The 56,992-nt window shown below is 61.0% G+C and carries 51 protein-coding genes and 1 riboswitch (1 of these 52 cut by a window edge); of the genes, 22 read left to right on the forward strand and 29 right to left on the reverse strand.

Features of this window, described 5'->3' with window-relative positions:
- Positions 1-35: 35 nt before the first annotated feature.
- Positions 36-557: a DUF992 domain-containing protein gene (locus HX898_RS26475; RefSeq protein WP_017957594.1), complete on the reverse strand. Its 522-nt coding sequence runs from the start codon at positions 555-557 to the stop codon at positions 36-38.
- A gap of 588 nt (positions 558-1,145) precedes the next feature.
- On the opposite strand from HX898_RS26475, the gene HX898_RS26480 reads away from it, so the two are divergent.
- Both HX898_RS26480 and HX898_RS26485 read left to right on the forward strand, forming a co-directional pair.
- Positions 1,146-1,394, forward strand: coding sequence for a hypothetical protein (locus tag HX898_RS26480; RefSeq protein WP_129416938.1), 249 nt, complete (start codon positions 1,146-1,148; stop codon positions 1,392-1,394).
- A gap of 20 nt (positions 1,395-1,414) precedes the next feature.
- Positions 1,415-1,774, forward strand: a complete 360-nt coding sequence (locus tag HX898_RS26485; protein ID WP_180196241.1) for an EF-hand domain-containing protein — start codon at positions 1,415-1,417, stop codon at positions 1,772-1,774.
- A gap of 82 nt (positions 1,775-1,856) precedes the next feature.
- Here the strand turns inward: HX898_RS26485 and HX898_RS26490 are convergent, their stop codons facing one another.
- From HX898_RS26490 to HX898_RS26505, 4 genes are all read right to left on the reverse strand, one after another.
- Positions 1,857-2,021, reverse strand: a complete 165-nt coding sequence (locus tag HX898_RS26490) for a DUF1328 domain-containing protein (RefSeq protein WP_003549551.1) — start codon at positions 2,019-2,021, stop codon at positions 1,857-1,859.
- 99 nt (positions 2,022-2,120) lie between these two features.
- The gene (locus tag HX898_RS26495) at positions 2,121-2,711 is read right to left on the reverse strand and encodes a hypothetical protein (protein ID WP_180196242.1); all 591 of its coding nucleotides are present in this window, start codon (positions 2,709-2,711) and stop codon (positions 2,121-2,123) included.
- An 81-nt stretch (positions 2,712-2,792) separates the two neighbouring features.
- Positions 2,793-3,185: a VOC family protein gene (locus tag HX898_RS26500; RefSeq protein ID WP_180196243.1), complete on the reverse strand. Its 393-nt coding sequence runs from the start codon at positions 3,183-3,185 to the stop codon at positions 2,793-2,795.
- Positions 3,186-3,286: 101 nt separating this feature from the next.
- Positions 3,287-4,909: an ABC-F family ATP-binding cassette domain-containing protein gene (locus HX898_RS26505; protein ID WP_180196244.1), complete on the reverse strand. Its 1,623-nt coding sequence runs from the start codon at positions 4,907-4,909 to the stop codon at positions 3,287-3,289.
- 201 nt (positions 4,910-5,110) lie between these two features.
- Here HX898_RS26505 and HX898_RS26510 point away from each other — a divergent pair, with 201 nt between their 5' ends.
- Entirely contained in the window at positions 5,111-5,440 is a 330-nt protein-coding gene (locus HX898_RS26510) for a DUF6665 family protein (protein ID WP_138389998.1), read from the forward strand.
- A 104-nt stretch (positions 5,441-5,544) separates the two neighbouring features.
- Positions 5,545-6,414, forward strand: a complete 870-nt coding sequence (locus tag HX898_RS26515; RefSeq protein WP_180196245.1) for an aldose 1-epimerase family protein — start codon at positions 5,545-5,547, stop codon at positions 6,412-6,414.
- Positions 6,415-6,462: 48 nt separating this feature from the next.
- Here HX898_RS26515 and HX898_RS26520 read toward each other — a convergent pair whose 3' ends face one another.
- Complete coding sequence (locus tag HX898_RS26520) at positions 6,463-8,052, reverse strand: DHA2 family efflux MFS transporter permease subunit (protein ID WP_180196246.1); 1,590 nt, start codon at positions 8,050-8,052, stop codon at positions 6,463-6,465.
- 26 nt (positions 8,053-8,078) lie between these two features.
- Positions 8,079-9,263, reverse strand: coding sequence for an HlyD family secretion protein (locus HX898_RS26525; RefSeq protein WP_180196247.1), 1,185 nt, complete (start codon positions 9,261-9,263; stop codon positions 8,079-8,081).
- A gap of 135 nt (positions 9,264-9,398) precedes the next feature.
- On the opposite strand from HX898_RS26525, the gene HX898_RS26530 reads away from it, so the two are divergent.
- Positions 9,399-10,046 (forward strand): TetR/AcrR family transcriptional regulator, encoded by a 648-nt coding sequence (locus tag HX898_RS26530; RefSeq protein WP_180196248.1) that lies wholly within the window; start codon positions 9,399-9,401, stop codon positions 10,044-10,046.
- An 82-nt stretch (positions 10,047-10,128) separates the two neighbouring features.
- Here HX898_RS26530 and uxuA read toward each other — a convergent pair whose 3' ends face one another.
- Together uxuA and HX898_RS26540 are read right to left on the reverse strand one after the other, a co-directional pair.
- Entirely contained in the window at positions 10,129-11,316 is a 1,188-nt protein-coding gene (gene uxuA / locus HX898_RS26535) for a mannonate dehydratase (RefSeq protein WP_138334294.1), read from the reverse strand.
- A gap of 44 nt (positions 11,317-11,360) precedes the next feature.
- A complete protein-coding gene (locus tag HX898_RS26540; RefSeq protein WP_138389993.1) occupies positions 11,361-12,083 on the reverse strand; it encodes a GntR family transcriptional regulator in 723 nt (240 codons plus the stop codon).
- A 275-nt stretch (positions 12,084-12,358) separates the two neighbouring features.
- Here HX898_RS26540 and HX898_RS26545 point away from each other — a divergent pair, with 275 nt between their 5' ends.
- The 3 genes from HX898_RS26545 (at position 12,359) to HX898_RS26555 (ending at position 14,669) form a co-directional block, all read left to right on the forward strand.
- Entirely contained in the window at positions 12,359-12,763 is a 405-nt protein-coding gene (locus HX898_RS26545; RefSeq protein ID WP_138389992.1) for a DUF2934 domain-containing protein, read from the forward strand.
- 56 nt (positions 12,764-12,819) lie between these two features.
- The gene (locus tag HX898_RS26550; protein WP_180196249.1) at positions 12,820-13,071 is read left to right on the forward strand and encodes a hypothetical protein; all 252 of its coding nucleotides are present in this window, start codon (positions 12,820-12,822) and stop codon (positions 13,069-13,071) included.
- Between the two features lie 323 nt (positions 13,072-13,394).
- Positions 13,395-14,669 carry an O-antigen ligase family protein gene (locus tag HX898_RS26555; RefSeq protein WP_138389991.1) on the forward strand — a complete coding sequence of 425 codons (1,275 nt, stop codon included), beginning with the start codon at positions 13,395-13,397 and terminating at the stop codon, positions 14,667-14,669.
- Positions 14,670-14,697: 28 nt separating this feature from the next.
- Here the strand turns inward: HX898_RS26555 and HX898_RS26560 are convergent, their stop codons facing one another.
- The 6 genes from HX898_RS26560 to HX898_RS26585 all read right to left on the reverse strand — a co-directional run bounded on the left by HX898_RS26560 (position 14,698) and on the right by HX898_RS26585 (position 22,474).
- On the reverse strand, positions 14,698-16,713 hold the full coding sequence (locus tag HX898_RS26560) for a nucleoside-diphosphate sugar epimerase/dehydratase (RefSeq protein ID WP_129416949.1): 2,016 nt from the start codon (positions 16,711-16,713) through the stop codon (positions 14,698-14,700).
- A gap of 123 nt (positions 16,714-16,836) precedes the next feature.
- Positions 16,837-17,403 carry a sugar transferase gene (locus tag HX898_RS26565; protein ID WP_062941905.1) on the reverse strand — a complete coding sequence of 189 codons (567 nt, stop codon included), beginning with the start codon at positions 17,401-17,403 and terminating at the stop codon, positions 16,837-16,839.
- A 289-nt stretch (positions 17,404-17,692) separates the two neighbouring features.
- Positions 17,693-18,985, reverse strand: a complete 1,293-nt coding sequence (gene repC / locus HX898_RS26570) for a plasmid replication protein RepC (RefSeq protein ID WP_180196333.1) — start codon at positions 18,983-18,985, stop codon at positions 17,693-17,695.
- A gap of 149 nt (positions 18,986-19,134) precedes the next feature.
- A complete protein-coding gene (repB, locus tag HX898_RS26575) occupies positions 19,135-20,187 on the reverse strand; it encodes a plasmid partitioning protein RepB (RefSeq protein ID WP_180196250.1) in 1,053 nt (350 codons plus the stop codon).
- Between the two features lie 42 nt (positions 20,188-20,229).
- Positions 20,230-21,444, reverse strand: coding sequence for a plasmid partitioning protein RepA (gene repA, locus HX898_RS26580; RefSeq protein WP_062941826.1), 1,215 nt, complete (start codon positions 21,442-21,444; stop codon positions 20,230-20,232).
- Between the two features lie 571 nt (positions 21,445-22,015).
- On the reverse strand, positions 22,016-22,474 hold the full coding sequence (locus HX898_RS26585; protein WP_062941828.1) for a helix-turn-helix transcriptional regulator: 459 nt from the start codon (positions 22,472-22,474) through the stop codon (positions 22,016-22,018).
- A 358-nt stretch (positions 22,475-22,832) separates the two neighbouring features.
- Here HX898_RS26585 and HX898_RS26590 point away from each other — a divergent pair, with 358 nt between their 5' ends.
- The 5 genes from HX898_RS26590 to HX898_RS26610 all read left to right on the forward strand — a co-directional run bounded on the left by HX898_RS26590 (position 22,833) and on the right by HX898_RS26610 (position 27,712).
- Positions 22,833-24,035, forward strand: coding sequence for an MFS transporter (locus HX898_RS26590; protein ID WP_138333943.1), 1,203 nt, complete (start codon positions 22,833-22,835; stop codon positions 24,033-24,035).
- 220 nt (positions 24,036-24,255) lie between these two features.
- A complete protein-coding gene (gene msuE / locus HX898_RS26595; protein ID WP_138389986.1) occupies positions 24,256-24,816 on the forward strand; it encodes an FMN reductase in 561 nt (186 codons plus the stop codon).
- 244 nt (positions 24,817-25,060) lie between these two features.
- Positions 25,061-25,900 (forward strand): MetQ/NlpA family lipoprotein, encoded by an 840-nt coding sequence (locus tag HX898_RS26600; RefSeq protein WP_180196251.1) that lies wholly within the window; start codon positions 25,061-25,063, stop codon positions 25,898-25,900.
- Positions 25,901-25,989: 89 nt separating this feature from the next.
- Complete coding sequence (locus HX898_RS26605; protein WP_138333948.1) at positions 25,990-27,078, forward strand: methionine ABC transporter ATP-binding protein; 1,089 nt, start codon at positions 25,990-25,992, stop codon at positions 27,076-27,078.
- Positions 27,059-27,712 (forward strand): methionine ABC transporter permease, encoded by a 654-nt coding sequence (locus HX898_RS26610; RefSeq protein WP_180196252.1) that lies wholly within the window; start codon positions 27,059-27,061, stop codon positions 27,710-27,712. Before HX898_RS26605 ends, HX898_RS26610 begins: the two co-directional genes overlap by 20 nt.
- Position 27,713: 1 nt before the next feature.
- On the opposite strand, the gene HX898_RS26615 is transcribed toward HX898_RS26610, so the two are convergent.
- The gene (locus tag HX898_RS26615; protein ID WP_180196253.1) at positions 27,714-29,072 is read right to left on the reverse strand and encodes an LLM class flavin-dependent oxidoreductase; all 1,359 of its coding nucleotides are present in this window, start codon (positions 29,070-29,072) and stop codon (positions 27,714-27,716) included.
- A gap of 233 nt (positions 29,073-29,305) precedes the next feature.
- Here HX898_RS26615 and scpA point away from each other — a divergent pair, with 233 nt between their 5' ends.
- Positions 29,306-31,444: a methylmalonyl-CoA mutase gene (scpA, locus tag HX898_RS26620; protein WP_180196254.1), complete on the forward strand. Its 2,139-nt coding sequence runs from the start codon at positions 29,306-29,308 to the stop codon at positions 31,442-31,444.
- Position 31,445: 1 nt separating this feature from the next.
- Here scpA and HX898_RS26625 read toward each other — a convergent pair whose 3' ends face one another.
- Positions 31,446-32,606 carry a fumarylacetoacetate hydrolase family protein gene (locus HX898_RS26625; protein WP_180196255.1) on the reverse strand — a complete coding sequence of 387 codons (1,161 nt, stop codon included), beginning with the start codon at positions 32,604-32,606 and terminating at the stop codon, positions 31,446-31,448.
- A gap of 369 nt (positions 32,607-32,975) precedes the next feature.
- Here HX898_RS26625 and HX898_RS26630 point away from each other — a divergent pair, with 369 nt between their 5' ends.
- The 3 genes from HX898_RS26630 to HX898_RS26640 are packed head-to-tail and all read left to right on the forward strand — an operon-like array spanning position 32,976 to position 35,523.
- The gene (locus HX898_RS26630) at positions 32,976-33,986 is read left to right on the forward strand and encodes a Gfo/Idh/MocA family oxidoreductase (RefSeq protein ID WP_180196256.1); all 1,011 of its coding nucleotides are present in this window, start codon (positions 32,976-32,978) and stop codon (positions 33,984-33,986) included.
- A gap of 10 nt (positions 33,987-33,996) precedes the next feature.
- Positions 33,997-35,094 (forward strand): Gfo/Idh/MocA family oxidoreductase, encoded by a 1,098-nt coding sequence (locus tag HX898_RS26635; protein ID WP_138333960.1) that lies wholly within the window; start codon positions 33,997-33,999, stop codon positions 35,092-35,094.
- An 18-nt stretch (positions 35,095-35,112) separates the two neighbouring features.
- Positions 35,113-35,523, forward strand: a complete 411-nt coding sequence (locus tag HX898_RS26640; RefSeq protein ID WP_138389979.1) for a VOC family protein — start codon at positions 35,113-35,115, stop codon at positions 35,521-35,523.
- Positions 35,524-35,621: 98 nt separating this feature from the next.
- On the opposite strand, the gene atzF is transcribed toward HX898_RS26640, so the two are convergent.
- From atzF to HX898_RS26680, 8 genes are all read right to left on the reverse strand, one after another.
- Positions 35,622-37,427: an allophanate hydrolase gene (gene atzF / locus HX898_RS26645; protein ID WP_180196257.1), complete on the reverse strand. Its 1,806-nt coding sequence runs from the start codon at positions 37,425-37,427 to the stop codon at positions 35,622-35,624.
- 1 nt (position 37,428) lies between these two features.
- A complete protein-coding gene (gene uca, locus HX898_RS26650) occupies positions 37,429-40,968 on the reverse strand; it encodes an urea carboxylase (RefSeq protein ID WP_180196258.1) in 3,540 nt (1,179 codons plus the stop codon).
- A 3-nt stretch (positions 40,969-40,971) separates the two neighbouring features.
- Positions 40,972-41,622, reverse strand: a complete 651-nt coding sequence (locus HX898_RS26655) for an urea amidolyase associated protein UAAP2 (protein WP_018516560.1) — start codon at positions 41,620-41,622, stop codon at positions 40,972-40,974.
- Between the two features lie 12 nt (positions 41,623-41,634).
- Positions 41,635-42,456, reverse strand: coding sequence for an urea amidolyase associated protein UAAP1 (locus tag HX898_RS26660; protein WP_180196259.1), 822 nt, complete (start codon positions 42,454-42,456; stop codon positions 41,635-41,637).
- The gene (locus HX898_RS26665) at positions 42,453-43,283 is read right to left on the reverse strand and encodes an ABC transporter ATP-binding protein (protein WP_180196260.1); all 831 of its coding nucleotides are present in this window, start codon (positions 43,281-43,283) and stop codon (positions 42,453-42,455) included. Before HX898_RS26665 ends, HX898_RS26660 begins: the two co-directional genes overlap by 4 nt.
- Positions 43,280-44,098 carry an ABC transporter permease subunit gene (locus HX898_RS26670; protein WP_180196261.1) on the reverse strand — a complete coding sequence of 273 codons (819 nt, stop codon included), beginning with the start codon at positions 44,096-44,098 and terminating at the stop codon, positions 43,280-43,282. Before HX898_RS26670 ends, HX898_RS26665 begins: the two co-directional genes overlap by 4 nt.
- 65 nt (positions 44,099-44,163) lie before the next feature.
- Positions 44,164-45,237, reverse strand: a complete 1,074-nt coding sequence (locus HX898_RS26675; protein WP_047622182.1) for a putative urea ABC transporter substrate-binding protein — start codon at positions 45,235-45,237, stop codon at positions 44,164-44,166.
- 74 nt (positions 45,238-45,311) lie between these two features.
- Positions 45,312-45,420, reverse strand: a riboswitch (guanidine-I (ykkC/yxkD leader).
- A 212-nt stretch (positions 45,421-45,632) separates the two neighbouring features.
- The gene (locus HX898_RS26680; protein WP_105010139.1) at positions 45,633-46,550 is read right to left on the reverse strand and encodes a helix-turn-helix domain-containing protein; all 918 of its coding nucleotides are present in this window, start codon (positions 46,548-46,550) and stop codon (positions 45,633-45,635) included.
- Between the two features lie 86 nt (positions 46,551-46,636).
- On the opposite strand from HX898_RS26680, the gene HX898_RS26685 reads away from it, so the two are divergent.
- From HX898_RS26685 to HX898_RS26705, 5 genes are all read left to right on the forward strand, one after another.
- Complete coding sequence (locus tag HX898_RS26685) at positions 46,637-47,911, forward strand: extracellular solute-binding protein (RefSeq protein WP_075223652.1); 1,275 nt, start codon at positions 46,637-46,639, stop codon at positions 47,909-47,911.
- An 83-nt stretch (positions 47,912-47,994) separates the two neighbouring features.
- Positions 47,995-48,855, forward strand: coding sequence for a sugar ABC transporter permease (locus tag HX898_RS26690; protein WP_017992298.1), 861 nt, complete (start codon positions 47,995-47,997; stop codon positions 48,853-48,855).
- Positions 48,852-49,688, forward strand: coding sequence for a carbohydrate ABC transporter permease (locus HX898_RS26695; protein WP_138333984.1), 837 nt, complete (start codon positions 48,852-48,854; stop codon positions 49,686-49,688). The genes HX898_RS26690 and HX898_RS26695 overlap by 4 nt, the downstream gene beginning before the upstream one ends.
- A gap of 24 nt (positions 49,689-49,712) precedes the next feature.
- A complete protein-coding gene (gene ugpC / locus HX898_RS26700) occupies positions 49,713-50,795 on the forward strand; it encodes a sn-glycerol-3-phosphate ABC transporter ATP-binding protein UgpC (protein ID WP_180196262.1) in 1,083 nt (360 codons plus the stop codon).
- Positions 50,796-50,834: 39 nt separating this feature from the next.
- On the forward strand, positions 50,835-52,838 hold the full coding sequence (locus HX898_RS26705) for an aldo/keto reductase (protein WP_180196263.1): 2,004 nt from the start codon (positions 50,835-50,837) through the stop codon (positions 52,836-52,838).
- A gap of 43 nt (positions 52,839-52,881) precedes the next feature.
- Here HX898_RS26705 and cydX read toward each other — a convergent pair whose 3' ends face one another.
- The 4 genes from cydX to HX898_RS26725 all read right to left on the reverse strand — a co-directional run.
- Positions 52,882-53,004, reverse strand: a complete 123-nt coding sequence (gene cydX / locus HX898_RS26710; protein WP_017957645.1) for a cytochrome bd-I oxidase subunit CydX — start codon at positions 53,002-53,004, stop codon at positions 52,882-52,884.
- Between the two features lie 100 nt (positions 53,005-53,104).
- Complete coding sequence (gene cydB, locus HX898_RS26715) at positions 53,105-54,259, reverse strand: cytochrome d ubiquinol oxidase subunit II (protein WP_180196264.1); 1,155 nt, start codon at positions 54,257-54,259, stop codon at positions 53,105-53,107.
- A gap of 6 nt (positions 54,260-54,265) precedes the next feature.
- A complete protein-coding gene (locus HX898_RS26720; protein ID WP_180196265.1) occupies positions 54,266-55,846 on the reverse strand; it encodes a cytochrome ubiquinol oxidase subunit I in 1,581 nt (526 codons plus the stop codon).
- 75 nt (positions 55,847-55,921) lie between these two features.
- On the reverse strand, positions 55,922-56,992 hold the 3' portion of the coding sequence (locus HX898_RS26725; protein WP_180196266.1) for an ATP-binding cassette domain-containing protein. 621 nt of this gene lie beyond the right edge of the window; only the last 1,071 of its 1,692 coding nucleotides appear in the window; the start codon falls outside the window, past its right edge; the stop codon is at positions 55,922-55,924.

The following is a 56,992-nucleotide window of genomic DNA, read 5'->3' on the forward strand; positions in this document are numbered from 1 at the left end:
TGCCGCGTCGCGGCAGGGGACGTCAAAAGGCCATATCAATTCGCTGGTGTGAGCGTCATCGAAGCGCTGCCGGCCGCAACGTTGAGGCCGAGCTGACCGGTCAGGCTGACCGTCTGCAGATGGATGGAACCGGAGGTGCCGCCAACCAGGAGATTGGCGCCGACACCGGCGCCGAGCGTCGCTTCGGCGGTGGCGCCGACGTAGAGGCCGGCGAGCGATCCGCGGTGATAGCCGGCCGTCGGCGCGAACACGGCCCAGATCAGCCGGCTGCGCGTGGTGAAGCCAAGGTCGATGCCGAGCTTTCTCATTTCACCCGTATAACGATCCGAAAGTTCGTTGCCGACGGTCGACTGGAAGATGCAGTCGGCCTCTTTGGAGGAACCGAGCACGTAACCCGTGCCGCCACCGATATCACAGGTGAGGTAACCGATCTTCACGCCATTGCGCAGGTCCGGCTCTTCATATGTCCTGGTGCCGAGATCGGCGGCATTGACCGCCCCAGCGCCGACAAACGTCAACGATACCGCGGCAAAAGCCGTCGCAAGAATTTTGTTCATAAGTCTCTCCTTCTCAAATCGTGACGGGAGCATACCCGGCTACTCGCCACCAGATTCGGCAACAGATAACGGACGGAACCGCAAAACGATCCCGAACCGGCATCATTTACGCATCGCATGTCAAAGCGCCTGGGAGGGCGCAAGCGATAAACACGCTTACGGTTCAGCTCCCATTGGGACATTTCGAAGGCATCTTTTCGCGTCATCCGGTTATTTCACGATGTTGTCAGGGATGGTTGCCGGAAAGGCACGATCGTGATCGCCGTCAGCTCTCGACGAGCGGCATCATGCACATCGCAGGCACCTATCTGGATAGGCGATCGATGATCGCGCAGGTTGCCATGCCGTATAGATAGCTGTACTGTTCGAAGATACTCTCCATGCAGCAGTGCAACTGGAGAGGAAACGGCATGATTGCTTGGCATTGCCGCAGAATTTCCGCTTGTTTTCCGGAATTCTGCTTCTGTTCGAACAGAAACTAAGTCTGAATTTGAGAAATATAATCAGGCGATATTTTCGCGGGGGCCGGACAATCGTACGCCCGCCGATCTCTATTGGAGATAACGGGTAATTTATCGGGAGGGAAAGATGCGCATACGCAGGACAAACATCATACTGGCGGGATGCCTTGCCGTCTCCGCCTGCCAGTCCGGTCCGCCGTCGCAGGCCGTCTCGGATCGTAATTCCGAATTCGGCTGCATCGCGGGAACCGTCGGCGGCGCGATTGTCGGTGGCTTGATCGGCAGCACGATCGGCGCCGGAACCGGGCAGGTGCTCGCTGTCGGCGCCGGCATCGGCGGCGGCGGTTACGTCGGCAACCGTCTGGCTTGCCGCTAATTGGGGAGGGATATCAAGCGATGAAGACCTTGGCTTTGGTGACCACATTCATACTGTCCCAATGCGTTGGAGCAGTGGCGCAACAACCGCAACAGCCCGGATCGATGTATCAGGGCCAGATGGATCGGCTTGACGCAAATACCAGCAAGACCGTCGACCGTTCGGAATACGAGACCTTCATGGGCACGGCTTTCGGAAGTCTCGACAAGAACAAGGACGGCAGCCTGCAGTCCGACGAGACGGTGCAGATCCTGACGGTAGAGCAATTCACTTTGACCGACGCGAACCACAACGGCCGGATCAGCCGAAGCGAATTCATGCAGCGGGTGATGGCGGATTTCGCGACAGCCGACCACGACAGGGACGGAAACCTTCAGTGATGGAGACGTCAAACCGACTGTAGAAATAAAGAAAAACCCGGCAATGTGTTTCGCCGGGTTTTTATACTTTAATCTGTCCGCACTATACTTTTCGCATCAGTCGCATGACGAGCGATACGACGAACAGCACCAGGAAAATGAAGAACAGAACCTGGGCAATGGAAGCTGAAGCCCCTGCGATGCCGCCAAATCCGAGGACGCCGGCAATCAAGGCCACGACGAGAAACACCAGAGCGTAGTAAAGCATCGCAATCTCCTTTTACGTTGCTGCGGAGATAACGGAGGCCGCCCCATTTGGTTCCCGTCCGTCTCACGGCCGGGACATGCAGCGTCGCATCAGCTCCCTTCAGCCGACGTGAAAGACGCCGCTGTACATCCGGTCGCCTTCATTCGGCTCGGGAGGTTCGGCTGCGTCGAGATAGGCCTTGAGCGGCCCGGTCAGGACGAACCAGATGCTGGCTCCCAGCATGAAACAGGCTCCCAGCGGATCGTCGATGCGGGCGATGAACGGAAGGCAGGCCGATGCGAAGAGGACGATGATCCGCACCGACCACTCCGCCTCACGTTTGGCGATGGCGCGCGCCCTCAGCGACTTGTACTCCCGGGCGCCGTAACCGCCTTGCCCTGCCTTCACAGCCAAAAGCAGCTTTCGCGCGGACGGCAGCGCCAGCATGACCAGTGCGGCAACACTCAGCGTGAAAGTCTGACCGGCCATGACCTGCCCGCTCGTGATCAGGAGAAAGGAGAGCACAACGAGATTCCACGTCGGCTCCAGCAGCTCCGGCTGTTGCCGCGTGCGGAGATGCCAACTCCGCAGCAAACCCGCCGCGCCGTGCAGTAGCGGCTGATCGATATAACGATTGATCCAGTCCATGCCGATGCGCCCGTCCCCGATTGCATGAAGAGGCCTCCGAACACCACGGAATTTGGTCATCATCGTGGCAATAACCGCCGAATCCGTTCCTCGCGTGGAAGAAGCGGCATGTCCCTACGGCCAATGACGGCAAGCAACAGCCGTCTAGCGCAATTCCTGCGCGACCTCCCAGACATGGCCCGACGGATCGGCAAAGGCCGCGGTGCGGCGGCCCCATGGACGATCGATCGGACCGTTGAGCAGCATGACCCCGAGTTTGCGCAGTTCTGCACAAACCGCATCGACGTCATCGACCTTGAGCGTCAGCAGCACGCGTGCGCCGGAACCGGTCGCTGACACTGCGACAGGCTGGACCAACTGAGGCGCCTGCGCTGCATCGAGCAGGTTGATCATCGTTCCCGAGAATTTCAGGACCGCCGATACCGAGTCCTGATAGACGACGTCGGGCGCAAAGACCTTTTGGTAGAACGCTTTGGCCGCGTCGATATCATCGACGAACAGGGTGACCACCTCGATCCGATCCAACAGCATGGGCATTTTCTCCTCCGTTGCTTCGACCAGCCAACCGATATCGCTGGCCGGCTCTCCGCTGGTCGCTTCGACGCTGACGGTTTCGACATGCCGCGCAAAGATAATCGTCAGCTTCGCAGGCCGGGCGCCTCGTGGCCGGTGCGCGCCACATATTCGGTATAGCCGCCGCCATATTGATGGATGCCCTCGGGCGTCAGCTCCAGCACCCGGTTGGAGAGTGCGGCGAGGAAATGCCGATCGTGCGAAACGAACAGCATGGTGCCCTCATATTGCGACAGCGCTTTAATCAGCATTTCCTTGGTGTCGAGGTCGAGATGGTTCGTGGGCTCGTCGAGCACGAGCAGGTTCGGCGGGTCGAACAGCATCATTGCCATCACCAGCCGCGCCTTCTCACCGCCTGACAGCACCCGGCACCGCTTCTCGATATCGTCGCCGGAGAAGCCGAAACATCCGGCCAGCGCACGCAATGGCCCCTGCCCTGCCTGGGGAAAACGGTGTTCCAACGATTGGAAGACGGTGTGCTCGCCGTCGAGAATATCCATGGCGTGCTGGGCGAAATAGCCCATCTTGACGCTGGCGCCGAGAGCGACGCTGCCTTCGTCAGGCTCGGCGGTGCCCGTCACCAGTTTCAACAGCGTCGACTTGCCGGCGCCGTTGATGCCCATGATGCACCAGCGTTCCCGGCGCCGCACCATGAAATCCAGCCCCTCATAGATGTTGCGGCTGCCGTATTTCTTGTGGACGCCCTTCAGGCTGACCACGTCCTCGCCGGAGCGCGGTGCGGGCTGGAAATCGAAGGCGACCGACTGGCGGCGCTTGGGCGGCTCCACCCGGTCGATCTTCTCCAGCTTCTTGACGCGGCTCTGCACCTGCGAGGCATGCGAGGCGCGCGCCTTGAACCGCTCGATGAACTTGATTTCCTTGGCGAGCATCGCCTGCTGGCGTTCGAACTGGGCCTGCTGCTGTTTCTCGTTCTGCGCCCGCTGTTGCTCGTAGAATTCATAGTCGCCGGAATAGGTCGTCAAGGCGCCGCCGTCGATCTCGATGATCTTGGTGACGATGCGGTTCATGAACTCGCGGTCGTGCGAGGTCATCAGCAGCGCGCCCTCGTAACCTTTCAGGAATTCCTCCAGCCAGATCAGACTTTCCAGATCCAGATGGTTGCTCGGCTCGTCGAGCAGCATGACGTCGGGGCGCATGAGCAGGATGCGGGCGAGCGCCACGCGCATCTTCCAGCCGCCCGACAGCGCGCCGACATCGCCATCCATCATCTCCTGGCTGAAGCTCAGGCCCGCGAGCACTTCGCGGGCGCGCCCCTCGAGCGCGTAACCGTCCAGCTCCTCGTAGCGCGCCTGTACCTCGCCGTAACGCTCGATGATCTCTTCCATGTTATTGGCCTGCTCGGGATCGGCCATGGCCGCCTCCAGATCACGCAATTCGCCGGCAACAATGCTGACAGGCCCGGCGCCGTTCATCACCTCGGCGACGGCGCTGTGGCCGGCCATCTCGCCGACGTCCTGATTGAAGTAACCGATGGTGACGCCCTTCTCGCAGGAGACCTGGCCTTCATCGGGCTGCTCTTCGCCATTGATCATCCGGAAGATCGTCGTCTTACCGGCACCGTTCGGGCCGACGAGACCGATCTTCTCACCTCTGTTGAGCGCTGCGGACGCCTCGATGAAGAGGATGCGGTGGCTTAGCTGCTTACTGATATTTTCGATACGGATCATGGTGCGAGGCGCCTGGAGAAGGAGATTTTGGCGCGCTTATGCCATGCGGGGAAACCGCAGGATAGCCCTGTTCCCACCCTCTCGATCAAGAGTACCATGCCGAAAGGCGCGAGCGGTTTTCGAACGACATCATGCTCACCTTCTTTAATTTGGAACAGGATCGGATAATATCGCGGCTCACGCCAACGGAGACCTGTGCCAATGAGCGTTCGTCCGCCACAGTCCTTCAGACAATCCGAGCAGGATAAAAACGGCTTCAACGTCCTCGAATACGAGCTGATGTCGGAACGAGCCGATTCTCTCGGACGTCACGGGCTGAAGGTGGAGGCGGCACTTGCCGCTCTGAAGGCATGGACTCCCGACCGCCAAAGCGCCGAAGACCGCGAGAAGCTTCTCAACGAAGCGTCCGATGCCGTCTGGGCGTTCTTCATCCAGCGTGAGATCTGCGGGTTGCGGAACAACCGCGACGCCATTCAGCGCTACGGCATCCCGAACGAAGTGATCGCGAGATTGGGCGCAATGCGGAAATAACGAGGGCGATGGCTGGTGTGGCCGCCGTCGCGCCCTCTATTCTGTGGAAATCCCCGGTTCGGAACGGTATGGCTGGCTGCCGAACCAATGCGAAAGGAAACGCGATGCCAATCTCCATCCGGATCGGGAATCAGGATCTCACCGTCGATGTCTCCTCCCTCGGCGCCGAGATGCAGGCGCTCACGTCAAGCGACGGGCGCTCCTGGTTATGGACCGGCGATGCAGCCTTCTGGACCGGGCGGTCGCCGATCCTGTTTCCGATTGTCGGCAAGGCGCCGGATGACAAGATAACGATCGACGGCACGGTCTATCCGATGGCTCAGCATGGCTTTGCCCGCCGCAGCGAATTCGTGCTTGCGGCCTCCACTGAGACGATGTGCCGGTTCGAACTGGCCGCCTCGGATGCGACGCGAGCGGTCTATCCTTTCGATTTTCAGCTGGCCTTGGTGCATGCGGTCGAAGGCCGCGCGTTGACTGTCACCGCCGAGGTTACCAATCGCGACCAGAAGGCGATGCCGTTCGGCCTCGGATTCCATTCGGCCTTCGCCTGGCCGCTGCCCGATGCTGCCGGGCGCGACCATATCGTCATCCTCGACAATAAAGGCGAGCCGGCGCTTGTGCGGCTGGAAGGCGGCCTCATCAATCCAGCGGCCCTGCCCTCGCCATTCGCTGCCGGCCGGCTGGTGCTGGATCATTCGATGTTCGAACAAGATGCAATGATTTTCCCTGATGGTGCGGGCGAAGGTTTGAGTTACGGCGCCGAAGGCGGGCCGACCATGCAATTCCATTTCGAAAACCTGCCCAACCTTGCGCTATGGACCAAGCCGGGCGCGCCCTTCCTCTGCGTCGAGCCCTGGCATGGAATGGCTGCGGAAGCCGGAGGTTCGAGCGAGCTTTCGAGGAGGCCGTCTACCACGATCCTGGCGCCGGGCGCGGTGGCGAGCTTCGCCTTCACGGTCAAAATTCCGGAATAGGGACAGACAGAAGCGCTCGCCGGGAAGCCGGGCGAGCGCCAGGGATCTTCAATGAGCGCCGACGCCACCGCCGGCTCGCGGTTTTTGGGTGAGCAGCAGGGCGACGGCTGCAACGGCAAGAACCACGCCGATGACGGCGAATGTATCGGCAAAACCCAGGATCAGGGCCTGGCGTTTGACGACCTGGCCAAGCGCCACGACGGCCTTCTGGGCTGCGACGGCATGGTCGGAGACACCATGCTGCACGAAGTAGGCTGTCAATTGGTCGAGACGGGTGCGAACTTCGTCGCGGCCGAGCGTCACCGACTGGCCGATGATGTTCGAGTGGAACTGCTCGCGTTTGGTCAGCACCGTGCCGAGCATCGCCGTGCCGACGGCGCCGCCGAGATTGCGAAGCATGTTGGTCAGGCCCGAGGCAGCGGCCGCATCCGAAGGCGCGATGCCGGCGGTGGTGATGGCGGTGATCGGCGTCAGCACCAGGGCCTGGCCGATGGCGCGGATGATGTTCGGAATCCAGAACTGGTCACCGGCGGTATCGGCTGACAACGTGATGTTCATGAAGCAGCTGATCGCAAAGATCGAGATGCCGAGGAAGCCGATATACCGCGCATCGAAGCGCTTCATCATCATCGGGACAAGCGGGATCAAAAGCAGCTGTGGCAGGCCGGTCCAGGCCAGCACGTTGCCGATCTGCTCGGCATTGTAGCGCTGCACCTGGCCGAGATATTGCGGCAGGATGTAGACGGTGCCGAAGAGGGCGACGCCGACCAGCACGTTGACGGCAACGCCGATGCCGAAATTGCGCTGCCTCAGCAGGCTGAGCTTGACCAGCGGCTTCTTCACCGTGAGCTCGATCCAAATGAAGGCGACGAGGAAGGCAAAGGCAAGGATACTGAGCTTGACGATGAAGGGCGAGGAGAACCAGTCCTCCTTATTGCCTTCCTCGAGCACCGTCTGCAGCGCCGACAGACCAATGGCCATGGTGAAGATCCCCGCCCAGTCGCCTTCCCTCAGCAGGCCGAGCTGCATCGGCTGCTTGTCGAGCGTCAGGGCAAGGGCGACCGCCATGATGGCGCTTGGAATGGCATTGATGAAGAAGATCGTCTGCCAGCCGTAATTTTCGGTGAGGTAGCCGCCGATGGTCGGGCCGATCGCCGGTGCGAAGGTCACCGAGAGCGCGAAAATCGCCAGGCCGAGCGGCTGCTGCGACTTCGGCAGCTTAGTCAGCACCATGGTGAAAGCCATGGGGATCAGCACGCCGCCGGCAAAGCCCTGCAGGCCGCGCAGCACGATCATCGTGCCGAGATCATGCGCGAAGGCGCAGGCGATCGAAAACAGCGGAAAGAGGACGGAATTGACGAGGATATAGCGGCGGAAAGAGAAGACGTTGCTGAAATAGGCCGTCAACGGGATGACGACGATCTCGCCAATCAGATAGGAAGTAGAGATCCAGGCGCCGTTGTCGACGCCTGTTCCGATGCCACCCTCGATGTCGAGAAGCGAGGCATTGGTGATCTGGATGTTGAGGATCGCCATGAAGGCGCCGATCATGCCGGCGAGAACGGCGATCCAGTCTCTGGTGCTGGCGCCGTCTTTCGGCTGCGGAACGGCGATGGCTGTTGCTGCGATGGTGGACATGACACGAACTCCTCGTCCCCCCGGCCCTAGCTGCGGTCGTTCTTGGTATCGATGCTCGGCTGCACGGACATGCCGGGGCGCAGGTCGCCGTTGGCGGCGGCGTCACCGTCGAGCACGATCTTCACAGGAATGCGCTGGACGACCTTGGTGAAGTTGCCGGTGGCGTTGTCAGGCGGCAGCAGCGCGAATTCCTGGCCGCTTGCGGGCGCGAGGCTGTCGACATGGCCGTGATAGGTGCGGCCCGGGAACATATCGACCTCGATATCAACAGGCTGGCCGGCCTGGACGTCGGTGAGCTGGGTTTCCTTGTAGTTGGCGATGACATAGGCAGCCGTCGTCGGTACGACCGACATCAGCTGAGTGCCGGCCTGGACATACTGGCCGATACGCAGCGTCCGGTTGCCGACGGTGCCGTCGACGGGCGCGGTGATCGTCGCATAAGAGAGGTTTAGCTCGGCCTGGTGCTGGACGGCCTGGCTTCGCGCAAGGGCCGCCCTCGCCTGGGCAAGCTCTGCGTTCAGCAGATCGACCTGCTTGACGGCGGCATCGAGCGAGGCGCTGTCGCGCACGATCGAGGCCTGGGCGGCTGCGATCTGCGAGGCGGCCTGCTGCGCGGTTTGGACCGGGGCATAACCGCTGGTGGCAAGGTTCGAATAACGCTTGTTGTTCTGCTCGGCAAAGGTCTCATTGGCGCGGTCGACGTCGACGGTCGCGCGGGCGGCGGCAATCGTCGACTGCTGGATATCGAGAGAAGCCTGCTTGGCGTTGACGGTAGCTTCGGCCGCGGCGACATCGGCCTTGGCCTGATCGAGGGCCGCCTTGAAGTCGCGATCGTCGATGCGGGCGAGCGGCTGCCCGACCTTCACCGTCTCGTTGTCCATGACCAGCACCTCGGCGAGATAGCCGGAAACCTTGGGGGCGATGGTGCTGTTGTCGGCCTTCACATAGGCATCGTCTGTCGAGATATGGAAGCGGCCGACCGTCCAGTAATCATGACCGTAATAGGCGCCGGCGGCGATCAGCACCAGCGCGGTGGCGCCGAGAAGCAGGGAGCGGCCGCCGCGCCTGCGCGTGGGCTTTTCCTCGGCAACGGTGGCGGCAGCTTCCGCGACGCGCGGCGGCTGGCCGGCGTCCAGGCTTGCCGGTACGGCTTCGGCAGTGTTTTCGACGGCAGTATTGTTGTTCAAGGCATGCAGCGACTTAATGGTCATTGTCTTTCTCCTAATGACGGTCGCCGTCACTTGGGCTGCGGCCTCTGAATTCGAATGAAATGCACTTTAGGAAACTTGATATTTTCCAAAATATGCATTAGAAAATAGATGTCAATAAGAATTTGGAAAATTGCCATGGTCCAAAATCACGAAATCGAGAAGAAGCCGCGAGGACGCCCGCAAGTCCGCTGCGACGAGGATACGAGAAGCGTGATCATCGAGGCGGCAAACAGGCAGTTCCACGAGAATGGCTATGCCGCGGCTAGCATCGCTGCGATCGCACAGGAGGCCGGCATTTCGACCAAGACGCTCTACCGCCTGTTTCCGACGAAAGGAGATCTCTTTTCAGAGATGATCACGGAGCGCACGGAGCGTTTTTTGTTGGCGCTTGACCCCGGCACACTCGCCGTGGCCAATCTCAGGCAAGGGTTGGAACGCATGCTGATGGCCTATGGCATGCTGACGCTTTCGGTCGATACGATCACCATGACCCGGCTCGTCATCAGCGAGTCTGATCGATTCCCCGAGATCGCCAACGCCTTCTACGAAAAGGCAGTCGTCAGGACCAATACGCTGATGGAGAACTGGCTGCACAACCAGATCGATCGTGGACTGATTGCCCTTGATGATCCGCATGCGGCCTGCGGCATGCTGCGCGGGATGATGATCATGGAGCCGCAGCGTGCCGCGATGCTGCGCCAGGAGCCGCCGCCGAAGATCGAAACGATTGCGGCGCGGGCGAAGATGTGCACCGATCTGTTCTTGAAGGGTTGCGCGCTCTGAAGCATCGCTCGGGCTTCAGAGCGCGATGATTTTCGCTGGAGCAATTCCAGCAAAAATGCGCGGCAGTTTTTTGCGTCCACCCTCAGTTTGGCGGAGCGCCCAGCGCATGCAGGATGCCGCGCAGTTCGGCGAGGCCGCGCATGCGGCCGATGGCCGGGTAGCCTGGTGTGACGACCTTGTCGAGGTCGTCGAGCATGCGATGGCCATGGTCCGATCGGAACACGATGGTGTCTTCGGGACTGCGGCGGCGGTCTTCCGCGACCAGTTCGCTGAGAACGGCGACCATATCGACGTCGCCTTCCAGATGCGCGCTTTCATGGAATGTCCGGCCGTCACCCTCGCGCGTCGTGGCACGCAGATGGGCGAAGTGGATGCGCGAGGCAAAGCGTCGGGCTATCGCCGGCAGGTCGTTTTCGGCGCGCACGCCGAGGCTGCCGGTGCAATAACACATGCCGTTCGCCGCCGATGGCACCGCATCGAAAAGAGCGGCATAGTCGTCCGCCGTCGAGGCGATTCGCGGCAGGCCGAACAGCGAACGCGGCGGATCATCGGGATGCAGCGTCAGCTTGACACCCCGGGCTTCGGCAGCCGGCGTCACCGCCTCCAGGAATTCAATCAGGTGCCGGCGCAGTCTTGCGGCATCGATGCCACTATAGGCGACGAGTTTGTCGCGGAAAGCCGGAATGGTCAGAGGTTCGGTGGTCGACCCCGGCAGAGCCGAGGTGATGATGCGGGTGATATCGGCGATCTCGTCGTCCGTCATCGCTTCGAATACGATACGCGCCCGTTCGCGGTCTTCGCTAGAATAGTGCTGCGCCGCATCCGGCCGTTCCAGGATGAAGAGATCGAAAGCTGCAAAACGCTCGTGGTCGAAGCGCATGGCGGTGGCGCCGGTCGGCGTCACGAAATCGAGTTCGGTGCGGGTCCAGTCCACCACCGGCATGAAATTATAGCAGACGATCGGAATACCGCAGGCGGCGACCGCTTCGAGGCTGGCGATCCACGCCTCGATTTCGGCCTTCGCCTCCCCGCCCTTGCGCTTGACGGCATCGGGAATCGGGATGCTCTCGACGACCGACCAGACAAGCGGCGAGCGGTCGCCGGGCGTCGTCTCGATCAGAGCCTGGCGTTCGCGCACTTCCTTCTCCGTCCAGGCCCTGCCGATCGGCACCTGATGCAGCGAAGAGACGATATTCGTCGCGCCCGTCTGGCGGACATCATCCAGCGTCACCGGCGCTTCCGGTCCGAACCATCTCCAACCCTGTCGCATCCTTCTTCCTTCCCTCTCGCTTTTCGTTTCGTGTTGGCCTGCCGTCAGCAGAAATAATCGGGGTAACGCGCGCGCAATTCGTCGACATCGGGAATGACGGCACTCAGATGATGGGTCATGGCGCTGCGTGCAGCCGCCGCATCATGGGCGGCGAGCGCATCGCGGATGATCATGTGTTCCTGCACGACATTATCCGTGCGCCCAAGCACCGGCAAAGTCAGGCGCCGCGCCCGGTCGATCTGCACCTTGACCGTTTTCAGGATTGCCCAGATGCCGGGATAACCCGATATCTGCGTGATCGCCTCATGGAAGGCCTCATCCTCCTCATGGAAGCTCGAGGCATTGCCGGTCGCGGCATGGGCCTGCTGGCGGGCAATGATGGCGTCGAGACGGGCGATATCGGTGGCCGTCGCGGTCAAAGCCGCAGCCTCGACGGTCGCGCCTTCGAGCGCCTTGCGCACGACGACCGCCTCAGGGATTGCCGAGACCGGCACCCGCGACACGACGGTGCCCGACTGCGGGTAGATATCGACCAGTCCGCCTTCGGAAAGCCGGAGCAGCGCCTCGCGCACCGGCGTGCGACTGACGCCGAAATCATCGGCGATCCGCTTTTCCTGCAGCAGCATGCCGGGCGGCATCCGCAGCGACACGATGTCGGCATAGAGGCGATCGTAGATGGCGCCAGCCGTGGTGATACGGCGCAGCCTGCCCCCGGCCTCCCGCGACGTCGGGACGACCAAAACTTCGACTTCTGATGCTTGCTGCATGGATATACCGGGACGCTGAAACTCAGTGGCATATTAGTATATCAATTTTATCGCCGTGCCAAGACATGCCGCTCAAGGTTCGGCGCTTCGCGACTTGAGCAAGTCGACCCGCGGGCCGCGGACTCGAGGCAAAAACATCGAACGGCAATTACCGTGTGAAAGCGCGGGTGAACGGCATAGACCTCGCGGAAATGGAAAGCCCATCTCTACGCCGAGGCACTCTTTGTTTGGAACTTAGATCGTCCAAGTTGGTTGAGATCCGCAAGGAGACCCTCATGAAAAAACCAGCACGACGCAAGACAAGCGAAAATACGACTGACGGCGCCCAGCCGAAAACTCCACCTGCCGCGGACGCAGGCAGACGGAAGATGGTTCGGCGAGCCGCAAAGGAAATCGACAGGCTGAGCGGCGGATCGCCGGCAGCCAGCCGCGAGGAGGAGATCCAAAGAAGGGCCTATTCCCTGTGGGAGAAGGAAGGGAAGCCGGAAGGCAAGCACGGGCATCACTGGACCCTGGCCGAACATGAACTCGATGCGCAGCAGGGCGAAGCCGACAATCCTCCAAACCTCGCAGCATTGCGAGAGGCCTCGCGCGAACATACGGATGCATTCCTCGTCAAGACCGATCTTGAGGACGCCGATCAACGCGAAGCCTCCCCCGGCACACGCGAGCAGGATTGAACTTTCCGCCTCGCGCCAATTTCAGACCGCGCGCCAATTTCAGAAAGGTCCCCGACATGGTCGACAAACAGAACTTGAACGCCGGCTTCACCGGCACACCCGGCGAGCAGCCGGAGGGACTGACCAAGGTCGCGAAGTCGGCGGCCAAAGAGATAAAACGTGAGGCTTATGCCGTCGCCCTCGGTGCCAGAGAGCACCCGCATACCGCAAGCGCATTGCTGCTCACCACCGGCATTGTCGCATTTGGGCTTGGCTATCTCCTTGGTCGATCCTCGGCGGAAGGTTCGACACGGCCATATTGGCGATAGCGGCAGCCGCGTCATTTCAACGAGGCGCATGCATCGGTCTTCGCCGATCCCGATGATGCCGCCTTCTTTCTTTCGGTGCGCTCGTCGGCTGCTGGCTATCAAACCTTCACATCACGCCCGCACCTCAGACGTGTTTTCTGTTGAAGCCGGCCTTACCGTCGTACCTATTTGCCCCCCCATCATCGAACAGAACCAAGTCTGGCCAGACGCCTGTTGCCGGAATACCACGTCGAATGAAGCCATAGATTGCACCGTGATCACAGCTTGACAGCTGTGATCACGATCCTTAGCGAGGCAGCATCGACACGGTCAGGACCGGCAACGTGAATTATTTCAGACAACTCAAGATGGCAGTGCTTTATCCGGGGGACGAGGCCGGAAGCGCACTCGACCGAAACAACCGCATTGCCGTCTTTCTCTTTGCAATCCTTCCAGGGCTTTCGCCGAACTTTAACTCCTTCATCCTCCTCGCGTCGATGGTGTGGGGCATCTACTGTCTGGCGACGGGCCGCCTCGTCTTGAACCTCTCGAAATCCGACCGGCTGGTTGCCATTGGCATGTCGATCTACCCGCTGGTGATGATCGCCAGCATCTTCATCAATCCGCCCTACTCCGAAGTACCGGACTGGATATTCCGGCTCCTGCCTTTCTTTTCCATCTGGCTGATATTGCCGCGGATGCGGCAATCTCCCGATGGTCGTCTCGTGCCGCTCTTTATCCTCGGCGCAGGCATCGGCATGATCGTCACCTTTCTTTTCAGCCTTCTGCAGATCATGTTTCTGATGGACAGGGCAGAGGCTGGAACGTCGAACGCTGCACTCCTCGGCGTGATAGGCATTCTGTTCGGCGGCATTGCGCTTCTCAACATTCAATCTCCCAGAAGCGTGGAGCAAAGAATTGCGATACTGGGATATGCCGCGGGTCTAGGCTGCGTTCTGCTTTCCGGAACGCGCTCGGCCTGGCTGGTCATTCCCGTCCATATCGTCATCTTTCTCTGGTATTTTCGCAAACACAGCTTCCATCTGAGTTTGCGCAGCCTGGCTATTACCAGCTCCTTGCTGTTGGCGGGACTTATCACCCTGGGCAGCGGCCAGATCCTCCATCGCATCCAGGCGCTTCAGGAAAATCTGACATCGCTCGAACGCACCGACGGCGAGATCACGTCGCTGAGTGCCCGGTTCGCCTTGTACAAAGGCGCACTATCGGCAATTAGTAAGGACCCGTTGACGGGTTATGGCCCGCAAAACCGGATGGCTTCGGTTTTGGCAGAGCTTCCCGATAATATAAGGCCGCAACTGCCTTACTCGCATGTCCATAACGGCTTTCTGACCGCGGGAATCGACGCCGGCGTTTTCGGCATTGCAGCGCTTTCGCTGATGCTGCTGACGCCCGTGATCGGCGCGTGGAGAAAAGAAGCGGGACCGGGCCGGGATTTAGCGATCGCGCTCGCTCTTCTACTTGTCAGCAGCTACGTCATAACAGGCAGCTTTGGCATCATGTTCAATCAGAAAGCTTTGGATCCGATCTTCGCCTACATGGTTGCCCTTATTTGTGCGGATCGCGGCAGCACGGGCTTTGCACCAGTCGTTCGGAGCTGACGTCCGGCACCCCTTGAGCCTGCAGACGCTACAGCGTGCTTTGAATTGTCTGAGGCAGCCGTATTGGCTCGGCGCCGGTGAAAGCCAGATCCGAGACCTCACCCGTTGACGAATAGCCGGAAACAAGCTCCGCCAATGTCGCACGTGCAGCGATCATATCGTTCCGGTCCAACACCGCGTTGAGCGCGTTGAGCCTTCTCGACAACTCGGGCCAGGACAGGAAATCCTCGCGCGCCTTCATAATCCGAGGATGTTCGGTTGTTTCTGGATTATCCCCGATCAACAGTTCTTCAAAGAGCTTCTCGCCGGGCCGAAGGCCGGTAACGGACAGCTCGATATCGCCTTCGGGATTGTCTTCGTCACGGACGGCCAGCCCGGAAAGCTCGACCATCTTGCGGGCGAGATCGGCGATGCGAACCGGCTCTCCCATGTCGAGCAGGAAGACATCTCCGCCCTCGGCCATCGCGCCGGCCTGTATGACGAGTTGAGAAGCCTCCGAAATGGTCATGAAATAACGAGTTATATCAGGATGTGTCAGCGTCACCGGGCCGCCGTCCTTGATCTGCTGCCGGAAAAGCGGCACGACGGATCCGGAGGAGCCGAGGACGTTTCCGAAACGGACCATGGAGAAATTCGTTCGCATTCTGTCGGTCGCCGATTCCGCCGCAAGCGCCTGCAGAACCATCTCCGCCAGCCTCTTGCTGGCGCCCATCACATTTGTCGGACGCACGGCTTTGTCTGTGCTGATCAGCACGAAATTCGAGACGCCGCATTTATTCGCCGCGCGTGCCGCGACCAGCGTACCCATCACATTGTTCTTGATGCCTTCCACGGCATTGTGTTCGACAAGGGGAACATGCTTGTAAGCGGCTGCATGATAGAGCGTCTGAGGTCGCCAGCTCTGCATGACATGTTCCATGCGATCCTGATCGCGGACGGAACAGAGGATCGGGACGATCTGCATATTTTCGTGTTTGTACAGTTCGGCCAGCTTCTGCAATTCGGCATGGATATTATAAAGCGCAAACTCGTTCTGATCGATGAGGATGAGGCTGGAAGGCCCGGTGCGCAAAATCTGACGACATAACTCGCCGCCGATCGAGCCACCAGCACCGGTGACCATCACCACCTTGTTGCGCATCGACTTGTCGAGTAGCTCCTGGCGCGGCGCGACCGCTTCTCTTCCCAGCAGATCTTCGATCTCCAGCTCTCGGATGTCGGAGACGGCGATGCGTCCCTGAGCCAGGGCAGTGAGATCCGGCAACGTACGAACATTGACCCTGGCTTTACGGATGTGCTCCAGGATTTCGTTGCGACGCTGCCGCGATGCGGAGGGAAGAGCAAGAAGCACGTTGTGCACGCCGAGAGATTCGGCAAGCACCGGAAGATCCGAGGGGTCGTAGATCGGCAAACCACCCATGACGCCGCCCTTGAGACGCGGATCATCATCCAGATAGCCGACGACATTGAGTTCGGCACTGTTGATCAAGGCACCGGCCAATTGCCGCCCGGCCGTCCCTGCCCCATAGATCAGCACCTTGGCGAGCATATTCTTGTGAAGGATGCGCTGGTAGGCATCCCCGAGCCAGTAGCGGATACTCAACCTCGACAGCCCGATCGCAATCAACAGAAGGAAGGGCTGGAGGATGCCGACGGTTCTCGGAACACCGGGGACGCTGAGTGCTGTAAATATCGTCATGAACGCGACGCCGTAGATCGCAATCGCCTTCAGAACAGTAATGAAAGCAGCCATATTGGCATAACGGAAGATCGCCCGATACATGCCCATGACGATGAAGATGGGAAGGGCCATGCACAGTGAAACGAAGACCGGCAGCCACTGCACACCTGTCAGCACCGTCCATTCGTTCAGGCGGAAACAATAGGCCAGCCAGATCGTCAGAACACAAAAGCTGGAATCCAGCAGCAAGGCCAGAGCGCGTTTGGCAACCCGCGGCATCGCCAGCAGAGGGGCGACGAGCGCTTGCATCGGCATTAAGAACCATCCTGAGCGCGGCGTCTCAGTGGGGGTATTTTCGGGCATTGCTTACCAGCGTCTCGCGGATCAATCAGACAACCACCTTCTTGTCATTTTCTGCAACGAGCGCAACTGAAATAATCGGAAAGTAAGGTCCCCCGCCCCGCTTATCTATCAGAAGTAGGTAGCTTAATGCCTTATTCCCTTGCGGCGGATGACCTTCTCGGCCGTCATAAACAGGATGCTTATGTCGAAGCCGAACGAGCGGCGTTCGAGATATTCGACATCGAATTTTACCTTCTCCGGAATCGGCAATTCGTCCCGGCCATTGATCTGCGCCCATCCCGTCAGTCCGGGCAGGAGCTTGTCGACACCATGGGCCGTCCGCAACTCTATCAGATCATATTGATTGTAGAGTGCCGGCCGCGGGCCGACGAAACTCATCTTTCCCTCGAGAATGCACCAGAGCTGCGGCAGTTCGTCGAGGCTGGATTTGCGCAGAAACGAACCGATCGGTGTCAGAAAGCGATCCGGATCTTCGAGCAGATGCGTGGCAACCGTCGGTGTGTCGACGCGCATGCTGCGAAATTTCGGCATCAGGAAGATCTGATTGAAACGGCCGACACGTTTTGACCAATAGAGGATCGGTCCCGGCGAGGTAAGGCGAACACAAAGAGCGACGACAAGGATTGGAACGAGCAGGATCGCCGCCGCAATCAAAGCCAAGAAAAAGTCCACCGCCCGTTTCAAACCCATGTTCCGCAGTTCTTCCGCTCCACCGGCAATCATCCGCCATTTGTGCTATCGCCTTGCCGTATCGTCAAAAAACGTTTCGCGTCAACTGTCAGGACGTGGTGTTTTCTCCATCAACCGACGTGGTCGCCCACCCACTTGCGAGTGCCCCTTCGTCTCGCAGGTTTTCGTCAAACTCCTAACCCTCTGATCTGACAGTGAGAAGCTTCCAATCAGAAGTTATCTTGGCCTTCGTTTCTGTCACGCTTCGTTAACCATAACAATTTGCGCCAGGAAGACCACGAAGCGAATTTCATCCTGTCTTCCGACTTATCGGCGAATTGGTGCGGGCAAGGGCCATCAGCATCGGTCCGATGGCGAATTCCCCTTTCTCGGCGCGTCGTGTCAGATCGCGCAGGTAACCGCCGGCGGAGGTGATGTGCCCTGCCCTTTCGAGGACGCAGGCCATGACGGTGGCCGCATTTTCAGGTCCCATGATGTCGCAGGCCTGCTCATAGGCCGATGGGCTGACGCCCAGCATCGAACGAACGACCACAGCCGCGGCCATCAGCTCGCGCCATGTGCCGACCGAGCCCTGCGGTCCATAGGCTGCGATTTCCGGGCAGGCCTGCAGCACCAGCCCCAGTGGGAAGGATTTGAGCGCGGCGTTGGCAGCGGGGGCAGAACTTGTGGCCGGCACACGCCCGTTCTCCTCTTCATCTTTCTGTATTCGGACTGTCGGTTCGGCCCGACCCGCCGATCGATCGTCCGTCGTTGCGCCCTGCTTCATTTCGGAAGCTGGTTCAAGTTCAGTAATGGATTGTGGATTTGAATTCTGTATGTGCCGCTCATAATGTTGGGCATTGCCGCTATGATTTTGAGTTTTAACCTGCATTTCCAACTGATTGGTGATTTCTTCACGCAGCAGCTCCAATTCGTCGAGTGCTGCGGCGACCTGTTCGGCGGAAGGCGACCGTGGCAGCCGCTCGACGACATCGCGAAAATGCAGATGAATCCGGCTCCAATCGCCTGCGGCGCCCTCCTCCAATGCCATCTCGATGAGCTTGGCGACATCGCGCCGGCAAAGCGTCAGGCGTTCTCTGAGCCGCTGCAGGTGCAACCGTTCCGCAACCACCTCCGCCGCCAACCGCTCGATCTCCTCAGCGCGCACCAGCAGCGGCGCCAGTGAAAAACCGAATGCCTCGCGGATCTCCCCCCCCTGCTCCTTGCGGGCGTAGCGCTTGCCGTTCGGGCTGTCCTTGCGGATCAGCAGCCCGGCCTCGATCAGGCTCGCCAGGTGACGACGGATCGTCTGCTCCGCCATTCCATGCGCGCGCAGCGAGAGCTGTGCATTGGAAGGGAACACCACGAGCCCGTTTTCCTCAGAGAGCTCTCCCTTGGGATAAAAGCTCAGCAAGGCGTTCAGGATAGCGAGCGCCCGGTCGGTGATGCCGAGCAGCGGCTTGGCCTCGCACAGGGCACGATAGAGTTTCCACTTGTCGATAGATTGGCCAGGCTCGATTTCTCGAGCAGCCGCCTGGCTTGCTAACATGCCAAACGTCATCGGCCGCCGCCCGAAGGGCGTCGTCACACTTCCGCTTTCCATTTTCTTCGCCTTCTTCAAGGCAAAAGATCACGGCTCACCAAATTCGGTGCCAAAGACTCTTGACTATGATTCGCGGAAATGTGATTCTCTGGGTGTCTAGATCAGAGAGGGCTTCCGCGACGGCAACGTTCGGGGGCCTTTTCTTTTGCTTATTGATCTCCGTTCTTGGTCAAATCCTGTGTCCTCTCGAACGCCTCGTAGAGGCGATCCAGATTGCTGGCGATGTAGGCTCCAAAGGCAGACGCCTTCTCCGCCTTCAACGCGATGGTGAACTGTTTCCCGTCATCCTTGATCTTCGCCTTGACCGCGCCGTCCTTGCGCTGCCAGGCGTGAGCGGCGGGCTGAAGCGCCGCTATGGATGAGGCCTGTTGTTGCCTCCTGCTGATGAAGGCAACCAGCATATCAAATCGGGCATCCGGCTCCACCGTCTCGAATTCCGCCGATCTGGTGAACTCTATCGCTCGTGCGGCGATGTTTTCGGCCTCGAATTTCACGGACAGATCGTGCCACCGATCACGGCCGGTGGTCTTGGCCGCACCGATCGCGGTCAGGACTTCGGCTGGAATCCGCTTGGTGACGGACAGCATCTTGGAAACTGTCGTCTTGTCGGCGCTGAGCGCGGACATGATCGTTTCCCTGTCGAAGCCCAACGTGTCGAGTTTGTCGGCAAACATCGTCCTCTCGATGAAGGAGAGATCGGCGCGCGCCGAATTCTCCTGGCCCTGCGCAATGACATGGTCGCGATCGTCGAGTTTCTTGACCACGGCGCGGACAGGTCGGCCGAGTTCCTTGGCGGCCCGGGCGCGACGGTGGCCGAAGGCGATCTGATATCGGCCGTCCTTCTCAGGATGCGGCCGGACGAGGATCGGCGAATCCTGACCGCGCAACCGGATCGCCTCGACCAATTCGCGAAACTGTTCGTCGGTATGCGCCAGCCGGTCGGTCACGAAAGAATCTTCGATCAGGGCAGGGTCGAGATCAATCACCGTTTCACCGGTCGCCAGCTTCTCCTCGATCGCTTTGGCCGCATCGGCCTTGGCAGCCAGCGCATCGATACTGCGTGTCACGGCACCGAGAGCGCCGATCCCCTTATAGGTGAGCTGCTGCTTCTCGTCCCTGTGGAGTGGTTCGTCCTCATTGTTTACCGCAGTAAACTTCTTGGAATCGTCCATCAGGCCGGAGAGGAGATTCTTACGCGCCATCAGCCAGCTCCTCGCCCCAGTTTACCGCAGTAAACTTCTCGGTCATTTCCGCCCCCAAGCCTTGTGGATGAGATCGGCGATCTCGGTGTTGACGGAATCCATCGCCTCCATCGCGCGGTCATAGGTCGCGCGGGTAAACTGGTTCCGTTCGACCTCGTAAAGCGTCTGATTGGTCATCGCCGCATCGGAGATCGCGACGCTGCGCAACATCGGATTGGTGAGCACATGGTTCTTGAACATCGAACGCATGAAGGCGACCATTTGCGTCTGCGGCCCGTCCTGCGGATCGTAGCGGGTGACGAGATAACGCAACCAGTCGAGGTTCATGTTGCCGCCGGCACCTTTCAGCGTGTTCAGCACCTCGCCGAGCATCTGCAGGAATTGGCACATCGACATGACGTCGAGCATCTGAGGATGTACGGTGATCAGAACTGCCGTTGCCCCGCAAATGGCGCTCATGGTCAAAAAGCCGAGCTGGGGAGGGCAGTCGATGATGACGACGTCGTAATCGTCGGCGACGGAGGACAGCGCCTCGTCCAGCCGCGCGAAGAAGACGCGTCCATAGTCGCCCGCCTTGCCCTGAGCAAGGACGCGCGGCGTATCGTGCTCGAATTCCATCAGTTCGAGATTGCCCGGCACCAGATGAAGGTTCGGGAAATTCGTCGGACGGATGATCTCTCTCAGCGGACGCCGCTGATCGTCATAACGAATGGCGGCGTAGAGCGTCTCATTTTCGTCGACGTCGAACTCCGGCTGAAAACCGTGGATGGCGGAGAGAGAGGCCTGCGGATCGAGGTCGACGGCAAGGACACGGTGACCCGTCAAGGCAAGATGCTGGGCAAGGTGTGCTGCACTCGTCGTCTTGCCGCTGCCACCTTTGAAGTTGACGACGGCAACGACCTGCAGATGTTCGTTGCCGCGGCGATGACGCATATAATGCGTTCCGGCGCGGGCATTGTGCTCCAGGAAGCTGCGCATCTCTTCCATTTGCTCCGCCGTATAGGATCGACGGCCCGACGGCGTGACCTGGGGAAGGGCGCCTTTGCCTTCCAGCGACAGGTTGCGAAGATAGCCGCTGGTGACACCGAGGAAACGCGCCGCCTCGGCAAGCTGAAATTCCCTCAAACCCTTCAATGCACGCGGCGGAAACATCTCGAGCCGATGCTGCTTCAGCTTATCGGACAGTTCCTGCGCCTGGCCAATAATCAGCTGGTCGACATCAGAAATTGCTTTTTCTATCTGCGGTGCCATATTCATGGAAATCTCGAAAATGCGATTTAAAAGCCCTGGGCGCTGTGAAACCGCATTTAGCGCCGATTCTGGAGGGGTGGCAAGGCAAATAGGGTTAACAAGACCCTACCGCGAGGTTGTCCAATCTTTTTCAAAGGCTTGAACAGGCCGCCCGGTGCCGCTGTCCAGCGTGGCAATCGCGCATTCACTGACCGAATCGCAAGAGCAAGGCTGCACAACCGGCATCATAGCCGATCGGATACTTCGGAAGCGAGATATCGAGCGTGCACGGCTCTTTGAAGTACGTCCGCAATGGGTCCGCAGTGGGCAAGCACCTGGACAGTCAGTAGCTGTTCAGTGCCGCCGTGGCAGAGAACCGTCCTGATATCTGCCTGGGGGAGGGGACACGGCGCTTCTGTCGCGGTCCTGCAGCAGAGCGCCCAGCGCAAGATCCAGGCGATAGGCGGAGAATTCAGCGCCCAGCTCGGCGCCGTCCCTCAGATAGCGATCCGGCAAATGCCAAATCGCAAGCAGACCCTTTCGGGAAATGCCATTGATTGGCCGGTCGGCTCGCCAGGCGCAACGCTGCGATACCCGCCTATTCTCCGAGCGGAAGGGTGATATCCGCTACGGAGGCTCCCAATGTCAGACCTCGACTTTCCGCCTGCGCCATCGCCTTCACCAGCGCGATGACCGTTTCGCGGATATTGCTGTCGGCGATCTTTAGAAAGGCGCGATTGAGCACCAATCCCTCTTTCGTTCGCAGGAATTCAGCGACCGGGTCCATATTCGCGGATAGATCCAGCCCTTGCAGCGTCAACGGCTCGGAATTCTCCTGTTCGAAGAAGAAGCTCGGCGACGTGTGTAGCACCTCGGCGATCCGCTGCAGCCGGCTCGCGCCGATGCGGTTGATGCCCTTCTCGTATTTCTGAACCTGCTGAAAGGTCACGCCGATCTGCTCGGCAAGCCGTTCCTGGCTCATCCCGAGCAACTGCCGGCGCAATCTAATGCGCGCTCCGACATAGCTGTCTATCGCATTCGCTGTCTTGACATTCATCGTGTGTTTTCAGCCTCGATCGCATTTTCAATCGGTGCAGCTGTAGTATCCCCTGCATGGCTTTTCCATGGTTGTTTTCACATAGCCCACTGGATATGTGATCATCGCTGCTGACTGTGATATGAAAGCCCTCGCCCGGAAAGACGTGAAATCACGCAGAAATCACTCGGCGGAAGCGCAAATCGAACAAAAGCCGTACCAATACGGATAAAACTGGGCTGTAATTGCGTCCCGGCTTACGCTAAATGCAGTTCAGCGACCGTCGCACGAGAGTCTTCCCAGCCCCGATCGCCCGAAAATCCATCGAACAAAAGCGACGTGGCATGGCACCGGCCGTGCCTGTGCAGGAGAAGTATTGATGGCAACCGTTGCCGAGAGCCCGCCTCGTTTCGAAAAGACGACGATGTCTATCCTCATGGCGGTCAGCTTCTGCCACATGCTGAACGACATCATGCAGTCGCTGCTCGCCTCGCTTTATCCGCTGTTCAAGGCGAACTACGATCTCGATTTCGTGCAGATCGGTCTCCTCACTATGACTTTCCAGGTCACGGCTTCGCTGCTGCAGCCGCTCGTCGGCATCGTCACCGACCGCTGGCCGATGCCCTATTCGCTGCCGGTCGGTATGGCGAGTACCTTTTGCGGCCTCATTCTGCTCGGCAATGCCGGCAGTTTCACCCTGCTGCTGGTTGCCGCAAGCCTGATCGGCTTCGGCTCGGCGGTCTTCCACCCGGAATCTTCGCGTGTTGCCCGTCTTGCCTCTGGCGGCCGCCACGGTTTCGCGCAATCCTTCTTCCAGGTTGGTGGCAATGCCGGCCAGGCGATCGGCCCGCTGCTTGCCGCCTTCATCGTGCTGCCGCTCGGTCAGCACAGCGTCTCATGGTTCGCCGCCATCGCCATGGTCGGCATGGTCGTGCTGAGCTGGGTCGGCAACTGGTACATCAGCCACAGGCGCCAGAATGCCAGCAAGCCGGCAATAAGCCGGACCCTGCCGCTGCCGCAGAACAGGGTCGTCTGGGCGCTGCTCATCCTCGTGCTGCTGACGGCAACGAAGAATGTCTACATGGCCAGCGTATCGAGCTACTTCACCTTCTATGTCATCGACAAGTTTGCCCTCAGCGTGCAGCAGGCACAGCTGATGCTCTTCCTGTTCCTCGGTTCGGTCGCCGTCGGCACCTTCCTCGGCGGGCCGATCGGTGACCGCTTCGGCGCGCGTTTCGTCATCTGGTTCTCGATCCTCGGCGTCATTCCCTTCGCGCTCCTGCTTCCCTATGCCAACCTCTTCTGGACGGGTGTGCTCAGCGTCGTCATCGGCCTGATCTTCGCTTCGGCCTTCTCTGCAATCGTCGTCTTCGCGCAAGAACTGGTGCCCGGGCGCGTCGGGCTGATTGCCGGGGTCTTCTTCGGCTTCGCATTCGGGGCAGGGGGGCTTGGTGCAGCCCTGCTCGGCAGTTTCGCCGACACCCATGGCATCGATTTCGTCTACCGCATCTGCTCCTACCTGCCGCTGCTCGGTCTCCTCACGGTCTTCCTGCCGCGTATTCCCAAGCAGAAACCAGTTTGACGCGACATCGCTTATGGACAATCGATGGAGCCGGAATGTCACCGACACTCCGGCCCGGTTCATCATGCAGTTTCGCACGTCGCCTTCGCCCATAGGCCCGAACGTATTTTTCTCCTCCTATGGGGAAGAGGGATCACCATTCCTTTAATCCACTATTTTTATAGATAATATTCGTCCCAATAATGACGTCGGTCTCGGCACGATATTGGAAGGAAATGGCATGTCTGCTCACAAATTGGTCGGCCTTGCGGGTAGCTTCAACCGCCCCTCGAAGACATTTGCACTTGTTGAAAACGTTGCCGGTCTCGCCGGTGAGAAATACGGCTTCGACAACACCATCTACGATCTGACCGATGTCGGCCCCTCGCTTGGCCAGGCGCTGCGCCGTGACGATCTCGACAGTCGCGCCAGGGAAGTCATCGACGACATCGTCAATGCCGATGTGCTGGTCATCGGAGCGCCGACCTACAAGGGCAGCTATCCCGGTCTCTTCAAGCATCTGATCGACCTGATCGACCCGCATGAGCTGCGCGCCAAGCCAATCATCATCACTGCGACCGGCGGCGGTGACCGCCATGCGCTGATGGTCGAGCACCAGCTCCGGCCGCTCTTCGGTTTTTTCATGTCTCACACGCTGCCGACCGCGGTTTATGCATCCGACCGCGACTTCACCGATTACCGCGTCTCATCCGATCCACTTTCCAAGCGGATCGGGGAAGTCATCGGCGAGCTCGAGGCCTTCTTTCCCGGCCGGAGTCGGGCACTTATCGCTGCCGAGTGAAGAGCGTCGGGATAGGCTTGAAACGGCGCCACGGAGGCGCCGTTTTCATTTTTGCAACATGCTCACGAGCCGCAATTAATCCACAAAATTGATGGAAATTTATCCTGCCGATATCGATGGCAGGGCAAGAGTTTTTCCGGCCCTCCCTCCACATCAGACATTCGTGCTTCGCTCGCGATCCGCCCATTTGCCATGATCAGCCTGCTCGGGGCGTTCGGCCTCATTCAGTCAGACGGGATATACAATGACCAAGAACAAAAATCTTCACGGCTTCCACCTTTCGCGCCGCGCGGCTCTTGCCGCCGTGGTCGTTTCCGCTGCCGCGCTCTTCGCCTTTGCAGCACCCCACCCTTCCTTTGCCGAGGACAAGTCGATCAAGGTCGGCATCATGGCCGGCGAGGATGAGGATGTGTGGCGTGTCGTCACGAGCGAGGCGGGCAAGAAAGGTCTCAAGATCGAGACCGTCATCTTCAACGATTACACCCAGCCGAATGAAGCGCTGGAGCGCGGCGAAATCGATGCCAACGCTTTCCAGCACCAGCCCTATCTCGACAACCAGATCCAGCAGCACGGCTATCACATCGTTCGCGTCGGTTATACCGGGGTCTGGCCGATCGGCCTTTACACCAAGAAATACAAGTCCGTCGCCGAGATCCCGGAAGGTGCCGTCATCGGCGTGCCGAACGATCCCTCGAACGAAGGCCGCGCACTGCGCGTTCTCCAGAGCGAAGGCCTGATCAAACTGAAGGACGGCACCGGTATTCTCGCCACCGTCGCCGACGTCACCGACAATCCAAAGAAGATCGAGATCAAGGAACTCGACGCCGGCATCGTCGGCCGTTCGATCGACGATCTGGATGCCGGTATCGTCAACACCGACTGGGCGCTGAAGAGCGGTCTTTCGCCGGCCGAACGCATTGCCCAAGAGCCGATCGCCGACAATCCGTACCGCAACTTCATCGCCGTCAAGGACGACAACAAGGATGCCGAATGGGTCAAGACGCTTGTTTCTTCTTATCAGAACGACACCGTGAAGGCCGAGTTCGAAAAGGTCTATAAGGGAACGGGTCTCAGCGCCTATTGATCCGAGGCAGGGCTGGGGTTAAGGCCTGCCGAGAGGCGGTCCGGGCGTTCTCTGCCCGGACCGCCTTCAGTATTTGTAAGGAAAACCACATGAATTCCCTTGTTTCCACCACGGCGATCGAGGCACAGTCTCAAGCGGCGGCTTCCGAAGAGGTGGTGAGACTGACCGACGTGAAGCGACGGTTCGGAACCACTGCAGCCCTCGACGGCATTTCGCTGACGGTGAAGAGAGGCGAGATCCTTGGCATCATCGGCCGCAGCGGCGCCGGCAAATCGACGCTGATCCGCTGCCTGAACGGCCTGGAGCGCGCCGATAGCGGCGAGATCCTCATCGAAGGCCGAGACATCACCGGACTTTCAGAACAGGACCTGCAGCCGCTGCGCCGCCGCATCGGCATGATCTTTCAGCATTTCAATCTGCTTTCTGCCAAAACCGTCGAGGAAAACGTCGCGCTGCCCCTGAAGATCGAGGGTCTTGCAAAGGGCGAGCGCCTGAAACGAGCGCATGAGCTGCTCGAACTCGTCGGCCTTGCAGACAAGGCGAAGGCTTATCCCGCATCGCTGTCCGGCGGCCAGAAACAACGCGTCGGCATCGCCCGGGCGCTGGCGGCACGCCCGGCACTGCTGTTGTCCGACGAGGCGACATCGGCGCTCGATCCGGAAACGACCCGGTCGATCCTGGCATTGCTGAAAGACATCAACCGTAAGCTCGGACTGACCATTCTGCTCATCACCCACGAGATGGAAGTGGTCCGCGGCATTGCCGATCGCGTCGCGGTCATCGATGCCGGGCGGATCGTCGAGGAAGGGCAGGTCTGGTCGGTCTTCGCCAATCCGCAGGCTGATATCACCGGGAGCCTGCTCGGCGGCATCCGCCCGCAGCTTCCTGAACATATCGCCGGTCGGCTGTCGGCGACGGCCGGCAGGGAGGTCATTCTCAGCGTCGATCTCGCCGGGCCGCAGGCGCAGGGCGCGCTGTTTGCCGAACTCTCGGCGGCATTGCCGCATTGCTTCCGCCTCGTCCATGGCGGCATCGACCATATCCAGAACCAGCCGGTGGCGCGGTTCTTCATCGCCGTTCCCGCACGCGACCCCGCGCTTGCCGGAAAGGTCGAAAAATTCCTGACGGCCCGGTCCGCCCGGGTGGAGGTGCTTGGTTATGACACCGATCATGCTTGAACTGCTTATTCGCTCCCTTTGGGAGACGATCCTGATGACCCTCGCCTCGGGATTGATCTCGCTCGTCGCCGGCCTGCCACTCGGCCTTGCACTGGTCGCGACGGCGCGCGGTGGCATCGCCGAAAACCTCTGGATCAATCGCGTGCTCGGCGCAGTCATCAACGGCTTTCGCTCAGTGCCTTTCATCATCCTGCTGGTGGCGCTGATCCCGCTGACGCGGCTGATCGTCGGCACCGCGCTCGGCACCTGGGCGGCCATCGTGCCGCTCGCCATCGCCGCAACGCCCTATTACGCCCGTATCGCCGAAGTATCGCTGCGCGAGGTCGACCGCGGGCTGATCGACGCCGTGCGCGCCATGGGCGGCAATCGCTGGACGATCATCCGCGAGGTGCTGGTGCCTGAAGCGCTGCCAGGCATCGTCGCCGGTTTCACCGTCACGCTGGTGACGCTGATCGGCGCCTCGGCCATGGCGGGCGCGATCGGCGCCGGCGGCCTCGGCGATCTCGCCATCCGCTACGGCTATCAGCGTTTCGAAACCAGTGTGATGATCGCGGTGGTGGCCGTCCTCATCGTGCTCGTCTGCGGCATCCAGTGGCTTGGCGACCGGCTGGTGGCCAAGCTGGACCATCGATAGGTCAGCGCCGGAACCTGGCGGCGGGGTGAGCGGCGGGCAACCTGCCGTTCCCGCCGCCGAAAAGCTTCTGCCGCAAGGGTCCTGCAGCATAGTCCGCCTTGAAGACGCCGCGCTCCTGCAGCACCGGCACCACCAGGTCGACGAAATCGCGCAGGCTTTCCGGCGCCACTGTTCGCGCCAGATTGAAGCCGTCGATGCCACCCTCTTTTATCCATGTCGCGAGATGATCGGCGATCTGTTCCGGCGAACCCACTATCGGCTTCATCCGGCTGCCGAGCACCATCTGGTCGATGATGTCACGCAGCGTCACCGGCTTTGGCGCCTGTTTCGTGATGGCCGCAAGTGCCGATTGATTGGCGTTGGTCGAGCTCTGGTCGATGACGTCGTCCAATCCATACTTCGAAAAGTCGATGCCTGTCGAAGCGGAGTAATGCGCAAGCGAAGCCTCGACGCTCGCATGGCGGCGATAGTCCTCCAGCTTGTCCCGTGCTTCCTTCTCCGTCCGCCCGACGACGACGGTGATCAGGCTGAGGATCTTCAATGCGTCGGCGCCGCGGCCGAATTCCGTCGCCTTCGCCCGCAGCGCATCGACGGTCGGCTTGGCCGCCTTGGGATTCGGCCCGGCAATGAAGACGCATTCGGCGTGGCGTGCGGCGAAATCCTGCCCGCGTGCCGAGGCGCCGGCCTGGAAGAGCACGGGCGTGCGCTGCGGCGAGGGCTCGGAAAGATGGATGCCTTCCATCCGGTAATATTTGCCGTCGTGACGGACAGAGCGCACTTTGGAGGGATCCGCATAGACGCCGCCCGCCTTGTCGCGCACCACCGCATCGTCGTCCCAACTCCCTTCCCAGAGCTTGTAGAGAATTTCGAGATATTCTTCGGCTGCGTCGTAACGCGCATCATGTTCCGGCAGCTTGTCGAAACCCATGCTGCGGGCGGCACTATCGAGATAGCCGGTGACGATGTTCCAGCCGATCCGTCCCTTGGTCAGATGATCGAGCGTCGACATGCGCCGTGCCAGCAGGAAGGGTGGCTCGTAGGTGGTGTTGACGGTCACGCCGAAACCCAGATGTTTCGTGACATAGGCCATCGCCGAAATCGGGATCATCGGATCATTGACCGGGATCTGCGCGCCCGTCTCGATCACCGGCGACGGGCTACCCCTGTAGACATCGTAGACACCGACGATGTCGGCCAGGAAGATGCCGTCCAGCTTGCCGCGTTCCGCGGTCTTGGCAAACTCCGTCCAGTAGTCGAGATCGGTATAGTGCGCTGAGCGGTCGCGCGGATGCGTCCACAGACCGTGGTTGATGTGCCCGACGCAGTTCATGTCGAAGGCATAGATCTGCATTGTCTTCATGAGGCGGGTCCCAAAGTCGGCAATAGAAATCAAGGATTTGCCGCATTAATTATCCAAAAGCATGATACCGAAAAGTGTGAGCGGTTTTCGGACGACATCATGCTCTAACTATATAATGTAGAACAGGATTCAGATTTTGGGCCAGCTCGGCCTAAAATCATCCTGTTCGGGCTCTATCGCACGAGGAGCCTGTGAAATGGTAGGGTGGGGATGAAAAAAGCCGGAGGAAACGCATGACGAAGAAGACGCTGTCGGATTGGGTGGAACTTGCGCAAAAGGAACTGCGCATCTCGCCCGAGAAGCTCACCTGGCAGACGCCGGAAGGCATTGCCGTCAAGCCGCTCTATACGGCCGAGGATCTCGACAGCGCCGGGCACCTTGGTTCGCTTCCCGGCTTTTCGCCTTTCACCCGCGGCCCCCGCGCGACGATGTATGCCGGCCGGCCTTGGACGATCCGCCAATATGCCGGCTTCTCCACGGCAGAAGAATCGAACGCCTTTTATCGCCGCAATCTCGCCGCCGGCCAGAAGGGCCTGTCGGTCGCCTTCGATCTTGCCACCCACCGCGGTTATGACAGCGATCATCCGCGCGTCGAGGGCGATGTCGGCAAGGCGGGTGTGGCAATCGACAGCGTCGAGGACATGAAGATCCTGTTCGACGGCATTCCACTCGGCGAAATGTCGGTGTCGATGACCATGAACGGCGCCGTCATCCCGATCCTTGCCTCCTTCATCGTGGCCGGCGAGGAGCAGGGCGTTCCACGAGCCGACCTTTCTGGCACCATCCAGAATGACATCCTCAAGGAGTTCATGGTCCGCAACACCTATATCTATCCACCGGAACCATCGATGCGGATCGTTGCCGACATCATCGAGTATACCGCAAGGGAGATGCCGAAATTCAACTCGATTTCGATCTCGGGCTATCACATGCAGGAGGCGGGCGCGACGCTGGTGCAAGAACTTGCCTTCACGCTGGCCGACGGTCGCGAATATGTCAGGGCAGCGATTGCCAAGGGCCTCAATGTCGATGATTTCGCTGGAAGGCTCTCCTTCTTCTTCGCGATCGGCATGAACTTCTTCATGGAGGCGGCCAAACTTCGCGCCGCCCGCCTGCTCTGGACCCGCATCATGGAGGAGTTCCAGCCGAAGAAGGCTTCCTCGCTAATGCTGCGCACCCATTGCCAGACCTCCGGCGTCTCGCTGCAGGAACAGGACCCCTATAACAACATCATCCGCACCGCTTTCGAAGCGATGTCCGCCGTGCTCGGCGGCACCCAGTCGCTGCATACCAATTCCTTCGACGAGGCGATCGCACTGCCGACCGAATTTTCCGCCCGCATCGCCCGCAACACGCAGCTGATCCTGAGCCACGAAACCGGTGTCACCAAGGTGGTCGATCCGCTGGCAGGTTCCTATTACGTCGAGAGCCTGACGAAGGAGCTTGCCGACAAAGCCTGGGCGCTGATCGAGGAGGTGGAAGCACTTGGCGGCATGACGAAGGCCGTCAAGGACGGCCTACCGAAACGGCTGATCGAGGAAGCGGCCGCGCGCCGCCAGGCAGCCGTCGACAAGGGCGAGGAGGTCATCGTCGGCGTCAACCGCTACAGGCTCGACAACGAACAGCCGATCGACATTCTGGAGATCGACAATAGCGCGGTGCGCAAAGCGCAAATCAGACGTATCGAGGAGACCAAGCGGCGGCGCGATGGCAAAGCCGTGCGCGAGACGCTGGCGTCCCTGGCGGAGATCGCACAGAGCGGCAAGGGCAACCTGCTGGAAGCCGCCATCGCGGCGGCGCGGGCCCGCGCCACGGTCGGCGAGATATCGGATGTCATGCGCGATGCCTTCGGCGATCATGCCGCCACGCCTGTGGTGATCAAGGGCGTCTATGGCCAAGCGTATGAAAATGAGCCGGAGCTCGCCGTGCTCAAGACTCGCATGACGGAGGTGACGGAAGCCATGGGGCACCGGCCGAAGATCATGGTCGCCAAGCTCGGTCAGGACGGGCACGACCGAGGCGCCAAGGTGATCGCCTCGGCCTTCGGCGATATCGGCTTCGACGTACTCGCCGGTCCCCTTTTCCAGACACCGGAGGAAGCCGCCGGTGTCGCACTCAGCGAAAAGGTCAACGTCGTCGGCGTCTCGTCGCTGGCGGCCGGTCACAGGACGCTACTGCCACAACTGATCGACAGGCTGAGGGAACAGGGCGGTGGTGATATCATTGTCGTCTGCGGCGGCGTCATCCCGCGGCAGGACTACGAATTCCTGCATGAACACGGCGTTGCAGCCGTGTTCGGCCCGGGAACGAACGTTCTTGAGGCGGCAAACTCCGTTCTCGACCTGCTGCAGGGCAGGCGACGGAATCAGTAATTTAGAGAAGACCGCGATTTGCCAGATTGCTCATCAGCGCCGAAATACCGAAGGTCCAGGGCGGGCATTCGGTGGAGAGCCGCACGGTGTTGACGAGCGCACCGAGGCCTGCCGAGGAAATCTCGACGACATCGCCGATCTTGTGGGTAAAGCCTTGCTTCGGCGCGTCCCGGTCCTGCGTCGGCGCAAACAGCGTGCCGAGGAAAAGCATGAAACCATCGGGATATTGATGATGGGCGCCGACCGTCTGTTTGACGAGATCGGTTGGATCGCGGCTGATCTGCGACATCGAACTCTTGCCGTGCATCACGAAGCCGTCCTCGCCTGACACCTTCAGGTCGAGTTCGGCCTTGCGGACGTCATCCAGGCTGTAGCCGGCATCGAACAGGCGGATGAAAGGACCGATCGAGCAGGAGGCGTTGTTGTCCTTGGCCTTGCCGAGCAGCAGTGCCGAACGGCCCTCGACATCGCGCAGGTTGACGTCGTTGCCGAGTGTCGCCCCCTTGATCTCGCCGCGGCTGTTGACCGCAAGCACGATTTCCGGCTCCGGATTGTTCCAGGTCGAGATCGGATGCAGGCCGACATCGGCACCCCAGCCGACGGAGGAGAGCACCGGCGCCTTGGTGAAGACTTCGGCATCAGGCCCGATGCCGACCTCGAGATATTGCGACCACATGCCCTCGTCGATCAATGCCTGCTTGACCTTGGCGGCCTCCGGCGAACCGGCCTTCAGATTGGTGAGGCTGCCGCCGATCAGCGTGCTGACACGCTCGCGGATCGAGGCGGCGCGTTCCGGACTGCCGGCGGCCTTCTCCTCGATGACGCGCTCGATCATCGACTGCGCAAAGGTAACGCCGCAGGCCTTGACTGCCTGCAGGTCGACGGGCGCAAGGAGATAAGGGCGCGTTTGATCCGGAGCTCCGGTACTGTTGGCGGCGATGTCCGCCAGCGAGCCAACCGCCTTGCCACTTGCTGCGCGGACAAAGCCGGCGGCATCCGACCTCTCCAGGAGAGCGCTCAGCGTCGGCGCCTCGCGCGACGTGATGTCGACCAGCATACCCTCGCGTAACATCACAATGCTCGGTCCCTGCACTTCGGGATTCCAGATGCGACCGACAAAAAGACCATCCGAAGCGGCGACATCGAGCAGAGGTTGAGACATGGTGATCTTCCGTCACAGGCGAGCGGGGAGCGCTCTTTAAAAACATTGCGGGGTGTTGCCGCCCTCCAGCCCGGCGGCAGCCGAAATCGATCACATTCACGGAGATGGGGCAAGATGCGTCGGGGAAAAAGACTTTCGCCCGATCGGTTCAAGCCGTGGCCCTTTGTCGAAAGACCAAGCGTAAAAACCTGCAAAATAACTATTTAGATACAAATTAATCGTTATATTTCATATGGTTAATTTGCACCCTCGTCGATTTCCCCCTTCATCTCGCCTTGACAGGCGGCGGCTTTCGTTATCTGTTTTGCGCGACATGGAGGAGGCTGGCGTCAGGCGGCCACACGAAAATCCCAGGAGGATATTGCAGCGATGTTGAGATTTGCCGTCGTCGGAATCGACCATGGGCACACGTTCGATCACGTAAAGGGGTTGCTGGCCGCAGGCGGCGAGTTCGTCGGCTATTGCCCGCAGACCTCGGTGCCGGCATTGCGCGAGGGCTTCGAGAAGACCTATCCTAACGCGCCGCAGATCGACAGGGAAAAGCTGTTCGACGATCCGTCGATCGATGTCATCTGCATTTCCGCGATTCCTCGTGATCGTGCCGGGCTTGCCATCCGCGCAATGAGATCGGGCAAGGACGTGATGACCGACAAGCCGGGCGTGACGACCTTCGCCCAACTCGAGGAGGTCAAGCGTACCGTTGCCGAGACCGGCAAGATCTTCTCGATCTGCTTTTCCGAGCGCCACTGCGTCCGCTCCGCGGTCAAGGCCGGCAAGCTCGTCGCCGAAGGCGCGATCGGCAAGGTGATCCAGACGCTCGGCGTCGGTCCACACCGGCTGCAACTGCCGACCCGGCCGGACTGGTTCTTCGATCCCGAAGCCTTCGGCGGCATCATCGTCGATATCGCTTCGCACCAGGTCGACCAGTTCCTGTTCTATACGGGCTCGACCACAGGCGAGGTCATCGCAAGCTCGATCGGCAATTTCGGCATGCCCGACAAGCCCGCCTTCGAGGATTTCGGCGAGGTGCTTCTGCGCTCCGACAAGGCGGCGGGCTATGTCCGTGTCGACTGGTTCACGCCGGAGGCGCTGCCGACCTGGGGTGACGGGCGCCTCACCATCCTCGGCACCGAAGGCTACATCGAACTGCGCAAATATATCGATATCGCCGGCCGGCCGGGCAAGGATCACCTCTTCCTGGTCAACGGCAAGGAAATGACCCATATCGATTGCAGCGGCGAAAAACTCGACTATTTCGACGCTTTCACCGCCGACGTCGGCAACCGCACACAGACGGCGATGACCCAGGATCACGTTTTTGAAGTCTGCCGTCTTTCGCTCGAAGCCCAGGCGAAAGCCGCGCGCATCGGCGCTCGCTGAGGAGGAAATCATGACCAGGAAATTGCGCGTCGGTGTCATCGGCGCAGGCATCGCTGCGCGGCATCTGGCCGGCTTCGGTTGGAACAAGGAGCTTTTCGAAGTTCCCGTGCTCTGCTCGCTCGATGAGGAGCGCGGCAGAGCGCTGTGCGAGGAGTTCGGCATTGCCGAATACACGCAGGATGCGGATTCGCTGTTTGCCCGCGACGATCTCGACATCATCGACATTTCGACGCCGCCGAGTTCGCATTTCGAACTGTGCCGCAAGGGCATCGAGTCTGGCAAGCACGTGATCTGCGAGAAGCCGCTCTTCGGCTCGATCGCCGAGGTCGACGAGATGGGGCGCATCCTTGCCCGCTTCCCCAGCAAGAAGCTGATGCCGATCTTCCAGTATCGCTATGGTTCCGGCCTGCAGAAGCTGAAGCTGCTGATCGAACGCGGCCTGGCCGGCAAGCCGTTCCTGACCACGATCGAAACCCATTGGTGGCGCGGGCCGGATTATTATGCCGTGCCGTGGCGCGGCAAATGGGCGAGCGAACTCGGCGGTGGCCTTCTTGGCCACGCCATCCACGCCCATGACATGCTGAACTATGTGCACGGCCCTTGCGCCGAGGTGTTTTCCTATGGGGCGACGCTGGTCAATCCGATCGAGGTCGAGGATACGGCAGCCCTTTCGGTGAAGATGCAGAATGGCTCGCTGGCGACGCTGTCGATGACGTTGGGTTCGCGCAAGGAGATCTCGCGGTTGCGCTTCTGCTTCAACGACCTCGTCGCCGAAAGCATCATCGAACCCTATACGATGGGCCGTGATCCGTGGACGTTCACCGCCGGGACAGAGGAACATCAGGCGCGGATCGACGAAGTGCTCGCCGCCTATGTGCCTGGCGAGGATGGCTACACCCGTCAGTTCGAGCTCTTCCATAAGGCGATCGTCGAAGACACCGACCCACCGGTGACGCTGCAGGATGCCCGCAATTCGCTGGAACTGGTAACGGCCGCTTATTTCTCGCAGCGAACCGGACAACCGACGCCGATGCCGATCGCCGCCGATCATCCGCTCTATCGCTCCTGGCTTCCGGCAGGGGAATGGCGGGCTGCGGCCACCGTCTGAATCGGGAAGGGCTCTCCGATGCTGAAATCCTTCGAGCATGTCGGCATGACGGTCAGCGACATGGACCGCACCGTCGATTTCTACTGTGGCCTGCTCGGCCTCAGCCTCGTGCTGCGCAAGACGATGGCGAATGGCATGCAAGTCGCGTTCCTCGATGCAGGCGGCGGCATGCTGGAGGTCTTTGCGCCGCCCGGCGGCGCGTCGAGAGCAGTCGACGTGCCTGACGATACGGCCGGCGTCCGCCACCTCACCTTTCATTTCGACAATGTCGACGAGACCTTCGTCCGCCTCGAACTGGCGGGCGTCGAGATCAAGGAGCGGCCGCGCTTTGCCGTCCACTCCGAGATGCTGAACAAGATCGCCTTCGTTCGCGATCCCGACGGCATTATCGTCGAACTTGCCGAACGCTCTCAGAACCGCCAGGGCTGACACAGGTGTTGCCGATCGCTTCGCTGCGGGCGGCCAGACCGTCCCGCAGCAGATCGATCAGGCGCCAGACGAGTTTTGCCGCCATGTTAGGCCTCCTCTCAGCTCGCCAGCTTGGCGCTGATATAGTTGCGCCAGCCGCCAAGTGCGGTGATTTCCTCGGCACCTTTCACCGCATGCGCCTCGCAGACGAAGCCAGAGACGCTGGGACCGTCTTCGAGCGTCAGCTTACCGATGCCGAGGGGTGCCGGAATCTTCTGGACGAACCTGCCGAAAGCATCGGCCGGCAGTGCCCAGACCTCGACCTCCAGTCCCTGACCCTTGTGGCCGGGCTCGCGCAGCAGCCCGGGTTTCGGCGGCGTGGTATTGGGTAAGACGAAGAGGCGATAATCGCCGGCCGTGCGGCAGGTCTTGACCAGACGCCCGCCTGCGCCTGCCAGTTCGTGATTGAGCGGCATGCCGGTCAGATGCGCACCGACGACCGCAATTTCGATAAAACCGTCATCGCCGGGCACAACACGGCTTGCTTCGGGGATCGCAGCCTGCCGGTCGATGCCCATGCCGGAGCTTGCCGCGCGGTGCAGCGCGTCGGCAAGCGGCGCCAGCGCATCGTCGGTGAAGGCAGGTGCGATGACGGTAACGCCGCCCGGTAAGCCACCTTTTCCGAAGCCGGCCGGAACGGCGATCGCTGCGCAATCGAGCAGGTTGACGAAATTGGTGTAGCGGCCGAGGCGACCGTTCAGCACGACGGGATTGGCCAGCATATCCGCAACGGTGTAAGTGGTCGGTGCGGTCGGCAGCAGAAGCACGTCGGCCTTTTCCCATTCGGCCTCGGTCTTGCGACGCAATTCTTCCAGCCGGTATCGGCCGTTGAAAGCCTCGACCGCGGTCTTACCCTTGGCGCCCTCGATAATCCCTCTGACCGTCGGGTCGAAATCGGCCGCGTTGGTGGCAAGGAAGGTCTCGACCGCCGCCAGGCGTTCGGCGACCCACGGCCCGTCATAGAGAAGCGCGGCCGCCTCGCGGAATGGCGCGTAATCGAAAGGCACGATGGTCGCACCGAGCGCTTTGGCCCGTTCGATCGCCTGGTCGTAGAGCGCCTCCACCTCCTTGTCGCCGAAGAACTCCCGTTCGGCATCGGTCAGGACGCCGATACGCAACCCCGATACCGGCAGGTTGGCCGGTTTGGCGCGACGGGAGAAAGGATCGGCAGCGTCGAAACCCTCGGCGACCTTGCGGATCGCGACGCCGTCGCCGACGGTCGCGGCAAAGATCGTGATGCAGTCGACGCTCTTGCAGGCCGGCATAGCGCCAGTATTCGGCAGAAGACCCGGCGTCGGCTTGATGCCGACCAGATTGTTGAAGGCGGCGGGCACGCGGCCGGAACCCGCCGTATCCGTGCCGAGCGCGAAGGCCGCCAGGCCTGAAGCCACCGTGACCGACGATCCGGAGCTCGAACCGCCGGAGATATAGGCCGCATCGAAGACCGAACGCGGCGCGCCATAGGGCGAGCGCGTGCCGTTGAGGCCGGTCGCGAATTGGTCGAGATTGGTCTTGCCGATGATGATGGCGCCGGCCGCCTTCAACCGGGCAACGACGGTGGAGTCGGCTTCCGGCCGATACGCATAGGCCGGGCAGGCCGCGGTCGTCGGCAGGCCGGCGGCATCGATATTGTCTTTGACGGCGAAGGGAACGCCCCAGAGCGGCAGGCTGTTTGCCTCAGGCGCGCGCGCCATCAGCGTTTTCGCGGCTGCACGCAGCTCCTCGTCCGGCACCGGGGTGATGAAGATTGCCGGATCCTTCGAGGCGGCGCGGCGGGCGATCACCTCTTCGATGGCGTCGAGCGGCGTCAGGCCGGATTGATAGGCGGCGCGAAGGCTTGAGAGATCGAGGATGGTCGGCAGCATGTCAGCATTCCTCCAGAACGACGATGATATCGCCGGCTTTGACGTTTCTTCCCGGCCCGGCGCGCAGGTCGCGGACGCGGCCTGCCGCATGGGCGGTGACGTTGATTTCCATTTTCATCGATTCGATGATGGCGAGTGTATCGCCGGCCGCAACCGAAGCACCCGGCTCGACCAGCAATTTCCAGATATTGCCGGGCACGGCGCTGGCAACACCGAAGCAGCCGTCGGGAATATCCCCATCCGGACTTTCGCCCGTGCCTTCATCGGTGACGAAGCTGTCGAGCCCGGCTTCCTTCCAGCGCTGGCGCTCAGTATCGAAGGCGGCCTGCTGCGTTGCTTTGAAGCGACCGATCGACGCTGCGTTCGCCTGCAATTCTCTCTCATAGGCAGCATAGGAGAATTCCGTCTCCTCGATCCGGATCGGATAGCCGCCGTGCGGGAAGGCGGCGCGCGCCTCCGTCAGTTCCTGATTACTAACAGGGAAGAAACGGATCTGGTCAAAGAAGTTCAGCAGCCAGGGCTTGCCCCTGGCGAAGGCCGGTGTCTCCCGCCATGTGTTCCAGACCTGGATGGTGCGGCCGAAGAGCTGGTAGCCGCCCGGTCCTTCCATGCCGTAGATGCACATATAGGCGCCGCCGATGCCGACGGCGTTCTCAGGCGTCCAGGTGCGGGCGGGATTATACTTCGTCGTCACGAGGCGATGGCGTGGATCAACAGGGGTCGCAACCGGCGCGCCAAGATAGACATCGCCGAGACCGAGCACCAGATAGCTGGCATCGAAGACGATATCGCGAACTGCCTGTTCGTCGGGAAGGCCGTTGATGCGGCGGATGAACTCGATATTCGACGGGCACCAGGGCGCATTCGGGCGCACGAGCTCCTGATATTTGCGCATCGCAAGCTCCGCATCCGGATCGTTCCAGGAAAGCGGCAGATGCACGATGCGGCTCGGCACCGTGACCTCCTGTGCCGCCGGCAGCGTCGCCTCGATTTCGGAGAGCAGCCCGAGCAGGCGCCGGCGCGTCAGCCGCGTGCCGTCATAATGGATCTGCAGCGAGCGAATACCGGGGGTGAGGTCGACGACGCCGGGGTGGCGGGCCTCCACGACCGCCTGCATCAGCAGATGCACCCGCAGCCGAAGCGCGATATCGAGCGCCATCGGCCCATATTCGACGAGCAGATTATCATCGCCCTGGCGGCGATAGACGACGGAAACCGGGCCGTCGTCGCTAATGCCGACGATCGGCGAGCCCGTCTCTTCCACGACCCGCCGCACCGCGGGGCCAGCGACGGGGTCCTCCGGCCGCACTACTGCATGAAAACGGATGCGGTCGCCGGGCTTAAACTGGCCCATCTTCCACTGTTCGTCGCGGGCAATCACCGCCGGGCAGACGAAGCCGCCAAGGCTCGGACCGTCGGGGCCGAGAATGATCGGCATATCGCCGGTGAAATCGATCGCCCCGATGGCATAGGCATTATCGTGCAGGTTGGAGGGGTGCAGCCCCGCCTCACCGCCGTCGCTACGTGCCCAAACCGGGGCGGGACCGATGAGGCGAACGCCGGTGCGGGCGCTGTTGAAATGCACCTCGTAAGCCGTCGAAAACAGCGTCTCGATATCCCCATCCTGAAAGAAATCGGGAGCCCCGTGCGGGCCATAGACGACGCCGACATCCCATTCGCGCGTCAAGACGGCTGCCTCCGTCGCTGGTCTCACCGGTTCGGCCGGTACTTGGCGGGCAAAGTGCAGCACATGCCCTGTCTTCAGGGTGCCGGTGGCGTTGCCGCCGAACTGACCAAGACCGAAAGTCGCCCGCGAGCCGAGCACAACGGGAGCGGCAAAACCACCGGCGACGGCGAGATAGGCGCGTTGTCCCGGTCCTTCGATCGTACCGATCGACAGAACCTGACCGGCACGGATCAATACCGGGGTGTCATGCGGCAATTTTACGCCGTCGCATGTCATCGCCATCCGGGCGCCGGCAAGCGCGATCGTCTGGTCGGCATAAAACCGCAATGTCGGGCCGGAAACCGTCAATTCGAGCGCAGCCGTCACGTCGGCATTGCCGACCAACCGGTTGGCATGGCGGAAGGAGCGCTCGTCCATCGGCCCGCTCGGCGGCACGCCGACATGCCAGAGGCCGAGCCGGCCCGGCAGTTCCTGAATGCTTGACTGCGCGCCAGGCGCGAGAACCTCGACGACATCCGGAATGAAGGCGAAGTCGCGCAGCGCCGTCGTTGCCACCTTGGCGCCGGCAAGCAATTCGGAAGCGGCGATCGTTCTCAAATAATCGAGATTGGTCTCGATGCCTGATATCGACGTTTCGGCGAGTGCTGCCTTCAGCATCTCGATCGCCGCCGGCCGGTCTTCCGCCGCCACGATCAGCTTGGCAAGCATCGGATCGTAGAAGGGCGTCACCTCGGTTCCCGTCTCGATCCAGCCGTCGACGCGGGCGCTTTCCGGAAAAATGACTTCGGTCAAAAGGCCGGCACTCGGGCGAAAATCGGCATGCGGCATCTCGGCATAGATCCGCATCTCGATCGCCGCACCCTTCGGCGTCAGGGCCTTAGCACCCGAGAGCACGTCCTCGCCGGCCGCCTGCCGGATCATCCATTCGACGAGGTCGATGCCGAAGACGGCTTCTGTGACGGGATGCTCGACCTGAAGGCGGGTATTGACCTCGAGGAAATAGAATTCCTCGCGCTGGGGGTCATAGATGAATTCGACAGTGCCGGCCGATTCATAGGAGACCGAGCTTCCCAAATCGACCGCCGCCTTGTGCAGGCGCGCCCTTGTCTCCGCGGAAAGGCCAGGCGCAGGCGTCTCCTCGACGACCTTCTGGTTCCGCCGCTGCAGCGAGCAGTCACGTTCGCCGAGCGCAATCACTCCGCCCTTGCCGTCGCCGAAGATCTGCACCTCGACATGGCGCGCTTCAGCAACGAAACGCTCGATGTAAACGCGCGCATCCCCGAAGCTGGCGCGCGCGGTCCGCTGCACGCTTTCGAAGGAAGCCTTGAGGCCGGCCGCATCGGCGCAGAGCTGCATGCCGATGCCGCCGCCGCCGGCTGTGCTTTTCAACATGACGGGATAACCGACGGTCTCGGCAGCCGAAAGCGCCTCGTCAACACTCTGCAAGAGATCGGTTCCGGGCAGCAGCGGCACGCCGCTCGCTTTCGCCAATTCGCGCGCCGTATGCTTCAGGCCGAAGGCCGATAGATGCTCCGGCCGCGGGCCGATGAAGGCGATGCCTTCAGCGGCGAGCCGCTCGGCAAAACCGATATTCTCCGAGAGGAAGCCGTAGCCTGGATGCACGGCCTCAGCGCCCGTCGCCTTGCAGGCAGCAATGACGGCATCGACGTCAAGATAACTTTCGGAAGCAGGCGCCGGGCCGAGGCGGACGGCCTCATCAGCGGTCAGCGCCGGCTTCGAGAACCGATCGGCATCGGAATAGACGGCGACCGAGGCAATGCCCATCCTCTTCAATGTGCGGATGACGCGGACGGCGATCTCGCCGCGATTGGCGATAAGAACCTTGGTGAACATCGATCAGTCCTCACCGTCCCAGATCAGCACCCGGATCGGCGTCGGATCGAAGCCGTTGCAGGGATTGTTGATCTGCGGGCAGTTGGAGATGACGCAGAGCACGTCCATCTCCGCCACCAGCTCGACATAGTCGCCGGGCGCGGAAATGCCGTCGACAATGGTCATCTCGCCGTTCGGCTTGATCGGCACGTTCATGAAGAAATTGATGTTCGGCACGATATCGCGCTTGCTCATGCCGTGTTTGGTCACCTCGATCACGAAATTGTCGCGGCAGGCATGCAGGTATTTGGTGCCGTGGCCAAAGCGCACCGTGTTGCTCTCGCAGGAGCAAGCGCCGGCTGATGTATCGTGGCGGCCGCAGCTGTCGGCCGTCATGACCAGCATGACGTTGCCTTCGTTCGAGATGATCTTCGTGCCGGTGCCGATATAGGCGCCACCTTGCGCCCGCATCGTATCCTGGTTGGAATACCGCTCGGCAAAGTCATCGGCGCGATAAAACAGCGTGTCGATCGCCTGTTGGCCGTAGCTGTCCTCGATGCGGATGGTCTGACCCTTGCGCACGATGCCGGACCACGGCGCTTCGGCCGGGATGAAATGTTCCTGCACGGCATTTTCCAGGCTGCGCGAAGCTGAAGTCTTGATGAAATCGGTCATCGTCATCCTCCCTCAGGCCAGCATCGAGGCGTTGTTCTCGAAGCCGCGAAGGGCTTCGGCGGTCGCCGTGCGCGAGAGGTCGTCGATTGCGGGGGCGGGGGCGCGAAAGCGCGTGACGATCACCGGCTTCGGAGCATAGACCGGGTCGGGATCGAGCGGATGCGGACAATTGGAAAAGCCGACGATCATGTCCATTTCGGCGCGCAGTTCGGCATAGTCGCCGCTGTTGGAGAGTTTGCCGCGCCAGTGGAAGCCACCGTCATCGTCGACGCGGACGGGAGCGAAGAGATTGAGAATTGCGGGAATATCGCGCCTGGTGAGACCAAGCTTGCCGGCGACGAGCACGAGATTGTCGCGGGTGTTGCGGGTCTTGACGCCGGGATATTTTGCAGTGTTCGAAGCTGCCGTCGAGCCGCCCATCAGGCAGTCATGCGCGCCGGAACTATCCTCGATTAGCGAAAACATCACCCGGCCCATATCCGAGAAGATGACGCGGCCCTTGCCGAGGGCGGTCGTCCACTGCACCTTGACCGTATCGACGAGGTTGAGCCGTTCGCTGGTGTCAGTGGCATTCCAGGCGACGAGCGCTACAGTCGATCCGCCTTCGCCCTGATCGATGCGGAGAGCCTCGCCGCGCTTTAGCGCGGTCGACCAGTACCAGCCGCCGGGGATGGTTTCCTGATGGATGATCGCGGCAGCATCAATTGCGGGGGCGGGAAGGGGGCTCGGCGCCGGCAGGGCCTTTGGGGCAAATTCCAGCCCCTTCTTCTGATGTTCCTCGTAGCGCTGCCGGTTGGCGGCAATTTCTTCGGGCGAACGTCTGACATGCATCATGGTTTTTCTCCTGACGGACTGGAAGCCGGGTCGTCCCGGCGAAGGCCCAGAGAAATGACCGGGCCGTCCCGGTCGGGGCTGAAGATGGAGGGTGCGCCAGCAAGCCTGGGCGGCCAGATGGAAATATCCTTGGTGATCGTCGCGCCGTAGCGCTCCTTTTCCTCCGGACGGTCGCGCTTGCGCTCGAAGGCGACGACGCGCGTCGCCAGCGTGAAGGCCTCGCGCATGTCGTGGGTCACCATGACGACGGTCATCTGCGTTTCGTGCCAGAGCCGCTTCATCAAGGTGTGGATTTCGGCGCGGATGCCGGGATCGAGCGCGCCGAAGGGCTCGTCGAGCAGCAGCACCTTCGGCTTCATGATCAGGGCCTGCGCCAGCGCTAGGCGCTGCTGCATGCCGCCGGATAGCTGCGCCGGATATTTGTCTTCGGCTCCGGAGAGGCCGACTTCGCCGATCAGCCGCCGCGCCTCGTCGACCGCGTTGCGCCGGGCGGCGCCTAAGAGCTTGGCCTTATAGCGGGAAGCGGATAATTCCCGCCCGAGCAGCACATTGCCGAGCACGGTCAGGTGCGGGAAGACGGAATAGCGCTGGAAGACGACGCCGCGATCCGGCCCCGGCTCCTGCGGCAGCGCTTGCCCGTCGAGCAGGATCGTGCCTCGCGTCGGCCGCTCCTGGCCAAGCAGCATGCGCAGGAACGTCGACTTGCCGCAGCCGGACGGACCGACAAGGGCGACGAAGGCGCGCGAGGCAACGGTCAGCGATACATTTTCGAGGACGATCTGATCGCCATATTCTTTCCAGACTTTTTCGATCACCAGTTCGCTCATGCCTGCTTCTCCAACTCAGACCAGGGGAAGACGGCAATGCGGATGCGATCGAGGATGTAGTTCATGACCACGGCGAGCAGCGTGATCCAGACGACATAGGGAAAGATGACGTCCATCGAGAGATAACGGCGGACGAGGAAGATGCGGTAGCCGAGGCCGGAATCCGACGAGATCGCCTCGGCGGCGATCAGGAACAGCCAGGCGGGACCGAGCTGAAGCCTGAGGCAGGTGATCAGCCGCGGCAGGATCTGCGGCAGCACGACGCGAAGGCCGATCTGCCAGGAGGAGCCGCCAAGCGTTTCAGCCTTGACGATCTGTTCGCGCGGCAGCTCCAGCGCCTTCAGCGCAAGGTCGCGGATCATCGTCGGCGCAACGCCGATGACGATGAGAGCGATCTTCGAGGCTTCGCCAAGCCCCATGGCGATGAAGAGGATCGGCAGCAGCGCCAGCGGCGGCACCATCGAGATAACGGCGACGAAGGGCGAGAGCAGCGCCCGGAGATACGGCAGCATGCCGATCAGCATGCCGATGATGAGCGCGGTGACTGTGGAGATACCGAGGCCGGCCAACAGCCGGATCAGGCTCGCACCCGTATCGGACCAGAGCAGGTATTGTCCGGTGCGCGGATCGGCGATGAAGGCCAGGCGATCGATCGCATCGGCAAAACCGGCAAGACCGGGCAGCAGCTTGTCGTTGGCGTTTTCCGCCAGCCGTGCCGCCGAGCCGAAAGTATAGGCAACGATCAGCAGCACGAAGGGCAGCAGCGTCAAGGCAAGCTGCGCGCCCCGGCTCGGCCTCGTGTTGATCCAGCGCATGAGGAAAGCTCCGCTGATGAAGGTTGGGCGGCACGGTCAAAACCGCACCGCTGCTTTGAGATCGCTTAGAGCGAACCGTCGGCGGCTGCCTTCATGTAAGTCTCGGTGAAGCGCAGCTTGACGTTGCCACTATCGCCGAGGATCTTGCCATCAGGCATTTCAATGCCGATGACGTCGGCGGACGGCGCGCCATTGCCGAGCAGGCCTTTTTCGAACAGGAAGTTGCGGACAAGATCCATTGTCTTCGGCAGGCTGCCCGAGGCTGTGAAAGCGACGGCATCGGCCGGCTTGGCAAACAGCTTGGTTGCGGCAAGCTGGGATTCGAAACCCTTGAGATCGGTGCCGGATGCTTGGCCCATCGCCTCGCGCGCGGCCTTGCCGTCGGCGCTGTCGGCAGTCAGGAGTGCTGCGGTCTCATACCAGATGCCGGCGAGCGCCTTGCCGAAATTCGGATTGTCCTTGAGCACACCTGAATTGGCGACCATCAGGTCGATGATCTCGCCCGGCACCTGCGAGCTGTCGAAGACCTTCTTGGCCGTGGGATCTTCGAGGATGGTCGAGACCAGCGGGTTCCAGGTGACGACGGCGGTCACGTCAGCCGTCTTATAGGCGGCGACCATATCGGCGTCGGAGGTGTTGACCACCTTGACGTCGCGCTCGGTCAGCTTGATGCTTTCGAGTGCGCGGGCCAGCAGATAATGCGAGACGGAAAATTCGACGAGATTGACGTTCTGTCCCTTGATGTCGGCAAGGCTCGCCTTGTCCTTGAGGATAACGGCATCATTGCCGTTCGAGAAGTCACCGACAATCACGGCCGTGGTATCGACGCCGCCGGCAGCCGGGATCGACAGGCCGTCCATATTGGTCAGCGTCACGGCGTCGAAGGCGCCTGCGGTATACTGGTTCATCGATTCGACGTAGTCGTTGAACTGGGTCACCTCGATCTTGATGCCGTATTTGTCGGCCCATTTCTTGACGATGCCGTGATCAGCAGCATAACCCCAGGGCATCCAGCCGACATAGATCGACCAGGCGACCTTGAAATCGGTCTTCTGTTCGGCCTTGGCGATGGAGCCGAGTCCGAGCGCCAGAGACGCCGTCAGTGCGGTAATCGATAGAATCTTCGAAAAAGTCTGCATTGAAATTCCCCTTTTGCTTTTCTTCAAAAGGGATCGGCAATGACCATCGTGCCGCCAATCCCTTGGCTTACGAGGTCTCCCGGGCTTTTGTCCCGCCGTGCACCCGGCGGGATGTCTCCCCTGCCGGTGGTAGCTCTCGGACCAGCCACGCCTTGCGACGCCGGAACCCTAGCCACCAACTCTGCAACTATCGAAGCAAAGTGCGTGCCAAATTATAAATCATTGATTTTATTGAGAGTGCGATGGCACCAATTCCCTGGCAAATGCAATAGTGCATGCACTTGCACAGAAAATGGGCACATTCTGCCGCCACCTTAGGCGTTGGTTCTTTTTTGCCCAGTGAAAAATAAGTCGCAGGCAGACGCACAGAACGCCGAATTGCGGCTGGCCCTGAGCTAGTTCCGGAAAGCGCCGGCAGGGACCGTGGTCACCAGCCGGATATCGCGGCGAAAGTCCGACGGCGACATACCGGCGATGTGGCGGAAGGATTTGTTGAAGGCGCTGATCGAGCCGAAGCCGCTGTCCATCGCCACCTGCAGCACGTTGGCGCCCTCACTCATCAGCATCGCCTGGGCGCGCGACAGCCGCAATAGCGTCACATATTTGCTGAGCGTCATGCCGGTTGATCGCTTGAAAAGGTTCATCGCATATTTCGGATGCAGGTCGGCGGCGCGGGCGATGTCGACCGAATCGATGTCGTGCAGGAAATTGGCGGCGATGAAATCGCACATGCGCGCGACGCTTCGCGAGGAATGCGGGTGCGGGTGATCGCCTTCGAGACTGATGATGGCCTGCGACGTCATCGAATAAGGTTCGAGCGCGATCCGCTCGATGCGCAGCAGCAACTCGTCGACGGCGTGCTGGGCCTTGGCGGCATCGCCGGAATTGGCATAGCGGAACCAGCGGGTGAAGTTTTCGTTGTCGGCGGCATCGGTTGCTGAGGTCAGCAGCGTCTCACCCTTCATAAGCCGGCTGGAAACGCTGATCGGCAGGCGCAGCCGGAAGAAATAGACGAGAGGCAGATGGGCGCCGGCATAGAGCGAATCGTCTGAGGATTCGTCCATCTGATGCGGCTGACCACCCCAGAAGAGGCACATTTCGCCGGCGTTCAGCCGGAATTCGTGGTCGCTCATCCGGTAGTGCACGGTGCCGCGCATCACGTAGTTGACCTCGACCTGCGCGTGCCAATGCGGCATGGCCATGACAGGCGGATGGGCATGAAACATCTGCAGCGCTGTCGGCAAACCCTCGATACTGCTCGCGCCGGGCTGATAGATTGCACGTGTGCCGACCTTACTTTCCGCCAAATTCATGTTCCCTTTTTAGGAGACACCCGCTCCCTTACAGATAGTCTAACCGTGTTCGTGAAAGATCGGCAATTGAAAAGGGAGGATTTTCAATGCGCTTCAAACTTCTCGCTGCGACCGCAGCTGTCGCAGTGCTTGCTTCCGGCTCCGCATACGCGCAGTCGGCCAATCTCACCATCTGGAGCTGGAATGTCGCCGCGTCGGCATTGAAGTCCACGCTTCCAGGCTTCAACAAGCAGTTTCCCGATATCAAAATCACCGTCGAGGACCTCGGCAACAGCCAGGTCTTCGACAAGACGCTCGCTGCCTGCGCTGCCGGCGGCGACGGCTTGCCTGACATTGTCAGCATCGAGAATTTCGAGGCTGAAATCTTCTGGAGCCGTTTCCCGGATTGCTTCGCCAATCTGAAGGAGCTCGGCTACACGGCCGACATCCAAGCGAAATTCCCTGATTTCAAGCGCACCGAGCTTGAAGTCGGCGATGTCGCCTATGCCATGCCATGGGATTCCGGCCCTGTCGCCGTCTTTTACCGCCGCGACCTCTACGAAAAGGCCGGCGTCGATCCGAGCACGATCAGCACCTGGGACGACTTTATTGCCGCCGGCAAAAAGATTTCCGCCGCCAATCCCGGCGTCGTCATGGCGCAGGCCGACTTCAACGGCGACAGCGAATGGTTTCGCATGATCGCCAACGAACAGGGCTGCGGCTACTACTCGACCGACGGCCAGAATATCACCATCAACCAGCCGGCATGCGTCGCTTCGCTGCAAAAGGTGAAGGAGATGAAGGATGCCGGGACGCTGACGTCGGCCAACTGGGACGAAAAGATCCAGGCCAATACCGCCGGCAAGGCCGCAAGCCAGCTGTATGGCGGCTGGTATGAGGGCACCGTGCGCTCGACCTCTCCCGATCTCAAGGGCAAGTGGGGCGTCTACAGAATGCCGAGCCTGACGGCCGATGGCCCGCATGCGGCCAATCTCGGCGGTTCGTCGCTCGCCATTTCGGCGACATCCGCGAATAAGGAAGCCGCCTGGAAATTCGTCAACTACGCCCTCGGCACGGATGAGGGCCAGATCACCATGCTGAAGGAATTCGGTCTGGTCCCGTCGCTGCTTTCGGCTGAGAAGGATCCCTTCGTCAATGAGCCGCAGCCCTATTGGGGCGGCCAGAAGGTCTGGGCGGATATTCTGGCGACACTGCCGAAGATCGTGCCGAGCCGAGGCACCGCCTTCCAGAGCGATGCGGAAGCCATCTTCAAGGCAACGCAGACGAAGTTCTTCGCTGGCGGCTATCCCGATGCGAAGGCGGCTCTCGACGACGCCGCCAACCAGATCGCTTCGGCGACCGGCCTGCCGATCGCGCAATGAATGACGATGCCGGGCGCTTCAGGCGCCCGGCTTTCCCCCGGTTTGCAAAGCGGCCGGTCATTCGTTCGTGAGGAGGAGGCTTGATGCCGTTCAGAACCCGGAGCGCCTATGCGTTCCTCGCCCCCTATCTGCTGGTCTTTGCCACCTTCTGGGTCTGGCCGATCATCAATTCGTTCCTGATTTCGTTTCAGAACACCCGAATCAATCCGTGGAAATTCAGTTTTCAGGCCAATTGGGGCCGGCTCTTCTATGACCCGGCTTTCTACAACGCTCTCTACAATACGCTGATCATCCTGTTGATCCAGGTGCCTGTCATGATCGCGCTTGCGACCGTTATGGCGGTAATGCTCAATTCGCCGCTGCTGAAAGCGCGCCCGCTCTTCCGCTTCGCCTTCTTTGCCCCTGTCGTCGTCGGCGAAGTCGCCTATGCCGCGGTGTTTCGGCTGATGTTCAGCCTCGATTTCGGCATCATCAACAAGCTGATCTCAGCCGTCGGCCTCAGCCCGGTCTCCTGGTTCGACAATGCGAATGCCGCCATGGCGCTGATCATCCTCGCCGTCACATGGCGCTGGGCCGGCTACAACGCGATCATCATCCTCGCCGGTCTGCAGTCGATTCCCGATGATGTCTACGAGGCAGCGACACTCGACCGGGTGAGCAAGATCCAGCAATTCTTTCACATCACCCTGCCGCTGCTGAAACCGATCATCCTCTTCTGCGTGGTGCTCTCGGTGATCGGCACCATGCAGCTGTTCACCGAGCCGTTCCTGATCACCAATCGTGGCGGTCCCGGTGGCGGCACCGAGACGCTCGGCCTGCTGCTTTATCGCCAGGGCTTCACCTCGCTGAACTTCGGCTATGCCTCGGCGATCGCCTATACCATGGCTGCCCTTGCCGTGGCGATCTCGCTTCTCAATCTCTGGGTCGGGAGGGATCCGAAATGAAGTCCAAATCGCAATCCCTTCTGCTGCGCCAGATCGCGTTGCATGCCGCACTAGCGCCGCTTGCGATAATCTGGCTGTTTCCGCTCTGGATGATGTTCGTCTTCTCGACCATGCCCGACAATGGCATCTTCAGCCCTGACATCGTGCTCTGGCCATCGACGAATTTTGTCGAGAATTTCAAGAACCTGCAGGCCGATACCGATTTCATCGGTGCGATGGTGATCTCCATCGGCGTCGCGCTCATCTATACGGTCCTGTCGGTACTGCTGACCTCGATGGCGGGCTGGGCGCTGGCGCGTTACCGTTTCGTCGGCCGCTCCATCGTCATCGCCATCATCCTCGGCACGATCACGCTGCCGTTTTCGGTGGTCGTCATCCCACAATTCATCATGGTGGCACGCGAATTCAAGCTGGCAAACACCTGGGTGGCGCTGATCGTGCCACCGCTGTTCAATTCGCTCGGGGTGCTGTTCATGCGGCAATCCTTCTCGATGATGCCGGGCGAGCTCTTTGATGCGGCCCGGGTCGAAGGCGTCAAGGAATGGCAGATCTTCTTGCGCATCGCCCTGCCGCTGGCGCGCCCAACCATGGCCGCACTGGCGATCATCCTCTTCCTCGCCTCCTGGAACAACTACCTCTGGCCGCTGCTGATCAATTCCAGACCGGGAATGATGACGGCGCCGGTGGCGCTCGGAACGCTGATCGGCCTCACCAAGGTCTCCTGGGGCGGCATCATGGCCGGCGCGGTACTGCTGACGGCGCCGATCCTCGTCATCTTCGTGGCTCTTCAACGCCATTTCATCGCCGGCATCGCGGCCGGCGCAATCAAATAATCGGGCAAATAATCGGGAGGCTGCATGGCAGAGCTTTCACTCAGCAACATCGTCAAGCGCTTCGGCGGCTTTGAGATCATCCACGGTGCCAATCTGGAGGTGAAGGACGGCGAATTCGTCGTCTTCGTCGGCCCGTCCGGCTGCGGCAAGTCCACACTGCTCAGGATGATCGCCGGCCTCGAGGACATTACGTCAGGCGAGCTTCAGATCGGCGGCAGGGTTGTCAACGACGTCGAGCCGGCCGATCGCGGCATCGCCATGGTCTTCCAGTCCTACGCGCTCTATCCGCACCTGACCGTCGAGGAAAATTTGAGCTTCGGCCTGCGCATGAACGGCAATCCGAAGGCCGACACCGAGCGGCGCGTGCGCCATGTCGCAGAGATCCTGCAAATCACCGAGCTGATGAAGCGTCGGCCGAAGCAGCTTTCCGGCGGTCAGCGCCAGCGCGTCGCGATCGGCCGCGCCATCGTCCGCGAACCACAGGTCTTCCTGTTCGACGAACCTTTGTCGAACCTCGACGCCGAACTGCGCGTGCAGATGCGCGTCGAAATCTCCAGGCTGCACAAGAAGCTCGGCACGACGATGATCTACGTCACCCACGACCAGACGGAAGCGATGACGCTCGCCGACAGGATCGTCGTGCTGCGCGCCGGCAATATCGAGCAGATCGGCGCGCCGCTCGACCTCTACGATGATCCTGCCAATCAGTTCGTCGCCGGCTTCGTCGGCTCGCCGAAGATGAATTTCCTCAAGGCCGTGGTGGTTGAGACGCGGCCGGGCAGGGCGGTGATCGCGCTGGAAAGTGACACCAAAACGCGCCTAACGCTGCCGGTCGCCGATCCCATCGAAGCCGGCGCAAAGGTGACGCTCGGCATCCGTCCCGAACATTTCGTCGATGCGGGTACGGGCGATGCCGACCTCACCGTCACCATCGACGTCGCCGAACACCTCGGCAACACCAGTTACATCTACGCCACCATAGGCCCCGAGCAACTGATCATCGAGCGGCCGGAATCGCGCGTCGCCGGAAATCGCGACACGCTGACAGTCGGCCTTCCCGCCAACCGCTCATTCCTTTTCGACGGCGCCGGCAAGCGGCTTCGCTGAACTAAAATCCCAGGACAGAAAGACGAAAGAGGATTTTCCATGACTTCAGATCAACCGATCCGCTGGGGCATCATCGGCCCCGGCACCATCGCCCGCACCTTTGCAGACGGCGTCGCTCATTCGCGCACCGGCAGACTGGTGGCGATCGCCACCCGCAATCCTGCAAAGCCGGGTCTTGCCGAAAATTTCCCCGGCGCCCGCATCGTCGATGGTTACGAGGCGTTGCTCTCCGATAAGGAGATCGATGCGATCTATATCGCCGTCCCCCACACCGGCCATGCCGAATGGGCGATTAAGGCGGCACGTGCCGGCAAGCACATCCTGGTGGAAAAGCCGATCGCGCTGTCGGCCTACGATGCCGAAGCCGTTTACTACGAGGCGAAAAAAGCCGGCGTTTTTGCCGGCGAGGCCTTCATGTACCGCGTGCATCCGCAGACGGAGAAGCTGGTCGAACTCGTCAAAAGCGGCGCCGTCGGCACCGTTCGCATCATCCGCTCGAGCTTCGGCTTCAACATGGGCAGCTATAAGCCGGAACACCGGCTTTTCGCCAACGACACCGCCGGCGGTGGCATTCTCGATGTCGGCGGTTATCCGGTCTCGATGGCCAGACTGATATCAGGCGCCGCGGAGGGCAAGGCCTTCCTCGAACCGGAGAAGGTCTCGGGCGTCGCCCATCTCGGCCAAAGCGGTGTCGATGAATGGGCATCGGCCGTGCTCAAGTTCCCGAACGAGATCATCGCCGAAGTCTCCTGCTCGATCATGGCGCAGCAGGACAATGTGCTGCGCATCATCGGCTCGGAAGGCCGGATCGAGGTTCAGGACTTCTGGTTCGCCTCCGGTCACAAGGGCGGCGTCGGCAAGATCGAGATCTTCAAGGGCGGCAAGCAGGAAACCGTCGAACTCAGGGAGGATCGCTGGCTCTATTCCTTCGAGGCGGATGCGGCGGGCGATGCCATCCGCGCCGGCAAGACCGAATTCAGCTCTCCCGGCATGAGCTGGGCAGATTCGATCGGAAACCTGCGTGTGCTCGACCAGTGGCGTGCCTCGGTCGGCCTCGAATACGGCGTGGAAAAAGCCAGCAAACGCACGACAAACATTGCCGGCGGCGCGATCGCGCGCGGCAACAGCGTTCCGCAACGTCAGATCCCCGGCATTTCCAAGCCGGCGTCGGTTGTCACACTCGGCTTCGAGTTCTTCCCGAACTTCGCCGCCGCCTCGCTGACGCTCGACGCCTTCTACGAAGCCGGAGGCAATGCCTTCGACACCGCCTACGTCTATGGCGGCGGCAAGACGGAGGCGATCTTCGGCGACTGGCACACCAGCCGCAAGGTGCCGCGCGAGGAGATCGTGCTGATTGGCAAGGGCGCGCATTCGCCGCTCTGCTATCCCGATATGATCGCAAAGCAGCTCGACCAGTCGCTTTCCCGGCTGAAGACCGACTATGTCGATATCTATTTCATGCATCGCGACAATACCGACGTGCCGGTCGGCGAGTTCGTCGATGCCATGGATGCCGAGGTCAAGCGTGGACGCATCCGCGGCATATTCGGCGGCTCGAACTGGACGCGGGCCCGCTTCGACGAAGCGATCGCCTATGCCGAAAAGACCGGCAAGGCGGCGCCAGCGGCACTCTCCAACAACTTCTCGCTCGCCGAAATGCTCGATCCGATCTGGGCCGGCTGCGTTGCCGCTTCCGATGACGACTGGAAGAAATGGCTGAACGAGAAGCAGATCCCGAACTTTGCCTGGTCGAGCCAGGGCCGCGGCTTCTTTACCGACCGCGCCGGCCAGGACAAGCGGGACGATGAGGAGATCGTGCGGGTCTGGTATTCCGAGCGCAACTTCGGACGCCGCGACCGTGCTATCGAACTGGCAAACAAACTCGGCCGCAATCCGATCCACATCGCACTCGCCTATGTGATCGCCCAGCCTTTCCCGGTCATTCCGCTGATCGGGCCGCGCACCGTCGCCGAGTTGGAAGACAGTCTCTCGGCGCTCGACATCAAGCTCACACCCGAGCAGGTGAAGTGGCTGGAAGGCTGAAGCAACAGGAAAGGGCGCGGTTTGAACCGCGCCCTTTGCATTTCTACTTGCGCGGCTCGGAAGCTTTCTTCCTGGCCGCGTCGTCCATCAGCTCATACCACATGGCGTTGAGGACGGCGAAGGCGGCGGCCAGCGGCAGGCCGAGGATCCATGCAAAATACCACATCGTTTGGTCTCCCTCAGAGCAATTCCAGGAAAAGTGCGAAGCGGTTTCCCGTCCGGAATTGCGTAAAAACAAAAGGTTAGAGCGGTTCTACTGAATCGCTCTAGTAAGCGTGGCTATTTTTATCGGTGATCGACTTCTCATCGACCTTGCCCCACAGAACCTTGTAGACCCAGGCTGTGTAGGCGAAGATGATCGGCAGGAAGATCACCGTCACCACAAGCATGATGAACAGCGTCATGTGGCTGGAGGATGCATCCCAGACTGTCAGGCTCGATCGCGGATCGAGCGAGGAGGGCAGGATGAACGGGAACATCGACAGGCCGACCGTCGAGATGATCCCGAAGATTGCCACCTTGCTGAAGAGCAGCGTCATGACCTCGCGCCTTGCCCGCATGGCAATGAAGGCCAGTGCCGCGCCGACGAAGCCGAGGACCGGTGCGATGATCATCCACGAATGAGCGCCGTAATTGGCAAGCCACGCGCCTTTCTCCAGCGCCACGGTCTTCAGCAGCGGATTGGAGGGGCCGATCGGGCTGATATCGCTGGTGATGCGATAGCCGCCGACGCCGATCCACAAGAAGAGGCCGCCGAGTGCGAAAAGCACGATGACGGCAAGGGCGGCGATGCTGCCATAGCTCCTGGCACGCACTGCGACCGGGCCACTCGACTTCAACACCAGCCATGCCGCACCATGCATCGTCAGCATCGATAGGGAAAGCAGGCCGCAGAGCAGCGCATAGGGGTTGAGGAGGGCGAAGAACGAGCCCTCGTAGAAGATCCGCATATCGTCGGCAAAGCGGAAGGGTACGCCCTGCAGCACATTGCCGACGGCAACGCCGAAGATCAGCGACGGCACGAAACCGCCGACGAAGAGCGCCCAGTCCCAGCCGCTCCGCCAGCTGGCGCTTTCTCGCTTCGAACGATATTTGAAGCCGACCGGTCGCAGGATGAGCGCGAAGAGGATCGCGAACATCGCCAGATAGAAGCCCGAAAAGGAGACAGCGTAAAGCGGCGGCCAGGCGGCGAAGATGGCGCCGCCCCCGAGGATCAGCCAGACCTGGTTGCCTTCCCAGGTGGCGCCGATGGTGTTGATCGCCACGCGCCGTTCCGTATCGGTCCGGGCAACGAAAGGCAGAAGCGTGCCGACGCCGAGATCGAAGCCGCCGGTCGTCGCAAAAGCGATCAGCAGGACGCCAAGCAGCAGCCACCAGATGAGACGCAGGGTTTCATAGTCGATGAGTTCGTGAAGGATCATGGCAGGTCACTCCGCGGCCGGGACGAGGGTTTCGGAAATCAGAACAGCTTCCGGCTCGTCGTCCGGCTCCGGTCCTTGCTTGATCGCCTTGATCATCAGGCCCATCTCAATGACGATCAGTGTCGTGTAGAGCGCCGCAAAACCGATGATGGTCAGAAGCACGGTGCCTGCGCCGAGGCTGGAGACGGCGGCTGCCGTCGGCAGGACGCCTTCGATCACCCAGGGCTGGCGGCCGAACTCGGCGACGATCCAGCCGAGTTCGATGGCAACCCAGGGCAGGGGAATGGCAATCACGGCAATCCTTAAAAGCAGCGGATACTTGTCGAGATGGCGGCGCGCCGACAGCCAGAAGAAGGTGGCGGTCAGCAGGATGAAGAAGATACCGAGACCGACCATGATGCGGAAGGACCAGAAGAGCGTCGGCACGTGCGGTATCGTATCGCGTGCGGCCTGAACGATCTGTTCCTCGGTCGCCTGACGCGGATCGTCGACATAGCGCTTCAGAAGAAGAGCATAACCGAGATCATGGCCGAGATCCTCGAAGGAGGTGCGCACTTCCTGAGCAACCTGATCCTGTGCCGATGCCGAACGGATCTGCATCAGAGCGTCGTAGGCCTTGATGCCGTCCCGGATCCGGGTTTCGGCCTGCTGTTCGAGCTTGTCGATGCCGGGGATTTCGGTGGTCAGCGACCGCGTGCCGATCAGGCCCATGACCCAGGGAATATGCACGGCAAAATGCGTTTCGCGCGCCTCCTGGTCGGGGAAGCCGAAGGCGGTGAACGCCGCCGGCGCCGGCTCCGTCTTCCACATGCCCTCAATCGCGGCAAGCTTCATCTTCTGGTTCTCGGTCGCGAGATAACCGCTCTCGTCGCCAAGCACGACGACTGATAGAGCCGAGGCGAGGCCGAAGGAGGCCGCGACCGTCATCGAGCGCTTGGCAAGCTCGATATGCCGGCCCTTCAGCACATACCAGGCAGAAACGCCAAGCACGAAGATCGAGGCGCAGACGTATCCCGCCGATACCGTGTGGACGAATTTTGCCTGGGCAACCGGATTGAAGACCACGTCGAAGAAGCTTGTGATCTCCATGCGCATCGTCTGCGGATTGAGCGCCGATCCCACGGGGTTCTGCATCCAGCCATTGGCGATCAGGATCCAGAGGGCGGAAAAATTCGAGCCCAGCGCCACCGCCCAGGTGGCGACCAGATGGCCGACCTTCGACAGCTTGTCCCAGCCGAAGAAGAACAGGCCGACGAAGGTCGCCTCGAGGAAGAAGGCCATCAGGCCTTCGATCGCCAGCGGCGCGCCGAAGATGTCGCCGACATAATAGCTGTAATAGCTCCAGTTCATGCCGAACTGGAATTCCATGACGATGCCGGTGGCAACGCCGAGCACGAAGTTGATGCCGAACAGCGTGCCCCAGAATTTCGTCATCTGCCGCCAGATCTGGCGGCCGGTCATGACATAGACGGTTTCCATGATCGCCAAGAGCACGGACAGGCCGAGCGTCAAGGGCACGAATAGAAAGTGGTAAAGCGCCGTCAGCGCAAATTGGAAGCGCGATAACGCGACGATATCTAGTTCCATTGTTTTTCTCCCACGGTCCCACGGGGTACAGGGCGTTCCTCAGCGCCGACCGGCGCGTGAGGGCATGCAGTTCGCTCAGTCCGGCCGAAGCCGGTCGAGCGCCTTTTCGAACGCCGCCTCTCCGCGGCGCGAAACTTCTATGATGCGGCCGCCTTCAATGACGGCGATGCGGTCGGCGATTGATGCCTCCCGGCGGATATGCGTGGCGATCACCAACGAGCGGCCCGCCGCCATGGCCGACAGACGGCTGAGCACGTCTCGGGCGGTGACGCCGTCAAGGCCCTCGGTCGGCTCGTCGAGAAGCCAGAGCGGCGTGTCGCGGAGGAAGAGCCGGGCAAGCGCTAGCCGGCGCGACTGGCCACCGGAAAGACCGAGCCCGCCTTCGCCGAGCCGGGTATCGATCCCCCCAGGCATGGCCTCGATATCGGCAAGCAGGCCGGCGGCGGCGAGCGTTTCGAGAAGACGGGCCTCGTTCGCATCCGGGTTTGCAAGGAGCAGGTTGCCGCGCAGGCTGTCCTCGAAAAGCTCCGTCCGTTGCGTCAGCAGGGTCGCCGTCATCGCGGCAACATTTCCGGTCCTTGCCGGCAATTCACCGGAAAGGAGAGTAAGCAGGCTCGACTTGCCGGCGCCGCTGCTGCCGATGATGGCTAGACATTCGCCTTGTGCAAGCCCGAGCTCGATGCCCTGAAGCGCCGGCACGGCGGAATTTTCATGGAAGGCCGACACCTTCGCCAGCGAAAAGGCGTATCCCGGCAACGGCGGCGCCAATGGTTCGGGTGCCGCCGCGACGGCAAGCCGCGGCGCGATGCGCCTTGCCGCAAGCAGCGTCCGCCCAAGTTCCAGGGCACCGCGGCGGAGCGCTGCGAAGGGTTCGACTGCCGCAAAGGCGACAAGCAGGCCGAGCGCGGCGACAGGGGCGGTGATCGCCTTCGTTTCCGCAAGTGCTGCGACGGCAAGCAGTGATGCCGTCAGCAGCAGGGTGGATACGAGGCCGAAGCCGAATGTCAGGCCGGTCTCGACGCGGTTCAGCCGGTCGTCGGCGCGGGCGCAGTATTGGTCTGCCGCGGCAATCGTCTCCCTCTGTGCGGCAAGTCGGCCGGCCATCAGCAGATCGGTCTGGCCGGCAACGAGATCAATCGTCCGCGA

It is taken from the genome of Rhizobium sp. WYCCWR 11128 (genome assembly GCF_013416305.1).
Classification (GTDB): Bacteria; Pseudomonadota; Alphaproteobacteria; order Rhizobiales; family Rhizobiaceae; genus Rhizobium; species Rhizobium indicum.

What these genes read in the sequence shown, in the direction of transcription:
- cydB (WP_180196264.1), bottom strand. Translation starts at nt 54,259, where the DNA reads ATGATCCTTCACGAACTCATCGACTATGAAACCCTGCGTCTCATCTGG.
- HX898_RS26540 (WP_138389993.1), bottom strand. Translation starts at nt 12,083, where the DNA reads ATGCAGCAAGCATCAGAAGTCGAAGTTTTGGTCGTCCCGACGTCGCGG.
- HX898_RS26615 (WP_180196253.1), bottom strand. Translation starts at nt 29,072, where the DNA reads ATGAAGACAATGCAGATCTATGCCTTCGACATGAACTGCGTCGGGCAC.
- HX898_RS26590 (WP_138333943.1), top strand. Translation starts at nt 22,833, where the DNA reads ATGGCAACCGTTGCCGAGAGCCCGCCTCGTTTCGAAAAGACGACGATG.
- scpA (WP_180196254.1), top strand. Translation starts at nt 29,306, where the DNA reads ATGACGAAGAAGACGCTGTCGGATTGGGTGGAACTTGCGCAAAAGGAA.
- HX898_RS26680 (WP_105010139.1), bottom strand. Translation starts at nt 46,550, where the DNA reads ATGAATTTGGCGGAAAGTAAGGTCGGCACACGTGCAATCTATCAGCCC.
- HX898_RS26560 (WP_129416949.1), bottom strand. Translation starts at nt 16,713, where the DNA reads ATGCCCGAAAATACCCCCACTGAGACGCCGCGCTCAGGATGGTTCTTA.
- HX898_RS26510 (WP_138389998.1), top strand. Translation starts at nt 5,111, where the DNA reads ATGAGCGTTCGTCCGCCACAGTCCTTCAGACAATCCGAGCAGGATAAA.
- HX898_RS26530 (WP_180196248.1), top strand. Translation starts at nt 9,399, where the DNA reads ATGGTCCAAAATCACGAAATCGAGAAGAAGCCGCGAGGACGCCCGCAA.
- HX898_RS26665 (WP_180196260.1), bottom strand. Translation starts at nt 43,283, where the DNA reads ATGAGCGAACTGGTGATCGAAAAAGTCTGGAAAGAATATGGCGATCAG.
- HX898_RS26670 (WP_180196261.1), bottom strand. Translation starts at nt 44,098, where the DNA reads ATGCGCTGGATCAACACGAGGCCGAGCCGGGGCGCGCAGCTTGCCTTG.
- HX898_RS26525 (WP_180196247.1), bottom strand. Translation starts at nt 9,263, where the DNA reads ATGACCATTAAGTCGCTGCATGCCTTGAACAACAATACTGCCGTCGAA.
- repB (WP_180196250.1), bottom strand. Translation starts at nt 20,187, where the DNA reads ATGGCGCGTAAGAATCTCCTCTCCGGCCTGATGGACGATTCCAAGAAG.
- cydX (WP_017957645.1), bottom strand. Translation starts at nt 53,004, where the DNA reads ATGTGGTATTTTGCATGGATCCTCGGCCTGCCGCTGGCCGCCGCCTTC.
- HX898_RS26690 (WP_017992298.1), top strand. Translation starts at nt 47,995, where the DNA reads ATGCCGTTCAGAACCCGGAGCGCCTATGCGTTCCTCGCCCCCTATCTG.
- HX898_RS26500 (WP_180196243.1), bottom strand. Translation starts at nt 3,185, where the DNA reads ATGCCCATGCTGTTGGATCGGATCGAGGTGGTCACCCTGTTCGTCGAT.
- HX898_RS26675 (WP_047622182.1), bottom strand. Translation starts at nt 45,237, where the DNA reads ATGCAGACTTTTTCGAAGATTCTATCGATTACCGCACTGACGGCGTCT.
- HX898_RS26515 (WP_180196245.1), top strand. Translation starts at nt 5,545, where the DNA reads ATGCCAATCTCCATCCGGATCGGGAATCAGGATCTCACCGTCGATGTC.
- repC (WP_180196333.1), bottom strand. Translation starts at nt 18,985, where the DNA reads ATGGAAAGCGGAAGTGTGACGACGCCCTTCGGGCGGCGGCCGATGACG.
- HX898_RS26565 (WP_062941905.1), bottom strand. Translation starts at nt 17,403, where the DNA reads ATGGGTTTGAAACGGGCGGTGGACTTTTTCTTGGCTTTGATTGCGGCG.
- HX898_RS26480 (WP_129416938.1), top strand. Translation starts at nt 1,146, where the DNA reads ATGCGCATACGCAGGACAAACATCATACTGGCGGGATGCCTTGCCGTC.
- HX898_RS26695 (WP_138333984.1), top strand. Translation starts at nt 48,852, where the DNA reads ATGAAGTCCAAATCGCAATCCCTTCTGCTGCGCCAGATCGCGTTGCAT.
- HX898_RS26490 (WP_003549551.1), bottom strand. Translation starts at nt 2,021, where the DNA reads ATGCTTTACTACGCTCTGGTGTTTCTCGTCGTGGCCTTGATTGCCGGC.
- HX898_RS26625 (WP_180196255.1), bottom strand. Translation starts at nt 32,606, where the DNA reads ATGTCTCAACCTCTGCTCGATGTCGCCGCTTCGGATGGTCTTTTTGTC.
- HX898_RS26705 (WP_180196263.1), top strand. Translation starts at nt 50,835, where the DNA reads ATGACTTCAGATCAACCGATCCGCTGGGGCATCATCGGCCCCGGCACC.
- msuE (WP_138389986.1), top strand. Translation starts at nt 24,256, where the DNA reads ATGTCTGCTCACAAATTGGTCGGCCTTGCGGGTAGCTTCAACCGCCCC.
- HX898_RS26630 (WP_180196256.1), top strand. Translation starts at nt 32,976, where the DNA reads ATGTTGAGATTTGCCGTCGTCGGAATCGACCATGGGCACACGTTCGAT.
- HX898_RS26635 (WP_138333960.1), top strand. Translation starts at nt 33,997, where the DNA reads ATGACCAGGAAATTGCGCGTCGGTGTCATCGGCGCAGGCATCGCTGCG.
- uxuA (WP_138334294.1), bottom strand. Translation starts at nt 11,316, where the DNA reads ATGCGACAGGGTTGGAGATGGTTCGGACCGGAAGCGCCGGTGACGCTG.
- HX898_RS26520 (WP_180196246.1), bottom strand. Translation starts at nt 8,052, where the DNA reads ATGTCCACCATCGCAGCAACAGCCATCGCCGTTCCGCAGCCGAAAGAC.
- HX898_RS26660 (WP_180196259.1), bottom strand. Translation starts at nt 42,456, where the DNA reads ATGATGCATGTCAGACGTTCGCCCGAAGAAATTGCCGCCAACCGGCAG.
- HX898_RS26610 (WP_180196252.1), top strand. Translation starts at nt 27,059, where the DNA reads ATGACACCGATCATGCTTGAACTGCTTATTCGCTCCCTTTGGGAGACG.
- HX898_RS26605 (WP_138333948.1), top strand. Translation starts at nt 25,990, where the DNA reads ATGAATTCCCTTGTTTCCACCACGGCGATCGAGGCACAGTCTCAAGCG.
- HX898_RS26545 (WP_138389992.1), top strand. Translation starts at nt 12,359, where the DNA reads ATGAAAAAACCAGCACGACGCAAGACAAGCGAAAATACGACTGACGGC.
- HX898_RS26495 (WP_180196242.1), bottom strand. Translation starts at nt 2,711, where the DNA reads ATGATGACCAAATTCCGTGGTGTTCGGAGGCCTCTTCATGCAATCGGG.
- uca (WP_180196258.1), bottom strand. Translation starts at nt 40,968, where the DNA reads ATGTTCACCAAGGTTCTTATCGCCAATCGCGGCGAGATCGCCGTCCGC.
- HX898_RS26685 (WP_075223652.1), top strand. Translation starts at nt 46,637, where the DNA reads ATGCGCTTCAAACTTCTCGCTGCGACCGCAGCTGTCGCAGTGCTTGCT.
- HX898_RS26550 (WP_180196249.1), top strand. Translation starts at nt 12,820, where the DNA reads ATGGTCGACAAACAGAACTTGAACGCCGGCTTCACCGGCACACCCGGC.
- HX898_RS26600 (WP_180196251.1), top strand. Translation starts at nt 25,061, where the DNA reads ATGACCAAGAACAAAAATCTTCACGGCTTCCACCTTTCGCGCCGCGCG.
- HX898_RS26720 (WP_180196265.1), bottom strand. Translation starts at nt 55,846, where the DNA reads ATGGAACTAGATATCGTCGCGTTATCGCGCTTCCAATTTGCGCTGACG.
- HX898_RS26475 (WP_017957594.1), bottom strand. Translation starts at nt 557, where the DNA reads ATGAACAAAATTCTTGCGACGGCTTTTGCCGCGGTATCGTTGACGTTT.
- ugpC (WP_180196262.1), top strand. Translation starts at nt 49,713, where the DNA reads ATGGCAGAGCTTTCACTCAGCAACATCGTCAAGCGCTTCGGCGGCTTT.
- atzF (WP_180196257.1), bottom strand. Translation starts at nt 37,427, where the DNA reads ATGCTGCCGACCATCCTCGATCTCTCAAGCCTTCGCGCCGCCTATCAA.
- HX898_RS26485 (WP_180196241.1), top strand. Translation starts at nt 1,415, where the DNA reads ATGAAGACCTTGGCTTTGGTGACCACATTCATACTGTCCCAATGCGTT.
- HX898_RS26655 (WP_018516560.1), bottom strand. Translation starts at nt 41,622, where the DNA reads ATGACCGATTTCATCAAGACTTCAGCTTCGCGCAGCCTGGAAAATGCC.
- HX898_RS26640 (WP_138389979.1), top strand. Translation starts at nt 35,113, where the DNA reads ATGCTGAAATCCTTCGAGCATGTCGGCATGACGGTCAGCGACATGGAC.
- HX898_RS26505 (WP_180196244.1), bottom strand. Translation starts at nt 4,909, where the DNA reads ATGATCCGTATCGAAAATATCAGTAAGCAGCTAAGCCACCGCATCCTC.
- HX898_RS26585 (WP_062941828.1), bottom strand. Translation starts at nt 22,474, where the DNA reads ATGAATGTCAAGACAGCGAATGCGATAGACAGCTATGTCGGAGCGCGC.
- repA (WP_062941826.1), bottom strand. Translation starts at nt 21,444, where the DNA reads ATGAATATGGCACCGCAGATAGAAAAAGCAATTTCTGATGTCGACCAG.